This is a genomic window from Nocardiopsis sp. RV163, assembly GCF_001029525.1.
GTDB classification, from domain to species: Bacteria; Actinomycetota; Actinomycetes; order Streptosporangiales; family Streptosporangiaceae; genus Nocardiopsis; species Nocardiopsis dassonvillei.
This window is the reverse complement of sequence record NZ_LEKI01000016.1, coordinates 1-57671: the sequence shown is the minus strand read 5'-3', so window position 1 is coordinate 57671 and position 57671 is coordinate 1. Positions and strand designations below refer to the sequence as shown.

Sequence of the window (57671 nt, the reverse complement as noted above, 5' to 3'; positions counted from 1 at the left end):
GCGCGGCGTCCTCGATCCCGGCCTGGAGGCGGTGGAGGCCGCCAGGATGAGCCAGGACATGCGGGTCAGGAGTCGGGGCACCACCCAGACCGTGCGCACCCTCAGCGGCGGCAACCAGCAGAAGGTCGTCCTGGGCAAGTGGATGTTCACCCGGCCCGAACTGCTGATCCTCGACGAGCCCACCCGGGGCATCGACGTCGGCGCCAAGTACGAGATCTACCTCATCATCCGCCGCCTCGCCGCGGATGGCGCCTGCGTGCTGCTGATCTCCTCCGAACTCCCAGAGATCCTCGGCATGTGCGACCGGATCTACACGATGTGCGAGGGACGCATCACCGGAGAGGTCCCCGGTGAGGGGGCCGACCAGGAAACCCTCATGAGACTGATGACGCGAACCGGGGGACACCCGTGAAAGAGCCCACCGCAACCTCCCGACTCTCCCGGCTCGGCGGCGCGCTGACCCGCGGCAACTCCCGCCAGTACGGCATGGCCGCCGCCCTGGTGGCCATCATCGTGCTGTTTCAGATCCTCACCGGGGGCCTGCTCCTCACCCCGCTCAACGTCACCAACCTGATCATGCAGAACTCCTACATCCTGATCCTGGCGATCGGGATGATGCTGGTCATCGTCACCGGACACATCGACCTCTCGGTCGGCTCCGTGGTCGCCTTCACCGGCGCGGTGTCGGCCATCATGCTCACCTCCTGGGGGCTGCCCACGGCCGCGGTCGTGCCCGTTGCCCTGCTGCTCGGCGCGCTCATCGGCGCCTGGCAGGGCTTCTGGGTGGCCTACGTGCGGGTCCCGGCGTTCATCGTCACCCTCGCCGGGATGCTCGTCTTCCGCGGCGCGACTCTGGCCGTCCTCGGCGGGGAGTCCGTGGCGCCGCTGCCGCCCTCCCTGCGCAACATCGCCAGCGGGTTCCTGCCCTGGCAGGCCGGTGACGGCCTCCACCCGCCCACCCTGCTGCTGGGCGCGGCGGGTGCCGCCGCCCTGGTGTGGATCCAGTGGCGTTCGCGGTCCCGCTCGATCGGGTACGGGCTCCCGGTCCAGCCCGCGCCGGTCACCGCCGCCTCCTCGGCCGTGATCGTCGCGGCCATCCTGGCGTTCACCTACGTGCTCGCCGACTACAACGGGCTGCCCGTCGTGGGCGTGCTGCTCGTCGCGCTCATCGCCGGGTACTCGTTCGTCATGCGCTCCACGACCATGGGCAGGAGGGTCTACGCCGTCGGCGGCAGCGAGCAGGCCGCCGCGCTGTCGGGTATCCGCACCCAGCGCACCACGTTCTGGGTGTTCGTCAACATGGGCGTGCTCTCGGCGCTGGCCGGGCTCGTCTTCACCGCCCGGCTCAACGCCGCCACGACCGGCGCCGGGACCATGTTCGAGCTCGACGCCATCGCCGCGGCCTTCATCGGCGGCGCCTCCGCCTCCGGGGGCGTGGGCACCGTCGTCGGAGCCGTCATCGGCGCCCTGGTCATGGGCGTGCTCAACAACGGCATGTCCCTGATCGGCCTGGGCGTGGACTGGCAGCAGCTCATCAAGGGGCTGGTGCTGCTCCTGGCGGTCGCCTTCGACATCTACAACAAGCGCCGCGTCAGCGCCGGCCCCGTCACCGTCTCCGTCCCCCCGCCCTCCTCCGGGGCGGGCCGGGGCGGTGACGGGGCCCAGGGGCCGCCGCCCACGGCGGACCGGGCCCGGGCCTCCTCCTGAAGAGGCCCGGGCCCGGGGGTCCGGGGCTTCACCGGTAGCCCCGGACCTCCCGTGAGACCTCCTCCAGCTCCTGCTCGCGGGCGTCGGACACCCGGCCGCCCTCCAGCCCCGCGCCCCGGTCCGCCGGTTCCTCCCTGAGGATGCCCCGGCCACCAGACCGAGGAGGAATCGGGGGCACGGCTCACCCGCGTCGTGAATCTCCGTAAGACGGGCGGCGTGCGAACGGCGTACGGGTGCCGGGCCGACCGGGACAGGGGAACGGACCGCGGACGGCGGTCCGGGCGTCGGCGGGGAGAACTACCCTGGAGACCGTGGCAGGCCGGATCAGAGACGAAGACATCGCCCTCGTACGCGAGCGCGCGCCCATCGCCGACGTGATCGGCGAGTACCTCCAGCTCCGCAACGCCGGGGGCGGGTCGCTCAAGGGCCTGTGCCCCTTCCACGACGAGAAGTCCCCCTCCTTCAACGTCACCCCCTCCAAGAACCTGTTCTACTGCTTCGGCTGCGGGGAGGGCGGGGACACCATCTCCTTCCTCCAGAGGATCGACAGCCTCAGCTTCACCGAGGCCGTCGAGACGCTCGCCCGCCAAGCGGGCATCACCCTGCGCTACGAGGAGGGCGGGCGCAGCGCCGCCAGGCACGACACGGGCAAGCGCCAGCGCATGCTCGACGCCCACCGCGCCGCCGCCGAGTTCTACGCCGAACAGCTCCTCTCCCCGGGCGCGGTCACCGCCCGGCGCTTCCTGGACGAGCGCGGGTTCAACCGCTCGCACGCCGAGCACTTCGGCCTCGGCTACGCCCCCGCCGGGTGGGAGAACCTCACCGCACACCTGCGCCGCAAGGGCTTCACCGACGCCGAGCTGGTGGAGGGCGGCCTGGCCAGCCAGGGGCGTCGCGGCGCCTACGACCGCTTCCGCAACCGGCTGCTGTGGCCCATCCGCGAGGTCACCGGCGAGGTGGTCGGGTTCGGCGCCCGCAAGCTCGACCCCGAGGAGGACGGGCCCAAGTACCTCAACTCCCCCGAGAGCCCCGTCTTCCACAAGGGGCGCCTGCTGTACGGGCTCGACCTGGCCAAGCGCAACATCGCCCGGGAGGGCAAGGCGGTCATCGTCGAGGGCTACACCGACGTCATGGCCTGCCACCTCGCCGGGGAGGACACCGCCGTGGCCACCTGCGGCACCTCCTTCGGCGAGGACCACGTCAAGATCCTGCGCCGTATGCTGCTGGGCCGCACCAACCAGAGCGGCAGGGTCGTGTTCACCTTCGACGGAGACAAGGCGGGCCAGAAGGCGGCCGTGCGCGCCTTCGCCGAGGAGCACGGGTTCGCCTCCGAGACCTTCGTGGCCGTGCAGCCCGACGGGCTCGACCCCTGCGACCTGCGACTCCAGCACGGACCGCAGGCCGTGGTCGACCTCGTCAAGGACGCCGCCCCGCTGTACGAGTTCATGATCCGCAACGTCATGGAGAGCTACGACCTGTCCACCCCCGAGGGCCGGATGGCCGCCCTGGACGCCGCCGCCCCGGTGGTCGCCAGCATCCGTGACGAGGGCGTGCGCCGAGACTACGGCAGGAACCTGGACCGCTGGATCGGCATCCTGGACGAGGCCTTCGTGCTGCGCCGGGTCAACCAGCACATGCGCGGCGCCCGGGGCCGCGGCCCCGGGCCGCGGACGGCCCCCGCGCGGCCCGTGCCCACCCCGGACGCGCGGGAGGCGCCCTACAACCCGGGCGACCCCTCCGTGCAGCGCGAGCGCCAGGCGCTCAAGATCGCCCTGCAGTTCCCCTCGCTGGCCGTGGGCTTCGACGCGTTCACCGAGGAGGACTTCACCGTCCCCCAGCACCGCGCGGTGCTGGGGCTCATCACCGCCGCGGGCGGGGTGGCCGCCGCGTACGACCCCGCCGCGTGGGTGAACGGCCTGCGCGAGGCCGCCCCCAACGACGCACAGCGTGATTTCCTCACCCGTTTAGTGGTGGAACAGTTGGAGTTCTACGGAGAACTCGACGAGCATTACGCCCGGCAAATACTGGGCACAATCAAGACTCATTCCATCAACCGGCGCGAGTCAAACCTGAGATCGGAACTGTCCCGCCTGGAGGGAACTCCGCAGGTGGAGGAGCAACAGCGCCTGCTGGCCGAACTCATGGCGCTCCAACAGCAAAAACGCGCTCTCCAGGAGATGTGACGGGGCGGTATGTAGCACCGGGGTGACAATAGTAGTTCTCCCTTCCCGGGCGCCCGAAAGGGCACAATGGGCGGGTGGCTCCAACAGTTGTGACCAACGAAACGCCGTCCATTCGACAGGTGGTCCGGCTGCTCCCCGACACGGGGCCCATCAGCCGTGAAGAGGTGGCCTCGGCCCTGGACCGGCTGGACGCGCCCCCGGACTACCTGGACCAGGCGGTCGTACACCTCGCCCGGATCGGCGTGGAGGTCTCCGGCCCCGACGGAACCGGTTCGGAGGACCCCGGACCCGTCGTCGACGGCGGTCGGCGCTCCGGGTCGGACCTGGTCCGCCTCTACCTGCGCGAGATCGGCCGTGTACCGCTGTTGAGCGCCGAACAGGAGGTCGAACTGGCCAAGGCGATCGAGGTCGGCCTCTACGCGCAGCACTGCGCGCCCGCGGAGGGCGTGCGAACCGCCGAGGAGCTGGCCTGCCTGGTCGAGGAGGGGCTGCGGGCCAAGAGGCGCCTGATCGAGGCCAACCTGCGCTTGGTGGTGTCCATCGCCAAGAGGTACATGGGCCGGGGCCTGCTCCTGCTCGACCTCGTCCAGGAGGGCAACCTCGGCCTGATCCGCGCCGTGGAGAAGTTCGACTACGGCAAGGGTTTCAAGTTCTCCACCTACGCGACGTGGTGGATACGCCAGGCCATCACGCGGGCGATCGCCGACCAGGCGCGCACGATCCGCATCCCCGTGCACATGGTCGAGACGATCAACAAGGTCGTCCGGGTCCAGCACCGGCTGCACCAGCAGCTCGGCCGTGAACCCAGCGTCGAGGAGATCTCCTCGGCCGCCGGGTTCGTCGGCCAGCGCGTCGTGGAGATCCAGCGCATCGCCCGGGAGCCCGTCTCGCTCCAGTCGCCCATCGGCGAGGAGGAGTCCGACTTCGGCGACTTCATCGAGGACTCCGACGCGGTCGCCCCCGTCGAGGCGGCGGCCTTCACCGTGCTCCAGGAGCGGCTGGGAGCCATCCTCGGCGGCCTGTCCGACCGCGAGCGGCGCATCATCCGGCTGCGCTTCGGGATGGCCGACGGCAACCCGCACACGCTGGAGGAGGTGGGGCGCGAGTTCGGGGTGACCCGCGAGCGCATCCGCCAGATCGAGGCCAAGACCCTGGCCAAGCTCCGACACCCCTCGCGGGCCGGGAGTCTGCGCGACTTCATCCGCGCCGACTGAGTGCGCACCGGCTGAGCGGCGGCACGGGGAGCTCATCAGAGCCCGACCGCGTCCGGACGGTCCGCGGTCATCACCAACGCGTGGGTCGCCCCCGGGGTTCCCGTCCGGCGGACGGACGGCCTGATGTGGCCGAACCGGTGTCGTTGCGCCGCGTCGGGCGTGCCCGGCGTCTACCGTCGTAGGTGTGAGAACCACGCCAGCCCAGCCGGACGGCGCGTCGCCCCCGCGGCGCCGGCCCCTACTCGTCCTGGGCGCGGTCGTGGCCGCCGCAGTGCTGATCACGGGGGTCTTCGTGGCCGCGACCGGAAGGAACCCCGAGCGCATCGGGTACTTCGCCGACTGGAACGTGGCCAACCGCGGCTACACCGTCAAGGAGCTCGAGGACAGCGGGGCCCCCGAGCACCTGACCCGCCTGATGTGGGCGTTCGGCGACATCAGCCCCGAGGGCCTGTGCTACATCCCGGGAACCCACGACCAGCCCTGGGAGCTGTACCAGCGGCGCTACGACGCCGACGAGAGCGTCAGCGGGCGGGCCGACGAGTACGAACAGGATCTCGCGGGCAGCCTCAATCAGTTGCGCCAGCTCCAGGAGGGGCACCCCGGTCTGCGGGCCAGCCTGTCCCTGGGCGGCTGGAACTGGTCCACGCACTTCTCCACCGCGGCCCGCACCCCCGAGTCCCGGGAGGCCTTCGTGGCCTCCTGCCTGGACCTGTGGCTGCGCGGCGATCTGCCGGTGTCCGGGGGCGAGCCGCAGGGCGGCGGCGGTGCGGCCGCCGGGATCTTCGACGGCATCGACCTGGACTGGGAGTGGCCCGGGGGAGCGGGCCACCCGGACAACGTGGAGCACCCCGACGACGCGGCCAACTTCACCCTCCTGGCGGCCGAGTTCCGCCGCCAGATGGACGAGCTGTCCCGGGAGACCGGCGAGGAGTACGTCCTGTCCGCGTCGCTGCCCGGCGGAGCCGCGGCCAGCGAGGACTACGACGCTCGGGTCTTCGAGTACCTGGACTTCGCCACCGTGCAGGGCTACGACTTCGCCGGTCCGTGGAGCGAGCGGACCGCCTACCACTCCAACCTGTACGCCTCCGACGCCGACGCCGACAGCGTGGACCGCGCCGTCCAGCGCTACGTGGACCTGGGCGCGCCGCCGGAACGGCTCGTGGTGGGCGTTCCGGCCTTCGGCCGCGGCTGGCGGCTGGAGGACCCCTCCGAGCCCGGGCCGGGGCAGCCGGTCGCGGGGCCCGCGGAGGACCGCTACGACGGCCCGACCATGGCCTTCTCCGAACTCCAGGAGATCGAGGGCCCCCACGCCCTGGACGAGGAGGCGGGCGCCCACTGGGTCCTGGACGGCGACGAGTGGTGGGCCTACGACAACCCCGAGGTGATCCGCCTCAAGGGCGAGTACGTGCTCGAACAGGGGCTGGGCGGCCTCATGGTGTGGAACCTGGACATGGACCCCCGCGGCGAGCTGGCGCGGGCCATGGACGAGTCCCTCGGGGGCTGACCCCCGGGGCGTACCGCGCGGGCACCGGCTCCCAGGAGCGGGCGGGGCCGGGCCCCGCGCCACCGGTTCCGGACGGCGGGGCGGTGCGGACGGGCAGCGCGGCACGCTTGCGGCGCCGCGGCCGCAGCCGCCACGCTGGCACCATGGCCGACCCGCACAGCAGTACCACAGCCCGAACCGACGTCGCCGCCCTGCGCCGCGACCTGGAGAGCCGCGTCCGGGGCACGGTCGCCTTCGACGCGGGCACCCGCGCCCTCTACACCTCCGACGCCTCCAACTACCGCCGGGTCCCTCTGGCCGTGGTGGTCCCCGAGACCGTCGAGGACTGCGTGGCGGCGGTCCGCACCTGCGCCGAGCACGGTGCGGCGATCGTGCCCCGGGGCGGCGGCACCTCCATCGCGGGCAACGCCATCGGCACCGGCGTCGTCATCGACACCTCCCGCCACCTGCGCGCCATCGAGCACATCGACCCCGTCGCGCGTACCGCCACCGTGCAGCCCGGCGTCATCCTCGACGACCTGCGCCGCGCCGCCGCCGAGCACGGGCTCACCTTCGCCCCCGACCCCTCCACCCACAGCCGCTGCACCGTGGGCGGCATGGTCGGCAACAACGCCTGCGGTTCCCACTCGGTCGCCTGGGGCACCACCGCCGACAACATCGTCTCCCTCGACGTGCTGCTCAGCGACGGGACCCGGCTCACCGTCGGCTCCAGCGGAGAGCAGGAGCACCGCGCCCTGGCCGCGCGCCCCGGACGCGAGGGGCGGATCCACGCCGCCCTCGCCCGCCTCGTGGACGCCCACCGGGCCGAGCTGCGCACCGCGATGCCCGACTTCCGCCGCCGCGTGTCCGGCTACTCCCTGGACCGCCTGCTGCCGGAGAAGGGCCGCGACGTCGCCGCCGCCCTCGTGGGCACAGAGGGCACCTGCGTGTTCGTCCTCGGCGCCACCGTACGCCTGGTCGAGTCGCCGCCAGCCCGCGCCCTGGCCGTCCTCGGCTACCCCGACGCCCCCGCGGCCGCCGACGCCGTCCCCGACCTGCTCGGCCACAGCCCGCTCACCGTCGAGGGCATCAACCACCGCATGGTCGCCTCCCTGGACCGGTTCGGCTCCGGCTCGCGCGTACCGCTGCCCGAGGGCGGTGCCTGGCTCCTTGTGGAGGTCGCCGGGAAGGACCCCCAGGGCGCCGCCGACGCCGCGGAGGGCATGCTCGCCGCCCTGTCGGGCGCCTCCCGCCCCCGCGACGCCCTCGTCGTCTCCGAGCCCGCCCACCAGAAGGCGCTCTGGCGCATCCGGGAGGAGGGCGCCGGGCTCACCCAGCGAACGCCCTCGGGGGCCGAGGCCTGGTCGGGCTGGGAGGACGCCGCGGTGCCGCCCGAGAACCTGGGCGCCTACCTGCGCGACTTCGAGGCGCTCATGGAGCGCCACGGCCGCTTCGGCGTGGTCTACGGCCACTTCGGCGACGGCTGCCTGCACGTGCGCATCGACTTCGAGCTCACCACCGAGCGGGGACGGCGCGAGTACCGGGAGTTCATGGAGGAGGCCGCCGACACCGTGGTCCGGCACGGCGGCTCCCTGTCGGGCGAACACGGCGACGGCCAGGCGCGCTCGGAGCTGCTGGCCCGCATGTACCCGGCCTCCCTCATCCGCGCCTTCGGCGAGTTCAAGCGGATATGGGACCCCGCGGGCCTCATGAACCCCGGCGTCATCGTCGACCCCCTGCCGCTGGACTCCGACGTCCGGGTGGCCGCCGTCCCCGGACCCACCGGCTCCGGCCCGGTGCTGCCGCTGCTCTCGCGGGCCGAACTGGCCTACCGCGAGGACGGGGGCGACCTCGCCAAGGCGCTGCGCCGCTGTTCCGGGGTGGGCAAGTGCCGCCGTCAGGAGGGACCGGGCGTCATGTGCCCCAGCTACCAGGTCACCCAGGAGGAGAGGCACTCCACCCGCGGCCGCGCCCACCTGCTGTTCGAGATGGCCAGCGGTGACGTCATCACCGACGGCTGGCGCTCGGAGGAGGTGCGCGAGAGCCTGGACCTGTGCCTGTCCTGCAAGGGCTGCCTGAGCGACTGCCCGGTCAACGTGGACATGGCCTCCTACAAGGCCGAGTTCCTGCACCAGCACTACCGGGGCAGGATCCGCCCGGCCGCCCACTACTCCATGGGCTGGCTGCCGCTCTGGGCGCGCCTGGCCTCGATCGCCCCGGCCGAGGCCAACCGCGCCGCCAGGCTGCCCGGGGTGTCGCGCCTGGCCAAGAGGGTCGCTGGAGTGGCCGCCCAGCGCGACCTGCCGTCGTTCGCCCGCACCACCTTCACCCGCGCGTTCCGGCGCCGCGCCGCGCGCGGACGGGCCCTCGTCGGCGGACCCCGGGTGGTGCTGTGGCCGGACACCTTCGGCAACCACCTCAACCCGAACGTGCCCGCGGCCGCCGTGCGCGTACTGGAGGACGCCGGGTTCACCGTGGTGCTGCCCCGGGGGCAGGTGTGCTGCGGCCTGACGTGGGTGTCCACCGGGCAACTGGACACCGCCCGCGCGGTGATGCGCCGCGCGGTGCGCGCGCTGGAGCCGCTGGTGGAGGAGGGGCTGCCCGTGGTGGGCCTTGAGCCCAGCTGCACCGCCGCGCTCCGCCACGACCTCGTCGAGCTGCTCCCGGGGGAGCGGAGCGAGCGGGTGGCAGCGGCCGTGCACACCCTCGCGGGCTTCCTCAACGAGTACGCGCCCGACTGGCGCCCGCCGCGGATCGCGGCCTCGGCCCTGGCGCAGGTCCACTGCCACCAGCACGCGGTGATCGGCTTCGACGACGACCGCGAGCTGATCGCCCGGGCGGGGATCGACGGCGAGGTGCTGGACTCGGGCTGCTGCGGGCTGGCGGGCGACTTCGGGTTCACCGAGGGCCACTACGAGGTGTCCGCGGCCATCGGCGAACGCGAGCTGCTGCCCCGTGTGCGCGGCGCCTCCCCGGACACGCTGGTGCTGGCCGACGGCTACAGCTGCCGCACCCAGATCGAGCAGGGTGCGGGCCGTCGGGCGCTGCACCTGGCCGAGGTGCTGGCGCGGGGGCTGGCCGAACGCGACGCGCGGGAGTCGGCCGGGCGCCCCGGCCGTGTGTGACTCCTGTCGTGTCCTGAGAGGCATGTGACCCTGCCGACACCCCCGGCGGGTTCCCGCAGTTCCGAGCTCTCCGGGGAAAGCGTCCGGTCGGCGGCCCGGAGGCCGAGCCTTCCGCCGGACCGCGTCCGTGGCTAGGGTGACCGTGCGTTCCGGCACGGGCCCCGCCCGTGACCCCGGGTCCCGCGGACCGGACCCCGCGCCGGGCGCGAGCACCTACCGTAGGCGTCGTCCCGCCCGCGCGGCGGGACCGCCGACCACCAGGCGGCGGAACACCCCACCGCCGCAGAACGGGGTTCCTCCATGTCCACACCCACCGGACTCCGCGCCGCCGCGGCCGTCGGCCTGACTGCGCTCCTGGCCGCGGGCTGCGCGAGCCAGGGCGGGGGCGAACTCGCCTCGTCCACCTCCTCCACAGCGGACGCCGCCGACACCGCCGCCTTCGAGGGCTTCCCCGAGGGCACGTTGGACTACCAGCTCGGTGCCTCCTACGCCCCGCCCTCCGGCGCGGGTACGGTGGTGCGCGACTCCACCTCCGAACCGGCGGAGGGGACGTACTCGGTCTGCTACGTCAACGGCTTCCAGACCCAGCCCGGCGACCTGGAGTGGTGGCTGGAGGAGCACCCGGACCTGATCCTGCGCGACGCCTCGGGCGAGCCCGTCATCGACGATGAGTGGAGCGACGAGCGCCTCCTGGACACCTCCACCGAGGACAAGCGCTCCGACATCGCCGCCGTCCTCGGCGAGACCGTCGCCGACTGCGCGGACAAGGGCTTCGACGCGGTCGAGTTCGACAACCTCGACTCCAACCTGCGCTCCCAGGGCCTGCTCACGATCGACGACAACCTCGCGCTGGCCGCCGAACTGGTCGAGATCACCCACGGGCACGGCATGGCCGCGGGCCAGAAGAACGCCGCCGAGGACACCGAGCGCGGCAGGGACGAGGTCGGCTTCGACTTCGCCGTGACCGAGGAGTGCGCGGTGTGGAACGAGTGCGGGGCCTACACCGGCGTCTACGGCGACAACGTCCTGGCGGTGGAGTACCCCCACGCGCTGGAGGAGGCGGGGATGACCTTCGAGGAGGCCTGCGCCGCCCCGGGCGCGCCCTCCCGGATGATCCTGCGCGACCTGAACCTGGTCGGTCCCGACCACGGGGACTACGTCTACGACGTCTGCTGACCGGTCCCGGTCACCCGGTGCCGGACGCGCCGGGCCCGCCCGCCGCCCGGCACCGGCCGGACGGCGAGGGCCCCCGGGCGCGGCTCACACGCCCATCTGGTCGTGGAGGGCGTCCAGGGAGCGGGAGACGGCGTCGGCCAGACGCGGATCCCGCTGGTCCACGCCCTCACCCAGGTGGATGCGCCAGGCCACCTCGGCGCCGCCGGGCGCCCGACGAGCCACCAGGCGAAAGCCCGTGGAGGAGTCCGGATCGGGGAAGGGCACGAAGCGGTTGACCAGGATGGTCGCGGTGACCCGCTCGGAGACGGTCTCGGCCAGGCGGCGGTAGTCCACGCCGTCGGCGCCGGGGCCCGAGCGCAGCCGCACCGTGTGCTCGCCCGCGCCCTCCTCCAGGAAGGTGAAGGCGTCGGGGCTCCAACCCGCCCGGTCGATGTCCTGCCAGGGCACCGCGCGCCCGTCGGGCAGGTGCAGGGCCCGGTCGGTGGCGGCCAGGAGGGGCACCGCCTCCCCGGCCGGAGAGGCGACGGGCGCGTGGGCCAGCACGCGCTCGCCCCGCTCCAGCCGGGCGCGCAGCGCGGCGGGCACGCCCCTGGAGAACAGGGCCACTAGCGTTTCCCGCCGTTGCCGGAGGAGCCGTTCTCGTCCGGAGGCTGGGTGCCGTTGGACCTGTGGTTCTCCCACTCGACGAGTTCGACCTCCTCGTCGGTGGGCCGCGAGAGGAAGTCGCGCACGGACGTGACCGGCATCTTGTCCACGGCCTTGTCGTAGACGGTGCGGCCCGCGTTGCTGACCTGGGCGCCGACGAGACCGGCGACCTCCTGGACGACCGGGCTGTCGGCCACCTTGCGCGCGGTGCGCGCGAGCTGCTCGTAGCGGGCCCTGCCCGCCCGTGCTCCCAGGACGTAACCGATGGCGAGTCCGGCGGCGAACGTGATCCGGTAACGCATGGTCTACCTCTTCACCCTTTGGAGACGATCGGCGTGATCCGTGCTCGACGTTACCCCGTCGCGACCCCGCCACACATGCCGACACCGGTCACGAGCACTCCGCGGGGACGCTAGGCTTGACGTGTCACCACGGCCCGGCCGTGGGGGACACGCGATCCCGCGTAGCTCAATCGGCAGAGCAGCCGGCTGTTAACCGGCAGGTTATTGGTTCGAGTCCAATCGCGGGAGCGCTCTGAGGGCCCGTCGGAAGAGTCCGGCGGGCCCTCGGCCTTTCGCGGCCGCACGGGTGGCCGGAGCCGGTGCGCAGGTGCGAAAACACGTCGCGAGCACCCTTCGGAACGCGCTAGGCTAGGGGACGTCACCGAGCCCCCGGGGTTCGGGGACGGGTGCGATCCCGCGTAGCTCAATCGGCAGAGCAGCCGGCTGTTAACCGGCAGGTTATTGGTTCGAGTCCAATCGCGGGAGCAGCAGGACAGGGTCCTTTCCCGAAAGGGGAGGGGCCCTGTCTTTTTCGTGCCCGGGTCTTTCGGCGCACAGAGGGCACCGCGGTCCCCGGAGTCCCAGTCACCACGGCTGTCTCACGGGTTGGTGCGTCGGTACTTTGTCGCCGCAGGTTTTCCGGAGAACTTCCGTGACTCCACTGGAAGTCCGCACGCGGCGGACGCGACGTGCGCCGGGCTCCGGGAGGCCTGCGCCGACGGATCGCCCCGCGGTGACGGCACGCCTGCGGGCGCCGGGGCCGGTCCGACCGGTTTCCCGTTCGCCGGGGTGGCGGCGTGGTGCGTTGGACGGTGCCGCGGTCGCAAGGCCACGGCCCGGGGCGGTATGCGTCCGGTCACCTGAGGGGAGGGCCGCACCGGGTCCGCGCCCGTGCTCTGGGGCGCCATCCGTCGGTGCCGTGGCTCTGCGCGGGGGCGGCCGGGTCGCCCCGCCGGACATCCACCATCCGCGCCAGCGGTTCGGGCCCGCTGGAGTACTCCGAGGGTTCCCGTGGTCGGGACACGGGACCGCTCGGTGCCGGGGCCACTGGGCTGAGTGGCCTGGTGTGCGCGGTGGCGGACCTCGCCCGCTGCCGGTCCTGGCGGCTGCGACGCGGGGCGGAGGTGACGCCTCAGATTCCGGCGACTCCGCCGAGGAGCAGGCGGCGGTTGCGCTGGGGCATCTGGTAGCAGCCGGGTACCGGCGGGGCCACGGGCAGCGTTCGCCACCGCTGGACCTCGATCACGCCGGGCTCGGCGACGCGCCAGCCCTCGAAGAAACCGAGGATGGCCCGCCGGGAGCGCCAGCGGCCGGAGCGCAGGCGCTCGGCGAACACCTGCTCCAGTTGCTCGGCCCGCGCCGCGTCCTTGGGGAAGACGGCGGAGTCGGGCCGGCAGTAGTGGCTGAGGACCATGTGGCTGCCGGGAGCCAGGGCGTCGCGCAGTGCGGCGATGTGCTCGGCCGGGTGGTCGGCGTCGGAGGTGTGCGTGACGGCGCCGGTGAGCAGCAGGCCGACGGGCTGGTCCAGGTCGAGGAAGCTCCGGGTCTCGGAGCTGTCCAATAGCTCGTCCGGACGGGTGAGCGAGGCGCGCACCGCGGTGGTGGTGCGCCGGTCGCGGAGCAGGGCGAGGTGGTGGGTCAGGACCACCGGATCGTCGGTGGCGTAGACGACGCGCGCCCGGGTGTCGCTCTCGTGCGCGATCTCGTGCGGGTCGCCCGGTGCGGGCAGCCCCGCGCCGAACTGGATGAACTGCCGGATGCCCAGCTCCGCGCACAGGTGGCGGACGGCGCGCTGGAGGAAGGCCCTCTCTCCCAGCACGAGGTCCTGGAAACCGGGCGCGACCCGCTCCGCGCGGGTGGCCAGGTCCCGGTCCGCCTCGAAGTGGTCCTTGCCCTTGAGGTGGAAGGAGTGCAGCCTGGCCACGCTGGGCCGGGTCAGGTCAACGGCGGGCGGTGGGTGGGCGCGGACGTGTTTGCCCCCCGCCTGCCTCAGGAAAAGGGGGGAGGTGAATCGAGACATCGCCGTCCTCTTGTCTGAGGTGGGAAGAGTGGTCGACCACTGGATTGTATTCCGCGTGAGAGGTGTTGTTAACCGAGTCACAGACTCCGGTCATAAAAATCGGTGTTCGCGGTGCCCGGGAAGTACCGCGGGGTGTGGCGAAGAGGTGTCCTGGGTGGGCTAGGGGTTATACACCTAATGTCCATTATGGGAGTAATTGGGGTGGGGCTCCGGAGCCGGAAAGCCCGTGACTGCGGGCTTACCCGGTTCCGTAGGCGTCTGTGTGTGGTGGTGGAGACATGTGGGTAAGGGTGGTTGTGTCCCGCCCCCGGGGCGTGGCCGCGGGCTCCTTCCCCGCGCGCGAACGGCGAAAAGCGCTCCCGGCTCATATCGGGGGGAAATTCCGCGCACCCAGTCGCCACCTGCGGAAATTCCTTGGCGGGCCCACGAATGCGGCGCAACCGGTGAACGGCGACGCGGCGGTCCGAAAACACCGGAACACCGCTCGGACGCCGACTCTTCCAGCCGCTGGCCCTTCCGGTCGCGGGCTCTCGCGGACGCGGACACACCTCGGACGCCGGCGTTCCCCGGCCACGGGCGGCTCTCCTCACACGGGCACTCCCCGGGGCGCGGACCGCCCGGTCCCGCGCCGTGGCCTAGCCTGGGGCCATGGACCGCCCGTACACCATCCTCAGCTGCGCCATGTCGGTCGACGGACGCATCGACGACACCGGGCCCGAGCGGCTGCGCCTGTCCAACGAGGCCGACTTCGCCGAGGTCGACGAACTACGGGCGGAGTGCGACGCCATCCTCGTCGGCGCGGGCACCCTGCGCGCCGACAACCCCAGACTGCTGGTGCGATCCCCGCGGCTGCGCGAACGCCGCCGGGAGGGCGGGCGCACCGAGCACCTGCTAAAAGCCCTGCTCACCCGCAGCGGGAAGTTCGACCCGGCGGCCCGCTTCTTCTCCACAGGGGACGCGGGAGCCGTCGTCTACACCGGAGGCGCGGGCGTGGACACCGCCCGGCGCGCGCTGGCCGCCCGCCCCGCCGCCGACCCGCCCGCCGGGGTCGTGGACGCCGGGGACCCGCCCACCGCCCGGGCCGTGCTGGCCGACCTGGCCGCACGGGGCGTCGCCCGCCTGCTGGTCGAGGGCGGCGGGCACATCCACACCCTCTTCCTCACCTCGGGGCTGGTCGACGAGCTCCGGTTGGCGGTGGCCCCCTTCCTGGTGGGACAGGAGGACGCCCCGCGCTTCGTCGTACCCGGGACCTTCCCGCAGACCCCCGAATCGCCGATGCGACTGGTGGAGGCCAGGGCGCTGGGCGACGTGGCGGTCCTGCGCTACCGGCTGGCCCCGGGGGAGCGGGCGTGAGCGCCGGTCCGCCCCCCGGAGAGGGGGAGCCCGACGCCCGGTGGCTGCGCCGCACGGTCGAGCTGTCCCGCGCCTGTCCGCCCTCGGACACGGCGTTCTCGGTGGGCTGCGCCGTGGTCGCCGCCGACGGCACCGTCCTGGGCGAGGGCTACTCGCGCCGTGACGACCCGCACGACCACGCCGAGGAGGCGGCCCTGCGGGAGGTGGACGCCGACGACCCCCGGCTGGCCGGAGCCACCCTGTACTCGTCCCTGGAACCGTGCAGCTCCCGTGCCTCCCGGCCGTTGTCCTGCTCGGCGCTGATCCTGGCCACTCCCCTCGCGCGCGTGGTGTTCGCCTGGCGCGAGCCCTCAGTGTTCGTGGACTGCGACGGCGCCGAGCGCCTGCGCGCGGCGGGCCGGACGGTCGTGGAGCGGCCCGACCTGGCCGCTGGAGTACGTGAGGTCAACGCCCACCTGCTGGGCTGAGCGGGAGCCCGGCGGACGGCGGCCGCGTCATCTGAGGTTGCCCGCGTAGGAGTACAGGCGGCGCGTCCGGGCCTTGGTCTCCTCGTCCTCGTAGGGATTGGTGACGCGGGCGTGCACCGCCCCGGAGAAGTCGTCCCACTCCTGGGCGCTCATCCGGGGCGCCCTGGCGTCGAGGTGGCGCATGGCGACGAGCTCCTCCATCTCCAGGAGTCCGTCGAGTACGTCGCTGGCCGACACCGACCTGCTGAAGGAGGCGGCGACCTCGCGAACCCTTCCGGCGAACTCCTCGTCCCTGGACATCCGGCGGGCGACGTAGGCGGCGGCCGCGGCGCCTCCAGCGGCGGCGGCCCAGGCGATCAGGGGAAGGGGCATGGTCGAACCTCCTGTGCGTGAAGGTCCGCACGACCGCTGGAACGGGAGGGGTCGGCGGGCAGGGGAGCGGGTCCGCGGCGCCGGACCCCGTGTCGTCCTTTCTACCCGCCGGAGGCGGCCCGACCCGGGTCGTCCACAGGCCGGATCCGGCCTGTGGCGCCGCTCATCGCCGCGGTCGTCTGCTGGATACAGGGGGCCCACCCCCCCGGACGGCATGAACGTGCCCGGAAACGGCCGCTCCCGCGCGGCCAGCGGTGTCCGCGCGCCCGGCCGGTGCCCGCGGCCGACCGCGTTCGCCGTGGTAGCCGGTCGCGTCCTTCTACCGGTCGCACCCGCCAGCAGGCCATACCCGCCAGCCGGTCCTGCCCGTCAACCGATCACCGTCCTGCCGTTACCGCCCGCCCCTACAGCCGGTCCACGTCCGCCACGTGCAAAACCGCGCGCCCCTCGGCGTCGGAAGCGGCCAGGTCCACCTCGGCGCTGATGCCCCAGTCGTGGTCGCCCGCCGGGTCGGCGAAGACCTGGCGGACCCGCCACAGCTCGGGCTCCTTCTCGATGAGCAGCATCGCCGGGCCGCGCGCGTCCGGACCGGTCCCGATCGCGTCGTGCTCCTCGAAGTAGGCGTCCAGGGCCTCCTCCCAGGCCTCGGCGTCCCACTCCCCGTCCTCGTCCAGCCGCCCGAGTTCGCTGTGGCGGCGAAGGGCGGCCAGCTCCACGCGGCGGAACATCTCGTTGCGTACCAGCACCCGGAACGCCCGCTCGTTGGTGGTGACGGGCCGCACCTTCTCCTCGGCGGCGGCCGCGTCCTCCGGCACCTCCGCCTCGGGGTTGGTCAGCTGCTCCCACTCGTCCAGCAGACTGGAGTCCACCTGGCGGACCAGCTCGCCCAGCCACTCGATGAGGTCGCGCAGCTCCTCGGTCTTGGCGTCGTCGGGCACCGTCTGGTTGAGCGCCTTGTACGCGCTGGCCAGGTAGCGCAGCACGAGCCCCTCGGAGCGGGCCAGCTCGTAGAAGCCCACGTACTCGGTGAAGGTCATCGCCCGCTCGTACATGTCCCGGGCCACCGTCTTGGGACGGAGCGGGTGGTCGCCCACCCACGGGTGACCGCGCCGGTACACCTCGTAGGCGTGTCCGAGCAGATCCTCCAGCGGCTTGGGGTAGTCGACCTCCTCCAGCCGCTCCATGCGCTCGTCGTACTCGATGCCGTCCATCTTCATCTGCTGGACGGCCTCGCCGCGCGCCTTGTTGAGCTGGGCGCCCAGGATCTGCCGCGGGTCGTCCAGGGTGGACTCCACCACACTGAGCACGTCCAGCGGGTACGTGGGCGACTCCTCGTCCAGCAGGTCCAACGCGGCCAGCGCGAACGTGGACAGCGGCTGGTTGAGCGCGAAGTCGGCCTGGAGGTCCACGGTCAACCGCGCGGTGCGCCCCTGCGCGTCGGGCTCGGGGAGCGCCTCCACGATCCCGCCGTCCAGCAGCGACCGGTAGATGGCGATGGCCTCGCTGATGTGGCGGCGCTGCCTGGGCCGGTCGTCGTGGTTCTCGGTGAGCAGGTGCTTCATGGCCGGGAAGCAGTCGCCCGGGCGGGCGATCACGCTCAGCAGCATGGCGTTGCTGACCCTGAACCGCGAGGTCAGGGGCTCGGGGTCGGACTCGATGAGCTTGGTGAAGGTGGCCTCGTCCCAGGAGACGAAACCCTCCGGGGCCTTCTTGCGCACCACCTTGCGCCGCTTCTTGGCGTCGTCGCCGACCTTGGCCAGCGCCTTCTCGTTCTCGATGACGTGCTCGGGCGCCTGGGCCACCACGTTGCCCACGGTGTCGAACCCGGCGCGGCCCGCGCGCCCGGCGATCTGGTGGAACTCGCGGGCGCGCAGACGGCGCACGCGCACCCCGTCGTACTTGCTCAGCGCGGTGAACAGCACCGTGCGGATGGGCACGTTCACTCCCACGCCGAGGGTGTCGGTCCCGCAGATCACCTTGAGCAGCCCCGACTGCGCCAGACGTTCGACCAGGCGCCGGTACTTGGGCAGCATGCCCGCGTGGTGCACGCCGATGCCGTGCCGCACGTAGCGGGACAGGTTGCGGCCGAACTTGGTGGTGAAGCGGAAGTTGCCGATCTCCGCTGCGATCGCCGCCTTCTCCTCCTTGGTGCACATGTTGATGCTGGTCAGCGACTGCGCGCGCTCGACCGCCTGCGCCTGGGTGAAGTGCACGATGTACACCGGGGCGTTGCCGCTGCCGAGCAGCTCCTCCAGCGTCTCGTGCAGCGGGGTGACCCGGTAGTCGTAGTAGAGGGGCACGGGGCGCTCGGCCGAGGCCACCACGGCGGTGGGGCGCCCGGTGCGCTTCTCCAGGTCCTCCTCGAAGCGGCTGACGTCGCCCAGGGTGGCCGACATCAGCAGGAACTGCGCCTGCGGCATCTCCAGCAGCGGCACCTGCCACGCCCACCCGCGGTCGGGCTCGGCGTAGAAGTGGAACTCGTCCATGACGACCGTGTTGATGTCGGCGTTCGCGCCCTCGGCCAGGGCGATCTGGGCCAGGACCTCCGCCGTGCAGCACACGATGGGCGCGTCGGCGTTGACGCTGGCGTCGCCGGTCATCATGCCGACGTTGTCGGTGCCGAAGATCTTGCACAGGTCGAAGAACTTCTCCGACACCAGCGCCTTGATGGGCGCGGTGTAGAACGCGCACTCGTCACGGGCCAGCGCGGCGAAGAGCGCGCCGGTCGCCACCATGCTCTTGCCCGAGCCGGTGGGGGTGTTGAGGATGACGTTGGACCCGGAGACGACCTCGATGAGGGCCTCCTCCTGGTGCGGGTAGAGGGTGAGGCCCCGCTCCTCGGCCCACAAAGCGAACGCCTCGAAGAGGGAGTCGGGTTCTGGTTCGGCCGGAAGCACATCGATGAGACTCACGCTCTCTATACTGCCTGCTTCCCGGCCCCCTTGGGGACGGCGGCCGCCGCACGCGGGCCCGGGGCCCGCGACGACGACGGGCGCGCCCCGCGCGGGGCGCGCCCGTCACGCCACCGGTGTCCCGGTGCGCGTCGCGGTGCTCAGACCAGGCCGAGCTGCTTGACGGTGTCGCGCTCCTCGACCAGCTCCTTGACGGAGGCGTCGATGCGGGCGCGGGAGAAGTCGTCGATCTCCAGGCCCTGCACGATCTCCCACCTGCCGCCGCGCGAGACCACCGGGAAAGAGGAGATGATGCCCTCGGGCACGCCGTAGGAGCCGTCGGAGGGGATGGCCGCGGAGGTCCAGTCGCCCTCGGGGGTGCCGTTGACCCAGTCGTGGACGTGGTCGATGGCGGCGTTGGCGGCGGAGGCCGCCGAGGAGGCGCCACGGGCCTCGATGATCGCGGCGCCGCGCTTGGCGACGGTCGGGATGAAGTCGTTCTCCAGCCAGGCCTGGTCACCGACGGCCTTGGCCGCGTTGGCGCCGTTGACCTCGGCGTTGAACACGTCCGGGTACTGGGTGGCGGAGTGGTTGCCCCAGATCGTGAGCTTCTTGATGTCGTTGATCGACACGTCGAGCTTCTTGGCGAGCTGGGTGAGCGCGCGGTTGTGGTCCAGGCGGGTCATCGCGGTGAAGCGCTCGGCCGGGACGTCCGGGGCGTGGCTCTGTGCGATGAGGGCGTTGGTGTTGGCGGGGTTGCCCACCACCAGCACGCGGATGTCGTCGGCCGCACCGGCGTTGATCGCCTCGCCCTGGGGCTTGAAGATGCCTCCGTTGGCCTCCAGCAGGTCGCCGCGCTCCATGCCCTTGCCGCGCGGGCGGGCGCCGACCAGCAGGGCGACGTTGGCGCCCTGGAAGGCCTGGGCGGCGTCGTCGAAGATGTCGATGCCCTGGAGCAGCGGGAAGGCGCAGTCGTCCAGCTCCATCGCCGTGCCCTCGGCGGCCTTGACGGCCTGGGGGATCTCCAGCAGGCGCAGCTTCACCGGGGTGTCGGCGCCGAGCAGCTGGCCGGAGGCGATCCGGAACAGCAGCGCGTAGCCGATCTGGCCGGCGGCGCCGGTGACGGTGACGTTGACGGGTGCTTTGGACATGACGTGAACTCTCCCTGACGACGTTTCGCGACCCGCGATGCTCACAACGGGTTCGACGCGGCTTCGGTACCGGGCGCTGGGGGCCGTCCAGGCGCGCGCCGCACCTCACCACCCTAGACCGCGCTCTCCCGCGTGCTGTGACCCAGGTGCGCGGTACGTGTCTCCGCGCCGTCCCGGGCAGGCGATCGGCAGGCCCTGTCCGGTAACGGATTTAGGGCGGGAAGCGTCGGACCCACCCTGTTAGGATGGCGTTTGCCGATCACGGCGGGCCGGTAGCTCAGTTGGTTAGAGCAGGGGACTCATAATCCCTGGGTCGCGGGTTCGAGTCCTGCCCGGCCTACCCTCTCCGAACACGAAAAAAGCGCCTCCCACCTGTGCATACAGGCAGGAGGCGCTTTCTTCGCCACGGGCCCGTGCCCGGAAACCGCCTGCGCGGTCCGTGTGCGCGCAATAGGCGCGCGAGTTCGTGCGGCGCGCGGTCGGCCGCCGTTCCGCGGCGCTGCGGTCGTCCGTTCCTGCCGAAGACACCGGACACGCGCGCCACGTACTCCGTCGCCCCCCTGCGCCCCTGCGCCCCGCTGTCCTCCGTGTGCGGGCCGGGGAGCCGACACCACGGGACCGGGGCCGCAGCACCCGTTTCTTCGTCTATGTTTTGTCTACTTATAGGGCCTTTGGTATGTTCTTTTCTTCCGAGGCGGTCCCCACTGTGGCACCCGAATAACGGACGTCCAATTTTCCGGGTTGACATCGGGCGAATATGGCGGCACTCCTGCCCGAATCCGAAGCTCCTGCGTGTTTTCCCGTTCCGCGCAGGTCGCAGGACATACGACCCGCCGTCCAGTACATCCCGGAACCTCCGCGACCGGTGGAGGAGGCTCGTTTACACTGGCGGCCGTTCCGAGGGGCGCGGTGGTCCACGTCTCAACAACCACGGCGCGCGCGGCGGCGTCCGACAGTCGGTGGACAGATGCATTCGGGGGGAGAGGCGAGCGTTGGCAGCGGACGGCACACGGCGGCGCGGAACCCACCGGTACGGGGCGGAGCCCAGTCCCCGCCTGCTGCGCGGCCTGGCCGCGGCGGCCGCGGCGGTACTCCTCGTGGTCGTGGTCAACACCGCCGTCTCCCGGGACGGGGGCGCCGTGCCCTCCGAGTCCAGGGAGCAGACCGTCCCCGCGGTGAACGCCGTCCCCTTCAGCGGCCTCGTCGACCGGATCGGCGTCTCCCGGGACACATCCGCCGCCACCGTAGACCTCGACGGCTCCGGCAACAGCCTGTCCTCCCAGGCGCTGGCCGCCGCCGGGTGGACGCCCGGCCGTGAGGTGGTCCTGCTCGGCACGCCCATGGAGCTGCCCGACTACGCCCCCGGCCGCCCCGACCACCTGGTCTCGGACGGCCAGTTCCTGCGGCTCGCGGACGAGCGCTACCGGTCGCTCACCTTCCTGGCCACCGCGACCCGCACCGACGGCGTCCAGGCCGAGGTCGCCGGAACCGGCCGGGTGGTCTACGCCGACGGCCGGGAGCAGGAGTTCACCCTGTCGGTGCCGCACTGGACCGCCGGGCCCGCGAGCGAGGCCGCGCTCACCCTGCCCTACGCCAACTCCGCGCGCCACACCGGTCCCAGCCCCACCCTCGGCGCGGCACGCCTGTACGCGCGCGGCGTCACCGTGGACCCCGGCCGGGAGATCTCCCACGTGGTGCTGCCCGAGACCGGTGACCATGCGGGCCGCATCCACGTGTTCTCCGTGGGCGGGCGGGCCGCGGACACGGAGTGGACGGGCACCTGGGCGCGCGCGACCTCCGGCTACATGGAGGTGGGTCCCTGGCAGGACCAGACCCTGCGGCTGTCGGCGCGCACGACCACCGGCGGCCACACGGTCCGCATCCGACTGGACAACACCTTCGCCGCCGCCCCCGTCACCGTGGGCGCGGCCTCCGTGGCGCTGCGCGGAAGCGGTGCCGCCTCCCGCGGCGCCGCGGTCCCGCTGACCTTCGAGGGGCGCTCCGACACCGTCATCCCGGCCGGGGGACAGGTGTTCAGCGACCCCGTCGAGATGCTCCTGCCGCCGCAGACCGACGTCCTGGTCAGTGTCCACCTGCCCGAGCGGGTGACCACCGCGCCGGTGCACTACGCCTCGGTGGACACCAACTACACCAGCGCCCCGGGAAGCGGTGACCTGACCCTGGAGACCACGGGGGAGCCGTTCACCGGCCGGGTCGCGCAGTGGCCCTTCCTCACCGCGGTGGAGGTCTCCGGGGGGCCGGGCGCGATCGCCGCCTTCGGCGACTCCATCACCGACGGGATCCGCTCCACCCCCGACGCCCATGCCCGCTGGCCCGACGTGCTCAGCGCCCGGCTGTCCGAGCAGCCGGGCCTGCCCAACCCGGGCGTGCTCAACCTCGGTGTGGCCGGAAACCACGTGATCCGGGACGGCTACCCGGGCGAGGGCGTCTCCACCAACCCCACCGGGGTGGCGCTGACCCACCGGGTGCACCGGGACGTGCTGGCCCAGAGCGGGGTGAACACCCTGGTCGTCTTCGCCGGGATCAACGACCTGCGTTGGAGCACCCCTCCCGAGTCGGTGATCGCCGGGATCGAGGAGATCGCGGGGCTGGCCCGCGAGAACGGCATGCGGGTGTTCGTGGCCACGCTCGGCCCCTGCGGGGGCGAGACGCGCTGCACCGAGGAGGTCGACCGGGCCCGCCAGCGGGTCAACGACCACCTGCGGGCGCAGGCGAACGACCCCCTGTCGCCCTTCGACGGCGTGTGGGACTTCGACGCGGTCCTGCGCGACCCGCAGGACCCCAGCCGCATGCTGCCCGCCTACGACTCGGGCGACCACCTCCACCCGGGGGACGCCGGACTGCGCGCGCTGGCCGAGTCGGTGGACCTCTACCAGCTCGTCGGCGGCTAGGGGTAGGGCCCGGCACGGCGCACGGCACCCGCCGCGGCCGTCCGGTCAGCGCGGGCACCCCAGGTGGTGGTGGAGCACGAGGTCGACGTGGACGGCGGCCAGGTCGTCCAGGCTCAGGCCGGCCCCGGGGTCGTACCAGTGCAGCAGGGAGTCGAAGGTCTCCAGCACCTCGTCGGCGACCCGCCCGGGCTCGCGCACCCCGAACTCCCCGCGGGTCACGCCGTCCAGGATGATGCCGCGCACGTGTTCGCGGTACGCCCGCGTCAGGGATGTGACCTCGCGGTGGCGGGCCGGGTGGATGGCGCGCAGCACCGGAAGCAGCTCGTGCCCCAGCGCTGTCGCCGCCCGGTGCCGCCAGCCGGTTTCCACGTGCCGTCTGACCAGCGTGGACATGCGTTCCTTCGCGGGCCGGTCCGGCCGGTCAGCGGCCAGTTGCCCGTGCACCCGCTCCCGGGTGGAGCGCAGCACGACGGCGTAGGCCAGGTCGAACCTGGTGGGGAAGGCGTGTCTGAGCGCGGCGGGGTCGGCCCCGGTCTCGTCCGAGATCCGGGAGGTCAGTTCGGACATCGCCAGGCCTTGTGGGCCGTACTGGGCGAAAAGGTGCGCCGCGCAGTCCAGGACGGGTGCCGTGGTGCGGAGCGCGTGAGGGGATGCGTCGGCAGTCATGTGCTGTCTCATCGCTCGGAGTACGCCCCCGGAGTGGTGTGAGGGCGTGCGGTCTTTCACCGGATCGGTTCCGCGACCCCCGCTCTCAGACCGGACCGGCGGCCGGTGCCCGCCGATCCCGGCCGCTGGTCAGAGACACCAGGTCCTCGATCCGCTCGGTGGCGAGCGCGTCCACGCCCATGCCCACGACACGCGCCATCTCGGGGAAGTCGTTCACCGTCCACGCCGTGACGAGGTAGCCGCGCAGGTGCATCTCCGAGACCAGTTCCCGGGTCAGCAGTGTGTAGTGCGTGCCCAGGAAGGTCGGACGCAGGGTCCGCACCACGTCTTCGGGCGGAGGGCCCGGCTTGTCCCAGGCCAGCATCAGCCGGGCCTCGGAGCTGCGGCCGCGCAGGGCGTCGAGGGTCTCGGTGGAACCGGTGAAGAGCACCTGGTCGCCGAACCCGCGCGCCCGCAGCAGGCTGTCCGCCGCCAGCGCCGCGTCGGGCGCGCCCGCGTCCACGAGCAGGGGAGGGGGCGTGTCGCCGGTGTACTCGGCGAGCACCTCCATCAGGGTGGGCACTCGACGCTCCACGTCGTCGCGGGCGGTGGCGATCTCGGCCAGGGTCAGCTCCCCCACGGGTCGGGGCGGGGAACCGGGAAGGGCCACGAGCCGTTCGTCCACCAGGACGGGATAACCGTCGGAGGTGAGATGGACGTCGATCTTGACCAGGTCAGCCCCGGCACGGGAGGCTGAACGCAGAGCCGGGAGGGTGTTTCCCGGGAAGCGTGCGGTGTCTCCGCGCAGTGCGATGGACAACGTCATGCCGTCAAGGGTGGCAAAGACTTCCGCTTTACGTGGTGCAAACAGGAAAAACGCCCGCCGGGGCGTGTGCGGACGGGCGTGCGGCGCCCCTCCCGGAGCGGTGTTGCCGTTGCGTGGCGCCGCGATTGCGAGCGGACTCACGTCGTCGGGGACGCCGACGGGGTGCGTCGAGCTGGGAAACTTTGTTACACGGCGTCGTGACCGCACGGTGCCCCATGACCGTCCCTGGAGTGTGAGGCGAACGATGATTCCGGACCAGAGACGAGAGCACATCCTCAAGCTCCTTCAGGAGCGCCACGTGCTGAGCATCAACGAGCTCACGTCGATGCTGTCCGTGTCCCACATGACGGTCCGGCGTGACATCCAGGCGTTGGAGAACGACGGCAAGGTGCTGTCGGTCACCGGGGGAGTGCGGCTCGCGGCGCGGCTCAAGAGCGAGCCCTCCTACCTGGCCAAGGCGCAGCTGGAGGTGCCCGCCAAACGGGCCATAGCGCGCGCGGCGGCCGAGCTGGTCCGGGAGAACTTCACCATCTACCTGGACGCGGGCACGACCACGCTGCAGATGGTCCCGCTGCTCACCGACAAGGTCGGCCTGACCGTCATCACCAGCGACTTCAACGTCGTGGGCCACCTGATGGAGTACCCGGGGATCGAGCTGATCCACACCGGCGGGGTGGTCTCGCACTCCGACCACTCCTCGGTCGGGCGCTTCACCGCCGACTTCCTGCGCCAGGTGAACGTCGACCTGGCCTTCATCGCCAGCAGCTCCTGGGACGCCGAGCGCGGGTCGACCACGCCCTCCGAGGCCAAGGTCGTCGCAAAGCAGGCGCTGCTGCGGATCGCCTCCAAGAGCGTACTCACGGTCGACAGCACCAAGTACGGCAAGTTCGGCACCTTCAGGGTGGCGAGTCTGGAGGAGTTCGACCTGATCATCACCGACGACCGGCTCCCGCGCTCGGCCGTGGACGACCTCGCCGAGCGCGACGTGCGCCTGAAGCTGGTCGAGGTGGAGTAGGCAGGGGCGCCCGCCGGGCTTTCCGATCGGGGGCCGAGTCCGCTCCCCACCCGGTCGGCGGCGCGCGGCCGGGGCCCGGGCCCCGGCCCCGTGCGGCTCAGTCCTCGTCGGCGTCGAGCTCCGCGTGGGCGAACAGGGCCAGTTCGGTGCCGTCCGGGTCGTAGAAGAGCAGGGTGGAGCCCTCCTCGCCGTGCATCACCGGGGAGTGCTCCACGTCCATCTCCGCGAAGCGCTCCTCCCAGGCCTCCAGTTCACCCAGGTTCTCCACGCCCAGGGTGAGGCGGTCCAGGCCGCAGTGCCTGCGGTCGAACCTGCCCTTGAAGTTGTCGCGGTGCTGGATGAGCGCCAGCAGCAGTCCGGAGGCCGGGTGCTGGCACTCGGTGCGCCGTGTGCCCTCGTGGTCGCGCTTGCCGAGGACCCGGAAACCCAGGACCGTGCGGTAGAAGCGCACACTCTCGTCGCGGTCGCGGACCGACAGGGTGACGCGGGCGAGCCCGTTGAGCTGGGGCACGGGCACCTCTCTGCGGCGGGGGCCGATGGTGGCCAGTAGATCGAGCACGATCATCGAGCCTAGGTCGGAGTCAGAATGATGGGCCCCTCTTTAACGCGGGTTTAACGCCGGATGTTCCCCGAATCACCCCGACACACATCCTGACCTCCCCCGTCACCCCTCTCAGGCGTCCGGAGCGGAACGTGTCACCGTCGCCGGAGAGGACGGTTCGCCGCGCGTGTACCAGCGGGCCCGCATCACCAGGACGGTCACCGCGAAGGAGAGCAGGCCGCCCAGTGTGGCCAGCACGAACGCCCCCTGGTGGCCGTACGCGTCGGCCAGGGCGCCCGCGACCGACGACCCCAGCGCCTGGCCCAGGATCAGGCAGCTCAGGACCACGGCCATCGACTGCGACAGGCGACTGGCGGGGGCGGCCCTCTCGATCAGCCCGAACAGGCTCACGATGTGCGGGCCGATCGCGGCGCCCAGGACGAAGATGGCCACCGCCAGGGCGGCCGCGCCGTGGGCCGCGTACAGCGGCAGGGTGAGCAGGAACAGCGCGCCCGCCGCCATCCGGGTCCGCGCGGTGAGCGGGAAGCCTACGGGGACGGAGGCCATCAGCAGGCCCGCGACGGCGCTGCTGGTGCCCATCACCGCGTACATCAGCCCGGACAGGTCCCCGTGCCCGGAGGCGGCGGAGAACGCGGTCACGCCGGTGGACATGCCGCCGAAGAACAGGCCCTGGCAGAACATGGGGACGGCCAGGACCAGCAGCGCGGGCGTGGCGATGCGGCCCCCGGCGCCCCGCACCGGCGGAGTCCCGGGGGGCGCGGTGGGGTGGAGGGCGAACACGGTCCCGAACACGCCGATGAGCACGGCCGCGCCCAGCACGCTCGCCGCAGGGGAGAGCGTCACGGTGAGCAGGCCCACCAGGGCGGGGCCCAGGACGAACGCGGCCTCGTCCAGCACGCCCTCCACCGACATCGCCGCGGACACCGAACGTTCGCGCTCCTGGCCCCGATGCGGCCCCCGCCGGATGAGCACCACCCAGCGCGTGCGCGCCATGGGGCCGATCTGGGGCATGCACAGGCCCGCCACGGCTGCCAGCACGGCCAGGACCGGGGCGGAGGCCTCCGCCAGGACGGCGGTCACGAGCACGGCGATGAGCACGGCGTCCACGAGCGAGGCGACCAGCACCGGGACGCGCTGTCCGCGCCGGTCGGCGAAACGGGCGATGACGGGCCCGCCCACGGTCTCCCCGAGCGCGAAGGCGCCGGTCACCGCACCCGCGGCGGCCACGCTCCCGGTCGTGGTGGTGACCAGGGTGAGCAGGCCGATCAGGGACATGGAGATGGGCAGACGGGCGAGGAAGGTGCTCAGGAGCAGCGGCCACCCCGCGATGTGGTGCATGCGCCGCAGCGTGTCCAAAGGTGACATCCGGCCCCTGTCCGCGCTCGTGGTTGCCGACCCCGGATCCCGGCACTGCCGTACGGCTCGGGTCATCGCGAAGGGGCCAAAATTCATCCCATGATATGGCCTTCGTCGGTGGGCGCGCCGCGCGGCGCTCCCACCGGGCGCACCGCGCGGGGAGGGGCGGGCGCGGGAGCAGACCGCCGGAAAGGGGTGGCCCCGTCCTGACTTTCGACGGTGCCGCCGCCCCGCCCCCGATGTGTAGGTTCACGTGCATGGACCTCTCCGTACCGCGCGCGGGTCTTCGGCGTGCGCTGACCCCGCTCGGGGGCTGGCCCAACCGGGGCGCCGTCTGGCGCGACGTGCTGTTCGGTGCCGCGATCGCCGCCCTGTGCCTGGGGGAGATGCTCATCCGCTGGCGTGCGGTGGAGACGTCGGCCGCCGAGGCGCTCGCCACCGCGTGCGCCGCGGTGGCGCTGACCGCGCTGACCGTGGTGCTCTGCCGCCTCTACCCGCTGCTAGCCCTGACCGCGGCGCTGGTCGGCTCGTTCTGGGTGTACGGCTTCAGCGTCCTGCTGCTGTGCGTCGCCTACCTGGTGGGCCGCCGCGTCCCCGCGGTGTGGTCGGCGCTGGCGCTCTTCACCTCCGTGACCGTCCTTTGGACGGCGGTCGGAGCACTGCTGGGGCCCGGGGTGCCGGCCGCGTGGCCCGCCACCGTGAGCACCGTCGTGTTCACCGCCGTGCTCCCCTGGCTGGTGGGCGTCTACCGGCGCCAGCACGTGGCCCTGGCCGAAGCCGGATGGGAGCACGCCCGTCAGCTCCAGCGCGAGCACCGCCTCACCGTCGACGAGGCCAGACTGCGCGAGCGCTCCCGCATCGCCCAGGACATGCACGACTCCCTCGGCCACGAGCTCAGCCTCATCGCCCTGCGCGCCGGGGCCCTGGAGGTCAGCCCCGACCTGGACGAGGAGCACCGCCGCTCCGCGTCCGAACTGCGGATCACCGCGGTCGGCGCCACCCACAGCCTGCGGGAGATCATCGGCGTGCTGCGCGCCGACACCGGACCCGCGCCCATGACCCCCGCGGGCGAGGGCGTCCCCGCGCTGGTCGAACGCGTCCGCGACTCCGGCATGCGGGTCGTGCTGGTGCGCGACGGCGACACCGGCGGCCTGCCTCCGATGGTCGACCGCGCGGTCCACCGGGTCGTCCAGGAGTCGCTCACCAACGCCGCCAAGTACGCCCCCGGTGCCGACGTGACCGTGTGGCTGACCGCCAGCGGGGAGCGGTTGGAGGCCAGGGTCACCAACTCCGCGCCCCCGGGGCCGTGTCCCGACACCGGCCTGGGCGGCAGGCGCGGACTCATCGGCCTGCGCGAGCGCGTCCGCCTGACCGGGGGCTCCTTCGCCGCCGGGCCGAGCGGCGACGGCGGCTGGGAGGTCTGCGCGACCATGCCGTTGGACGGCACCGCCGGAGCGGGGCCCGACGAGGAGGGGGAGGCTGCCCAGATCGACCAGCTCCAGCTCGCCGCCCGCCGCCGGGTGCGCGGCTGGACGATGGTCCTGGCCCTGGTACCGGTCACCGCTGCCGCGGCGATCGTGCTCGGGCTGGGCTGGATCGGCGTCACGAACATTGAGAGCAGCACCCTGACCCCCGAGGAGTTCGCCGGCCTGACCGTCGGCGACCCCCAGGCCGAGGTCGAGGAGGCCCTGCCGCCGAACTCGGTGTACGTGGACGCGAGCGTGCTGGCGCGGGACGCCGTCCCCCCGGGAGCCACGTGCAGCTACTACCGCGGCGACGGCCTGTTCTTCAGCGGGGAGACGTTCTTCTACCAGGTCTGCTTCTCCGAGGGGCGGCTGCTGACCAAGCGCGAGGCGCCGCTACGGTGACCACGCGAACCCGCGACGGACACAGGGGAGAGGGACACACGTGATCAGGGTGCTGCTCGCCGACGACGAGGCGATGATCCGCGCCGGGGTACGGGCGATCCTGGGCAGCGATCCGGAGATCGACGTGGTGGCCGAGGCCGCGGACGGCCGTGAGGCCGTGGACCTGGTGCTCTCCCACCGCCCCGACGTGGCGCTGCTGGACATCCGGATGCCCCGGATGGACGGCCTCGCCGCCACGTCGGAGATCCGCAGGGTCGCGCCCGGGACCGCCGTGGTCGTCCTCACCACCTTCGGGGAGGACAGCTACATCTCCCAGGCGCTCGGCGGCGGCGCCAGCGGCTTCCTGCTCAAGGCGGGCGACCCGCGCGAGCTGATCGCCGGGGTGCACGCGGTCGCCGACGGCGGCGCCTACCTGTCCCCCCGGGTGGCGCGCCAGGTCATCGCCCGGTTCGGCGGGCCCCGGGCCGCCCGGGAGGCGGCGGCCGTCGCCCGGGTCGAGGAGCTCACCCAGCGCGAGCGCGAGGTGCTGGCCCTGGTGGGGGCGGGCCTGTCCAACGCCGACATCGCCGACCGGCTGTTCCTCGTGGAGGGCACCGTCAAGAGCTACGTCAGCGCCATCCTCAACCGGCTGGAGATGCGCAACAGGGTGCAGGCGGCCGTCCTCGCCCACGAGGCCGGACTCGTGGACACCTCCGACACCTGACCCGGTGCCGGGCGGACCCGCCGCGACGGGGGAGAATGGGAAGTATGGACGACGCGTGGCTGGAAGCCGCCTGGCGCGGACTCGCCGGGGACGGCCCCGAGGCGGTCGCGGTCGGCGCCGAACTCCTGGGCCGCTGGAACGAGCCGCACCGCCGCTACCACACGCCCGCCCACCTGGAGGCCGTGCTGCGCGCGGTCGACCTGCTGCTCCGTGAGGAGGGGGTGCGCGACGCCGACCTCGTGCGCTACGCGGCCTGGTTCCACGACGCCGTCTACGAGGGGGTCCCGGGCCGCGACGAGCGCGAGAGCGCGCGGCTCGCCGAGCGGCTGCTGTCCCTGACGGGGATGGGGACCGCGCGGGTCCGCGAGGTCGTGCGCCTGGTCGGGGTGACCGCGACGCACCGGCCGGGCAGGTGGGACGCCGACGGCGCGGTGCTCTGCGACGCCGACCTGTCGGTGCTGGCCGCCCCTGCCGACGGGTACCTCGCCTACGCCACGGCGGTGCGCGCCGAGTACCGGCACGTTCCCGACGAGGACTTCCGCGCGGGCCGGACCGCGGTGCTGCGGTCGCTGCTGGAGACGCCGCACCTGTTCCACACCACGGCCGGGCGGGCGCGCTGGGAGGCGAGGGCCCGGGTGAACGTGCTCGCCGAACTCGACCGGCTGAACGCCCCGCCGCCGGTGGAGCCGCCCCCGACCTGAACCGGCCCGGTCAGGCCGTGCCGGTCAGCCGGGCGGCCTTGGGCCGCCGCAGCCCGGACGCGCGCAGGCGCGTGACCAGCTCCCGCCCGCTGACGTGCTCGGCGCCCAGCTCCAGGGCCCGCGCGTGCAGGTGCTCGGGGATGTCGTAGTGGTCGCGCTCGAACGCCCGCGGGTCCACCCCGAGCGCACGGGCGAAGGCGTGCAGCTCCTCGTAGGAGCTGTCGCTGACCAGGTGCGCGAACAGCCAGCCGCGCGGCCCCGGCCAGACCGGGGTGTCGATGAGAACGCTCATCCGGAAACTGTAGGGCCTGCCTGGCCGGGACCGGCCGGCCGCCGACGCGGGCGCCAGCGCGGCCACCTGCGGCCGCGGCCCCTGCGATCAGGGCCGCCCGTTCACCGGGGCGCTCACCGGGCGCCAGGGCACGGGGCTGGACATCACCATGGTGCTGGAGGGCCGGCCGTGCTCGGCGAGCCTGTCGATGACCTTCTCGAAGTGCTCCATGGAGCGGACCGCGATGAGCAGGACGCAGCAGTCGTCGCCGGTCACCCGGTGCACCTGGAGGATCTCCGGCATCTCCAGCGACGCCTCGTCGCGCAGCAGGCAGTGCGCGCCGAAGCACTCCATGCGCACCAGTGCGGTCACGGGCAGTCCGGCCGCGGCCGGGTCCACGTGCGCGTGGTAGCCGGTGATCACCCCGCGGTCGGTCAGGCGCCGTACGCGGTCGGCGACGGCGGGCGCGGACAGGTTCACCCGGCGGGACAGTTCGTTGAAGGACAGGCGCCCGTCCCGCTGGAGCTCGGCGAGGATGCGCTGGTCGACGCTGTCCAGCGGGGTTGCCAACCGTGAGGCCATGCTTTGCGTTCCCAAAGTCGAGAGTCACAACGACTTATGAATGCTAGGCCAGTGTCCCCTTCGCGTGTGCGACGGCCCTTCCTGTTCGGGGCGCGGGTGCCCGATGATGTCACCTCACGCGCCCGGCGGCCGTGCGCGGGGGCTGACCCCTCCGCCCGAGGCGCCGCGGGCGCGCCGCCGTACACGCGATCGCGACAAGGGGTTTGGCATGCTCACCACGACCGCCCAGCAGTGTCCGTACGCCGGTGACCCCGGCGGGGCCGAGGCGGCCCGGAGCGCCGGGGACGACAGCCCGACCCTGTCCTTCGACCGCGCGACCCCCTACGTCGACTACGCCGGCATCGACACCCTGCTGTCCCTGCAGAAGCCGCGCACCGCCGAGCCCGCCGAGCCCTCGTTCATCATCGCCACCCAGGTCATGGAGCTGCTGTTCGCCCTGGTGCGGGAGCGCTGGGAGGCCGCGCGCGACGCGTTGGAGGCCGACGACGTGCCCGGCGCCCTGGCCTGGCTGCGCCGCGCCCGCAACGCCCAGGACGTGCTCAACGACTCCTGGGGCCTGCTCGCCGACATGACACCCACCGAGTTCAACCGCTTCCGCGATTCCTTCGGCGAGGCCTCGGGGTTCCAGTCCTACGGCTACCGCAAGCTGGAGTTCCTGCTCGGCAACAAGTCCGCCGCCATGATCCGCCCGCACAGGGCCATGGACGGCGTCGTCGGCGACCTCACCGCCCTGCTGGAGCGGCCCGGGCTCTACGACGCGGCGCTGCGGCTGCTGCGCCGCCGCGGCCTGCCCGTCCCCGAGGACCGCGTCGAGCGCGACTGGACCCTGTCCTACGAGGCCAGTCCCGGCGTGGAGGAGGCGTGGAAGGCCGTCTACGCCCACGACGCGCCCGGCAACGAGCTGTTCCTGCTGGCCGAGGCGCTGCTCGACGTCGCCGAGCGGGTCACAAGGTGGCGTCATCGCCACCTTGTCGCCGTCAAGCGCACCCTGGGCGGCAGGCCCGGCAGCGGCGGCTCCAACGGCCTGAACTGGCTGGCGCGCAACGCCGAGCAGGACGTCTTCCCCGAGCTGTGGTCCCTCCGCAGTACCGTCTGACCCGTTCCCACCCGCTGCCACGAGGAAGCAGGACCCCGATGACCCCCGCCACCCGCGCGGACTGCGTCGCGCTCGACGCGGCCGACCCCCTCGCTCCCTTCCGGGATGAGTTCGTCCTCCCCGAGGACATGGTCTACCTGGACGGCAACTCGCTGGGCGCGCTGCCGCGCTCGACCCCGGGCCGGGTGGCCGACATGATCGAACGCGAGTGGGGGCGCGACCTTATCCGAAGCTGGAACGACGCCGGGTGGTGGGACAAGCCGCGCACCCTGGGCGCCAAGATCGCCCCGCTGGTCGGCGCGGCCGCCGACGAGGTGGTCGTCGGCGACGGGACCTCGGCCAACCTGTTCAAGACCCTGGTCGCGGCGCTGCGCATGTCCGACCGCTCTGTGGTGCTGGGCGAGGCGGGCAACTTCCCCACCGACCTGTACGTCGCGGAGGGGGCGGCCTCGCTGACGGGCGCCGCGCAGAGGCGCGTGGACCCCGACGGTCCAGGGCTGGCCCGGGAGCTGGAGCGGGGCGACGTCGCGGTCCTGCTGCTCAGCCACGTGGACTACCGCAGCGGCACCCTGCGGGATATGCCCGGCATCACCCGTCTGGCCCACGAGCACGGCGCACTGGTGGTCTGGGACCTGTGCCACAGCGCGGGCGCGGTCCCCGTCGACCTGTCCGGCGGCGGCGCCGACTTCGCGGTGGGGTGCACCTACAAGTACCTCAACGCGGGTCCGGGCGCCCCCGCGTTCCTGTACGCCGCACGCCGCCACCACGCCGCGGCCGACCAGCCCCTGAGCGGCTGGCACGGGCACGCGCGCCCCTTCGACTTCATCGCGGACTACGAGCCCGCCCAGGGGGTGTCGCGCTTCCTGAGCGGTTCGCAGCCGCTGGTGGCCGACGCCGCCCTGGAGGCGAGTCTGGACGTGTGGGCGCGGGCGGACATGGAACTGGTACGCGCCAAGAGCCTGGCCATGACCGACCTGTTCCTGGAGCGCGCGGCCCGGGCGGGGATCTCCTCGATTACTCCGGCGGAGCACGCGCGACGCGGCAGCCAGGTGGCCCTGGTGCAGCCGGAGGAGGGCGCCGGGTACCCGATCGTGCAGGCGCTCATCGCGCGCGGTGTGGTCGGCGACTTCCGCGCCCCCGACGTCATGCGGTTCGGGTTCACCCCGCTCTACCTGCGCTACGTCGACGTGTGGGACGCCGCGCAGGCCCTGCTGGAGGTCGTGGAGACGGGGGAGTGGCGCCAGGAGCGCTTCTCCCGCCGTAGCCAGGTGACCTGAGACACGGCGGCCCGGGCCGCCGGACCGTCGTGGGGGTCGCGCCCGGCGGCTCCCGGGCTCCTGCGCTCGTGCCCGGAGCCGACCGGGGCGGCGCTGACCGTTCCTGTATGTGTGTTTTGCGTGGTATTGACCACGTTCGCCGGTAACCCGCGTCCTCCTCGTCCGCCGCCGCGTACCGGGGCTCCGCGGCCGTCCGCGGACGGGTGGAGTCGGAACTACGGCGAGGGCCGCGGAAGGCCCCTCCACTGCCCCGGGGCGGTCCGTAAACCCCCTGCCGCCGGGGCTTTTCGCGTTTTCGGTCCCTCTCACGCCCCGTTTCGCAACGTATTGCGAGGGACACGCAAAGTCATTTTACCTCGGGGGATTGCGCGCTTTGCCTAAACGTGGGTTAGTGTCCTCGTGATCGGTTCGTTATTGCTGTTTGGCGAACCGATGCCGAGCCCTTGACCGGCCGAGAGCCGCAAGGGAGTCGAGACCTCTTTCCCCGGGGACAGGGCCGCGCGAATCCACGCGCCTGTGCCAGCGGAGAAGCCGAATCCCATCGGTGTATCCCGTCCCGGCCCGCCACTCGCCGCCAGCGACGCGGGAGAACCCTGCCTTGACCACGCCCTCGCGGGGCGCACCGAGCGTGCCCGCATGCCGGGCGGGTCATGCCCGCGGTCTTCTCGGCCCTGTCGTCAACCTGGCTTCCTACTTATGAGCAACGACACTCCCATTCAGCACGGCGAAGTTACCGCGACCTACTTCTGGGACGACGGTTCTGGCATCAACGGGGACACAGGAGCCCCCGCGAGCGGGGAACCCATGCAGAAGGGCCTTTTCTCCAGCCCCAGTTGGCCGCTAGGCACCGAGGGCTATGTCGTCTACGAGGGCAAGAAAGCCGAGTTCTTCATCGGCGACCGGGGCCCGGGCGCCCCCTCCGAGGGCTGTGACGTCCTCCTCGACATGGACGGCAAGACCTTCGCCGAGATCACGGGCGAGACCTGGAACGACAGCGACTACACCGTCAGCGGCGGCAACGGCCACCTCGAGGTGGAGTACTACATCACCGAGTGGGGCGACGGCGCGGGCACCGAGGGCGCGCCGCACCCCTTCCAGCAGCCCGGCGACAAGTGCGAGGACGCGGTCTCCCCTGTCCCCGAGGACGCTCTTCCCGAGGAGGAGTCCGAGGAGCCCGCCGAGGAGAGCGCGCAGGAGACCGAGGAGAGCGAGGAGCCCGCCCCGGAGAAGGCCGAGGGCGAGCCCGAGCAGAGCGCCAAGGAGGAGCAGCCCGAGGAGGGCGCCGCCGAGGAGGGGAACGATGACGGCGACGGCGGCGTGACCGCAGAGACCGCGGCCAACGACCTGTCCGGCTTCCAGCTCATGGGCGCCGACGGCGTCGTCAGCGGCACCGGGCTGCTGGCCCTGGCCCTCATCCCGGCCGTGCTGCTCGCCGTGCTCTTCGCCTGGACGCGCCGCCCGTCCGGCGCCCACGCCGGGGCCGAGCGCGACGGCGGAAGCCTGACGGACGCGAGCAGCGGTCGCCACAGCCTGGGCACGCGGCTCAACTCCGCGATCGACAGGCTGCGCGGCGGGCGCTGACCCGTACGGGACGGCCCGTCGGCCGGAACACGTGTTCCGGCGCACCGCGGGGCCGCGGCCGACCGGTCGCGGCCCCCGTTCGCGTCCGCGGCAGGAAGCCCCGCACCGGCAGGCCCGAGGTTCAGGCCTCCCCCGGCCCGTGGGCCGGGGGAGGGCGCCGGTCCACGAGGCGCACCGGCTCCGTCGAGGGGAGTGGAGGAGCCTGACCGGATCGCTCATCGGTGTGCTCCATGTCTTGAATATGGGGTGAATCACCCCATATTGTCGATAAGTCCATCCGGATACTGGACGAACTGCCCAGTAGTGCGGCGCGGCGGCCCGGATGTTCCCCGTCGATGATCGTGTGAGCGGTACGAGGTAAGTATGGCCGTGCAGTTGGACGACACCGACCGTCGCATCATCTCCCTGCTCCGCGACGACGGGCGCATGTCCATCCGCGCGGTCGCCGAACAGGCGCACATCTCCCGCGCCAACGCCTACTCGCGCCTCGAACGCCTGCGCTCGGAGGGCGTCATCCGCGGCTTCACCGCCGTCATCGACCCCGAGAAGTACGGCACCGCCCTGTCGGCCTACGTGTCGGTGCGCATCGAGCAGCACTCCTGGGAGCGCTTCCGCGGCTACCTGCGCGACATACCCGAGGTCGACCACGCCGCGCTCGTCTCCGGGGACGTGGACCTGCTCCTGCTGGTCCGCGTCGCCGACGCCGCGGCCCTGCGCACCTTCGTCCTCGAACGCCTCCAGCGCATCCCCGAGGTCAAGAGCACGCAGACCATGTTCATCCTGGACGAGCCGCCGCTCTAGACGGGGCCGGGGGCGAAAGGGGGCCACTGTCCCGCGAAGTGGTCCTTGGGGCGGCGCCGGGGAGCCTCCTAGCCTGGGCCCATGCCTGAGTACCGCGTGGTCGACGCCTTCACCGACCGGCCCCTGGCCGGGAACCCCGCCGCCGTCCTGGTCCTGGACGAGGCATACTCCGACGAGTGGGCCCAGGGAGTGGCCGCGGAGTTCAACCTGTCCGAGACCGCCTTCGCCCGGCCCGTGCGGGAGCCCGGCGCCGACTACGAGCTGCGCTGGTTCACCCCCGCCGTCGAGGTCGACCTGTGCGGGCACGCCACCCTGGCCACCGCGCACACCCTGTCCGAACTCGGCGTCCCCGGTCCCTACCGCTTCACCACCCGCAGCGGCGTGCTCACCGTCGCGGAGCGGGACGGGCGGCTGTGGATGGACTTCCCCGCCGCGCGGCCAAAGCGCGTCGAGGAGCCCGAGGGCCTGGCCGGGGCCCTGGGCTCGCGCCCCCAGTGGACCGGCCTGGGCCTCGGCGGCCAGGACCTGCTGGTCGAACTGGCCGACGAGGAGGCCGTGCGCGGGCTGACACCCGACGTCGCCGCGCTGGGGCGGATGCCCTACCACCTGGTCATCGTCACCGCCCGGGCCGACGAGGGCCACGACTTCGTCTCCCGCGTCTTCGGCCCCAACATCGGCGTGCCCGAGGACCCCGTCACCGGCAGGGCGCACACCGTGCTCACCCCGTTCTGGGCCGACCGGCTGGGCCGCGGTGAGCTGAGCGCCCACCAGGCCTCCGCGCGCGGCGGCGACCTGCTGGTGGAGGAGCGCGACGGGCGGGTGATCATCGGCGGCGAGGCGGTCACCGTGGCCACCGGCACGCTGCTCCTCTAGGCCCCCGCCCGGACGTGCGGGCGGTGGGCCCGTGCGGGGGGCCGAACGCGAGCGCGGGGACGGAGGAATCCGGGTTTCCCCCTCACGGAGCTCCGAGTTCCGGTAGAACTGGTCCGAGGCACCTCCCCACCCCTCCCGGGGAGGTGCCCGCCGCGGTCCCTCCGGCACACCCCCTTGGTATCGGGGGGCCGCGGCGCACCCCCCGGAGGACCGGTCCCGCCGCCCCAGCGGGGCCGGTCCTCTCCGGCGGACGGCCACCGTTGCGGCGTTGCCGACGGAGCAGTCCCACCGGCGCCGCCCGTGTCCGCTCCCGGACCGGGCGCCCGCGCCGGGGCGCCGCCCGCCCGGACGGGCGGGACCGCGGGGTTCAGGGCGCGCTGAACCCCCGGTCCTCGTCCGGGCGGGCGACGACCGGAGCGCCCCGCGCGGTTGTGCACGGCCCCTCTGCGGCGGATTCGCGGAGCACCTTCCGGGGGGCGCCGCCGCACCGACGTGACCGCTCCCTCACTCCGCCCGGGACAGGAGGAGCGAGGAGTTCTGCCCGCCGAAGGCGAAGGAGTTCGACAGGGCCAGGCCGTCGGGCATCGGCTGAGGGTCCCCCAGGAGCAGGTTGAGGTCGATATCGGGGTCCACGTCGTCCTTGCCCACGTTCAGGGTGGGAACGGCCACGCCCCTGCCGAGGCTGAGCAGGCACACGATCGCCTCCAGCGCGCCCGCCGCTCCGAGCGGATGGCCGTAGTACGACTTGGTCGACGACACCAGCGGCCGATGCGGGAACAGGGACGCGATCGCCGACGCCTCCGTCCGGTCGTTGAGCTGGGTGGACGTGCCGTGCGCGTTGACGTATCCGACCTCCGACACCCCGTGGTCGGACCTCGGCGAGAACAGCCCCGCCATCGCACGGGTGACCCCGTCCAGGTCGGGGGCGAGCAGCGAACCCGCGTCCGAGCTGCCGTGGTAGCCCACCACCTCGCCGAGGACGGGCGCGCCCCGCCGCCGCGCGTGCTCCCACGACTCCAGGACGAGGACCCCCGCGCCCTCCGCCATCACGAACCCCGAGCGGTTCCCGGAGAAGGGCACCGACGCGCCGTCGGGATCGGTCGAGGACGTCATGGCGCCCAGCTTCCTGAACGGTTCGAGGACCTGGTCGATGACACAGGCCTCAGCGCCTCCGGCGACGGCCACTTCCAGGTCGCCCGCGCGCACCCTCCGGAACGCCTCGCCGATCGCCACGCTGCCCGAGGCGCACGCGGAGGCGTAGCTGAGCGCCTCGCCCCGCAGCCCGAACTCGATGGAGATGTTCGCCGCGATCATGTTCATGAGCCCCTTGGGCACGATCAGGGGGGAGATCTCCCGCACCCCGTGGAGGGCCCCGTCGCCGAACTCGGAGGCGAGTGTCCGCACACCGCCGATCGAACTGCCCATGAACAGCCCGGCCCCGTGGAGCACCTCGGGCAGATCGAGCAGGCCCGCACCGGTCAGGGCCTCCTCCGAGGCGCGTAGCGCCAGGCGGGTGACCCGGTCGGTGTGGCGGCGGACGCGGGTGGGGAACCCCCTCTCCCAACCGTCGGGCACCCGGGCGACGAGGGTCACGCCCTCGATATCCGGTTCGGTGAAGTTCGTCCGACCGTCGAGCAGCGATCCCCAGAACTCCTCCGTGTCAGTGCCGATCGGGCTCACCACGCCGGTACCGGTCACCACGACGCGTCGTTTCGTTTCGGACACCATCAACTCCTTCTCAGACGGGATCGCGACCTGACGAGGACGACCGCGAACAGCACGAGCACGGTCGAGCAGGTCAGGGCGAACGGCAGGTAGGACGTGCTCGCGGGGACGAAGGTGACGAAGGTGGACATGATCCGGTCGAAGAACGCCCGGACCACGGCCGAGGCGGCGAACGCGGTCAGAGCGACGAGCGACACGACCAGGGGGACCGTGTAGCCGAACACCGCCCGGTTGAGGACGCCGGGCGAGTAGCCGTTCATCCGCATGATCCGGACGAACTCTCCCTGGGTGGCGAAGGTGAAGCGGTAGATGGACAGGAGCATGATGGCCAGAAGGGCCACCGCGATACCGATGAGCAGCGACACCTGGATGTTGATGATCTCGACGATGCTCTCCCCTGAGGAGGCGATGCTCGCCCGCGAGACCGAGGGGACCGCGTCGTGCAGGTCGGGGTGGCGCGACCCGGTGAACACGACCGGGACGGACGGGGCCCGCGTTCCGGAGTCCTCGATCCGCTGGTCCTCGGGTACGTACACCAGCGCGGAGGTCGCGTTGCCGGTGACGGCGCCCACCTCCAGCGTGTACTCGGCCTCGCCCTCGACGTCGGTGAACCGGAGTTCGCTGCCCTCGCCCACCCCGTACTTTTCGGCGAACGCCTCGGTGACGGTGGGTTCGTCCACCTCACCGAAGAAGCGCGAGTCCGACGGTACGGAGAACACCGTCTGCGCGACGTGCTCGTCGTCGTACAGGGTGGTGAGCCGGGCGGGTTCGTCCCCGTCCCGTTCCAGGCCCGCTTCGGCCACTGCGTCCGACAGCACGTACATGTACTCGTAGTCGGTGTCCGTTTCGAGCATCGCCACGTACTCGTCCACCGAGGTCTTCAGCATGAACGAGAAGTTCACGAAGAGGCTGACGATCAGCACGAGCGCTACCAGGGACAGCGGCTCCCGGGGGTTACGCAGGGCCTTGACCAGCCGTAGCCGCAGCCCGAAGTCGGGGATGAACCGCAGCCCCGAGGTGGACACACGGGGCTCACGGCGTGACCTGCGGCGTCGGCGGGGCCTTCGGCGGACCGTCCGGTAGCAGGCGTAGTCCACGAGGAGCAGCACGGCGAGGGTGACCAGGGAGACGGCGACCAGCACCGGGACGTCGACCGAGAGCGGCGGATAGTTGTAGAGCCTGCCGTTGATCGACATGATCGGTGTCGCCGCCACCGCCGTCAGGGCCGTGCACACGACCCAGGCCGCGAGGAGTGTGAGCACCGTCTCGACCCTGTAGTGCCCGCGCAGGCGGGAGGCGAGCCCGAGCCGCTCGAAGGTGGCGATGTCGCGTTGCTCCCTCCTGCGCGTCTCGAAGTGGTACACGGAGACCAGGGCGACGATGATGGCCGTGAAGATGACGAAGATGAGCGCGGCCAGGTCGCGCGGGGCGGCGGAGTCCCCGATGACCTGCTGGATCCGGGAGTTGTTCTCCGAGTCGCGTATGAGCGAGGGAGCGTACCCGTCGATGACGGACGCGACGTCGGTGCGCTCGTCGAAGGAGAACTGCCGGGTCGCCTCGTCGAGGAACTCCGCGTCGAAGGTGTCGCCGGTGACGAACGCCATGCCGAAATCGTCCGCGTTCGGCTGGAGGACCAGTTCGCTGCTCTTGGTGGTCATGTAGTCGGGTGCGGTCGCGAAGCCGACCACTTCGAGGTCGAGGGACCCGACGGTGACGCGGTCGCCGACCTCCAGCCCGTGGGCGTTGGCGTACTGCTCGTCGAGCAGCACGTCGTCGTCGGCCTCCAGGTCCCGTCCGGCGACCACCGCGTGCAGGTTGACCGACTCCCGGGGAGGGAACAGCCGCAGGGTGGAGTCGCCCGGTCCCGGCACGTCGGCGCTGAGCACCGACTCCACTCCGTCGGCCACCTCACCCCGTACCTGTCCCCCCTCCCCGTCGTCGGCGACGAGGAAGTACCCCTCCTCCTGGTTGTTCTCCTCGGCGAAGCGTTCGAGGTCGCCGAGCACGCTCGTGGACGCCACGAAGAAGGAGTTGCTCAGGGTGAACCCGATGACCGTGATGAGGAAGAGCGTCACGAGCTCGGGCCAGTTGCGTTTCGCTCGTCGCCGTACCCGCTTGCGCAGCGTGTCGCGGAGGGCGGGGCTCACCATGCGACCGACGAGGCGTCCACGGGGGCCAGGCCCCGGTCGTCGGAGACGACACGGCCGTCGTGCAGGCGCACGACCTGATGCGAGATCCCCGTGACCAGCTCGTTGTGCGTGATCATCACGATGGTGACACCGAACCGCAGGGTCAGGTCCTGGAGCACCGAGAAGACCTCGCGGGTCGACACCGTGTCGAGTGCGCCGGTGGGCTCGTCGCAGAACAGGATCGCGCACTCCTTGTTGAGCGCCCTCAGGATCGCGCACTTCTGCCGTTGGCCGCCGGAGCACTCACCGGGGAAGCCGTCCACCACGCCGCGCAGGTTCCAGCCGTCGATCAGCTCGTCCACCTTCGGGATGAGCGGCCGGTCGAGCACGATGTTCTCGTGCAGCGTCAGGTCCCCGACCAGGTTGTACTCCTGGAAGACGAACGCGATCTCGTCGCGGCGGAAGCGGTCGACCTCCCGGCGCGACAGTGAGTGGACGTCGCGGTCGGCGACGGTGACGCTGCCGGAGTCGATCCCCTCCAGGCCGGACAGGCAGTTGAGGAGTGTGGACTTCCCGGATCCGGACGGACCGAGGATGGTGCAGAGCGTCGCCTCCTCGATCTTCAGCGACACGCCCTTGAGCACGGTGGTGCCGTGCTCCCCTCCGACGGGGAACGACTTGACCAGGTTCTCCGCCGCGATCACGAGGCGTCCTCCGCCCGCCGCACGAGCAGGAAGTACGAGTAGTACATGCTGTCGGCCGGAACGATCTCCTCCACGGCCAGGCCGGCCTCCGAGAGCTGGTCCCGGAGTGTGCTCCAGTAGGCCACCGACCGGAAGTCCGAGAGCACGCGGTTGAGGAGGGCCTCGGCCTTGACCAGGGAGTTGCCCACACCGGACAGGTAGAGCTGGATGCCCGGCACCGGGGAGGTCGAGCGCACGAGGACCTCCTGGACGTCCTCGAAGTCGGGGAAGTACTGGCCGATGACGTAGGTGCCCGTCGGCGACAGGACCTCACGGACCCTGCGGAAGAACGGGACGCGTTCCTCCTCGGGCATGTAGAAGATCATGAAGCTGCTCAGGACCATGTCGAAGCGTTCGGTGGTGTCGTGGTCGGTGAACCGGACCGATTCCACGCGTGTGTTCGGGTGCCCGGACAGCCGTCGGCGTGTGGCGTCGGCTACCTTCGCCTGGGGTTCCAGGCCGACCATCCGGGCGGCGGGCAGGGTGGAGAGCACCGAGCTCATGTGCAGGCCGTCACCGCAGCCGATGTCCAGGACGGACGCGGGGGACAGACGGCGGCAGAGCCGTTCGAACGAGCGCTTGGTGTAGAGCTCGTAGGCCAGGGCCCCGAGGTCGGAGTAGAACTTCTCGGAGAAGGAGGGTGCGACCTGGGCGTCGAACCTCATGCCCTCCAGTTCGAGGATGTACCGGCTGAGGACGATCAGGTAGCGCACGTCCGGCCGGTGGAGCGGCCCGGACTCCCCGTCCGCCTCGGCCTTGCGGATGAGCCCCCGGACGAACACGTAGTCCTTCTCGGCTCCGGCGCGCGGTCGCGTGGCCGGGTCGCCGCCGAAGCCGGGGAACCCGGTGGTGTAGGCGGGTTCGGGGACGAGGGTGCCGTCCACCCGGGCGGCGACGCCCAGTTCCAGGGCGAGCCGGAGGAAGTCGTCGAGGATCCGGGGGTCCGTGTCCGGGCGCGCGGACAGGTCGCCGTCGGGGAAATCCCTGTCCATGAGGGTGAGCACGATGTGCCGGAGGAACCCCTGGAGCTTGGACAGGAGGAGGAGCTGGAGCAGGGGTCCGCCGCGCAGGCCCAGTCCGTTCGCCGCCGCCAGCGCGGCGCGGACGACGTGCGTCTGCCGGGAGCGGAGCGCCAGGTCGTGCCGTCTGAGGGCGATCTCGCTGTGCCTCATCGGGCGGCCTCCAGCTCGTTCAGGGCCTTGAAGGTCACCTCGAGGTCCTCCTCGGTGTGCAGGCGGGACAGGAAGAAGCGGAGCCTGGCCTCGTCCTCCCGGACCGCCGGGTGCAGGATGGGCGCCACGTTGACGCCGCTGACGTGCAGCTGTTCGGAGAACCTCAGGGCGAGGGCGGAGTCGCCGGTGATGAGCGGGACCACGGGCGTGCCCCCGCTCTTGCCCGTGTCCAGGCCCATGTCCCTCAGGGCGCCGAGGAAGCGCCGGGAGATCTCGTGCAGCTCGTCGATCCAGTGGGGGTTCTCCTGGCACAGGCGGATCGACTCCAGGGCCGCCGCGGTGTTGGCGGGGGTCATACCCACGCTGAAGACGAAGCCGGGGAGGTTGTAGCGCAGGTACTCGACGAACCCGCGGCTTCCGGCGATGTAGCCTCCGCAGCTGTTGAATGCCTTGCTGAGGGTGCCCATGTGGATGTCGACGCGGCGCGGGTCGACACCGAAGTGGCTGGCCACACCGCGGCCGGCGCGCCCCACGGTGCCGATCGAGTGGGCTTCGTCGATCATGAGGAAGGCGTCGTGGTGCTCCTTGATCCGCAGCAGCTCCGGCAGGGGGCACAGGTCGCCGTCCATGCTGTAGACGCCCTCGACGACGATGACGACGTTGCGGAACCTGGGGCGCAGCCGTGCCAGCTCCTGTTCCAGGTTCTCCATGTCGTTGTGCTTGAAGGGCTTGCGCTTCGCGTCGGAGAGCAGCGCGCCCTGGATGAGGCTGTTGTGGGCCAGGGAGTCGTGGAGGATCAGGTCGTCCTCACCGAACAGGTTCCCGAGGATGTTGACGTTGGTGCTGTGCCCGCCGACCTGCACGAGCGCGTCGTCCACGCCGACGAAGTCGGCGATCGTGCGCTCCAGTTCGCCGTGGAGACCGATCTCACCGCCTATGAGCCTGCTCGCCGAGACCGAGGTCCCGTGCTCCGCGACCGCTTCGTCGACGGCCTTGCGGATACGGGGGTGGCCGTTGGTGCCGAGATAGTTGTAGCTGGAGTAGTTCACGAACGTGCGGGCGCCGACACTGATCCTGTTCGCGGCGACTCCGCGGTAGGCGGCGAAGTAGGGCAGGTCCTCCTGCCCGCGGAGGAAGTCCCCGAACTGGACGATCCTCTCCATCCGTGCGATGCCCTCGGGAGCCGCTGGGGCGCCTGCCCGGGTGTCCTCGACCAGCGCGTGCAGACGGAGTTCGAGGTCGGCGTAGGTGATGTCGTCCTGGAAGTCCTCCCACGGGTCGATCGCGCGGATCCGGGGATAGTTCTTGGCGAGGCTGGAGACAAGGTCCATGATCATGATCGAGTCGAACCCGAGGTCGTCGATCATGAGTTTTCCGGGATCGATTTCGTGGGTTTCGTAAGAGGCTATTTCGGCGACTGTTTTGAGCAGATCGGTACTCATGTTACTCGTGTGACTCATGGGGGCTCCAAGTCGTTCTTCACGGCTTCTGAGACACGTGTTCGTGAATGTGTTCCGCTGCTGCTGCCGCCCCGTCGACTCCGGAGAGGAGTCCGCGGAGGTCCCGGGCGCGGGAGCGGGTGTAGGGGTCTGCGAGGACCTTCTCCACGGCATTTTCGAAAGAGGTTCCGGAAACGTCCCGGGGTGAGATGTAAACGGCGCTTCCGAAGCGGACGCAGTCCGCCACGTTCCACCGCTGCTCCATCTGCAGGCCGATTCCGACGAAGGGTTTTCCGGTCGTGACCGCTGTCTGCACGGTTCCCTCGCCCCCGTGGATCACGGAGGCGTCGATGAGGTCGCCGAGCAGGTGCGCGGGGAGAAGGCCGCGCACGTGGATGTTGTCCGCGACCTCGGGGAGGTCGCTCTCCTTCAGGTAGGGGGCGACGGGGGCGATGACGGTGACGGGCATCCGGGAGAGCTCGGTGAGGACCCGGAGCACTAACTCCCGGTTCCCCGAACTGCCCATGGCGAAGTAGACCACCGGGCGTTTCGCCCTCGCCGAGGCCTCGGCGACGCGGACAACGTCCGGAGGGACCTCCCGGTCGAGCCGGGCGAAGACCGGGCCGACCAGACGGTAGTTCGCGGGCATCCGGTAGGGGCGCAGGTAGCAGGAGAGGGAGGTGATCAGGTTGAGGTCGGCGTCGAGCGCCTGGATGGTGCGACCGGGCAGCCTGACTCCGTGCTCGCGCGCGACCGCCCGGAAGGCCGCGGGCTTGTAGGTGGTCATCCGGGCGGCTCCCCGCAGGAGGGCGGCGGCGCCGGTGTTGACAGCCCGGGGGAGCGGTCCGCCCCCTTCGACGAGCGGCAGCGACCGGGTCTGGAGGATGTGGGGCCAGCTGTAGGCGAAGGGCTTGACGTAGACGAGCGGCACGCCGGCGGCACGGGCGGAGACGAACTGGCTGAGCGTCGTGCCGATCACGACCGCCGCCGGGCGGAGCGCGCTGATGAGGGCGAGTTCACTGGTGACGCGGGTGCGGAGCATCGCGGTGGTGAAGGGGTGCCGGACCGCCTTCCCCTGATCGACGAGGATCAGTTGGTCCGCGTCTTCGTCGGTCAGCGCGGGGGCCAGGCGGTGAAACGTGAACCCGGCCTCTTCAATGAGGGCCGAGTATCTTTCGGAATACCCGGAAAAGATGCATTCATATTTTCCGCGGAGGTGCTTCGCCACCTCGATGGACCGGGTTGTCTCCGCGAGGTTGAATGTCTCGGGGGCGAACAATATAACGCGCACCAGTAAACGCACCTAAGCAAAATTTATGGGACGAACACGAAAGTAGCATCGGCGAATATAAGCGTCAAATGTGACGCGGATCACACTAAAAGTCTCATGTTTTGGAGGGCCAGGTGGGGAAGGCGTGGAGCGGGGGTGTTCTGTCGGGACCGTGCGTGTTCCCTGGTGAAGGTTTTCCGTCCTCGGGGCGGAGGAATCGGTGGGTTCACGTTCTGCTGTCACTTCTTGCAGTATTTCGACCACGAAGAGAAGTGTCGGATTCGTGTTTTCGCTTTTCTGCGGTCATGTTGCGCGCTTGTTACCGCGTGGCGGCTTCAGCGTGCCCCCGCCGGGACGCCGGATGTCCGCGCGGGCGCGCCGCCCGGGCGTCGGGCGGGCCCGCGGCGTCCGGGGCGCGCCGATCCCCCTGTTCTCGTCCGGGCGGGCGACGACCGGAGCGCCCGGTGCGGCTGTCCACAGGCCCCCTGCGGCGGATCCGCCCAACGCCTAACCTGGCTGGAACAGAGGAAACAGACGTCTGGGGGACAGCGATGACGGGACGGTACGGGGGCGGCCAGGGGCGCCGGTACGGGGGCGGCGGAGGCCGCGGCGGCGGGCGCGGGCCCGAGTCCGAGCCGATCCGCGGCGTCCGCGACGGGGCCCGGCTCTCCGGGGAACTCCTGCGCATGGACGGCGCCTCCTACGGCCGCTACAAGTCCCTCAAGGGGGACTGGGACTTCGGCGACTTCACCCTGGCCGTGCAGCGGGTCCAGGCCGACCCCTTCGCACCCCCCTCGCGGGTGCGCGTGCTCATTCCGGACGCCGGCGTCCCCGAGAGCGCCTGGGGCGACCCGGTGCGCCGCCGCGCCACCGCCGACTACCTGGGGCGGCGCGCCCGCCGGCTCCTGCGCGGATCGCTGCTCAGGATCGACACCGGCGGCCAGGAGGTGATCGAACGCTCCTCCTGCCAGCTCACCGACGGCGGCATCGACCTGCGCATCGGCATCGACCTGCCCGGCCACGGCCGCCGCATCGACGGCCGCACCGCCGAGCGGGAGCTGTGCCGTACGCTGCCCGGCCTGGTGGACGACCTGGACTGGGAGGAGGTCGACGCCGCGGAGGCCGCGGCGTTCGCCGACAGCGTCGCCGACACGGTCGCCCTGCGATCCCGACTGGAGGAGAGACGCCTGGTGGCCTTCGTCGCGGACGGCGCCGTGCTGCCCCGGCGCAGCGGTGTCAGCGACGAACCCATGACCGGCGGCGCGGTGCCCTTCGCCTCCCCCGAGGGCCTGCGGGTCAGCGTCGACCTGCCGCACCGGGGCACGGTGAGCGGCATGGGCGTCCCCGAGGGCATCACCCTCATCGTCGGCGGCGGCTTCCACGGCAAGTCCACCCTGCTGCACGCCCTGGAGCGCGGTGTCTACGACCACGTTCCCGGCGACGGCCGCGAACTGGTGGTGACCAGGGACGACGCCGTCAAGATCCGCGCGGAGGAGGGCCGCAGGGTCGAACGCGTGGACGTGAGCGCCTTCGTGCGCAACCTCCCCACCGGCGCCGACACGAGCGACTTCCGCACCGAGAACGCCTCCGGGTCCACCTCGCAGGCGGCCAACATCTGCGAGGCGGTCGAGGCGGGGTCGCGCACGCTGCTGGTCGACGAGGACTCCACCGCCACCAACCTGATGATCCGCGACGAGCGCATGCAGGCCCTCGTGCACGGCGACCGGGAACCCCTGGTCCCCTTCATCGACCTCGTCCGGCCCCTGCGCCGCGACCACGGGGTGTCCACCGTCCTGGTCATGGGCGGCAGCGGCGACTACTTCGACGTCGCCGACCACGTCATCCTGCTCGACGCCTACCACCCGCACGACGTCACCGCACGGGCCCGCGAGCTCGCCCACGAGCGCGTGGACGCGGAGTTCGCCCTGCCGCGCCCCCGCGTGGTCGACCCCGCCTCCGTGGACGACAGCACCTCGCGGGGCCGTGGCCGGATCAAGCGCCGCGACATGGACGTGCTCGTGTTCGGCGACCACGACGTCGACGTGCGCGCGGTGGAGCAGTTCGTCGACCCCGGACAGATCACCGGCGCCGGACTGGCCCTGCGCGAGCTGGTCGCCGGACGCCACCTGGACGGCGACCGTACGCTCGCCCAGGCGCTCGACTCCCTGGAGGAGGCCCTGGACAGAAAGGGCGTCACCCTTTTGGGCTCCGACTTCGGCGGCGACTACGCCCTGCCCCGCCGCTTCGAGGTCGCCGCCGTCCTCAACCGGTTGCGCTCGCTGCTGGTGGCCGACCCGCGCTGAGCCGCCGACCCGCAGTGAACCGTCGGGGTGCGGGCAGGGCCGGGGTGTGGCGGTCCTCTCACGCCCCGGTTGCAGGAAGCTCCCTCCGCCGGTCGGGGTTGGTAGGGGTGTGGATGAGCGTCCTCGCGCGGCTCAGCCGGTCGGGGTCCTCATCCCGCGCCGACCGGCGGCGGTGGCGCCGTGGGGCGCGAGCGTCCTCGCGCGGCTCAGTCGGCGGGCTGGTGGGTCGGTATTCTGGAGAAGCAGGGCACAGCCTCCCAGGCGGTGCGAATCGGGCTCTCCCGGCCGTACCCCGGTCTCCGGCCGCCGCGTGAGCGCGACCCTGTGACCCCGACCAGTTTTGGAGACGAGAACCCGGTGCGTGACTCCGCAGATCTGTACGAACTCCACCCAGGCTTCGAGGATGTCGCCGGACTGGCGATGCTGGTCTGTCTGGACGGCTTCGTGGACGCCGGACACGCCGGGCGCCAGATGTTCACGTCGCTGTTCGACCGGTTCACCGCGGAGGAGGTCGCGACCTTCGACGTCGACCGCCTCGTGGACTACCGCTCGCGCCGCCCGACGATGACCTTCGTCGAGAACACCTGGACCGCCTACGACGCGCCCAAGATCGCCCTGTACCGGATGCACGACGACGAGGGCGCCCCCTTCCTGGTCCTGCACGGCCCGGAGCCCGACCGCGAGTGGGAGGCCTTCGCCGCCGCCGTGGGCAGCCTCGTCGACCACTTCTCCGTCACGCTCTCCGTCAGCGTCCACGGCATCCCCATGGCGGTCCCGCACACCCGGCCGGTCACGGTCACCCCGCACTCCACCCGCCCCGAGCTGGTCGAGGGGCACACCCCGTGGATCGGCCGCGTCGAGGTGCCCGGCAGCGCCACCTCACTGCTGGAGTACCGGCTCGGCGAGCGCGGCCACGACTTCGTGGGCTACGCCGTCCACGTGCCCAGCTACCTGGCCCAGGCCCAGTACCCGCGCGCGGCCATCGCCGCCGCCGAGTACGTGGCCGGGGCCACCGGCCTGGCCCTGACCACCACGGACATGGAGGAGGTCGCCGCGGCGACCGACGTCGACATCGCCGAACAGGTCATGGCCTCCGAGGAGATCCAGCGCGTCGTGACCAACCTGGAGCGCCAGTACGACGACATCATGTCCTCGCGGACCGACCCCCAGGAGCGTCCCACGCTCCCGCTGGCCGACGACGACGCCCAGCTGCCCACCGCCGACGAGCTCGGCGCCGAACTCGAACGCTTCCTCGCCGAGCGCGAGGGCGACGGAAACGGATGACCGTGTTCTACCAGATGCTCTTCCGCTCGGTCCTGCGCCGCATGGACGCGGAGAAGGTCCACAGGCTCAGCTTCGCCGCCCTGCGCGGCGTGACCTCCCTGCCCGCCGTGGCCTCCGCCATGAACGGGGTGCTCGGGCCCCGCGAGCCGGAGCTGACCGTGCACGCCCTCGGGCAGGAGTTCCCCGGCCCGCTGGGGCTCGCGGCCGGTTTCGACAAGAACGCGCAGAGCCCCTCCGGGCTGGCCGCGCTCGGCTTCGGCTTCGTGGAGGTGGGCACCGTCACCGCCCAGCCCCAGCCGGGCAACCCCCGGCCGCGCCTGTCCCGGCTGGTGGCCGACCGCGCGATCGTCAACCGCATGGGCTTCAACAACGAGGGGTCGGCACTGGTCGCCGAACGCCTCCACCACCGGCGCGGCGGCCGCCGTCCCGTGCTCGGCGTCAACATCGGAAAGACCAAGGTCACGCCCGAGGAGGAGGCCCCCGCCGACTACGCCCTCAGCGCCCGGCGCCTGGCCCGCTACGCCGACTACCTGGTGGTCAACGTCAGTTCGCCCAACACCCCCGGACTGCGCAACCTCCAGGGCGTGGAGCAGTTGCGCCCGCTCCTGGCCGCAGTGCGCGAGGCCCTGGCCGAGGCCGGTCGCCCGGACCTGCCGCTCCTGGTGAAGATCGCCCCCGACCTCGCCGACGAGGACGTCGACGCCGTCGCCGACCTCGCGCTGGCCGAGGGGCTCGACGGCGTCATCGCCACCAACACCACCATCTCCCGCGAGGGTCTGTCCACCCCCGCCGAGCAGGTGGAGGCGGCCGGTGCGGGCGGCCTGTCCGGCGCCCCCCTCAAACGGCGCTCCCTGGAGGTACTGCGCCGCCTGCGCGCCCGCGTGGGCGACCGGGTCACCCTGATCGCCGTCGGCGGCATCGAGACGCCCCTGGACGCCTGGTTCCGTATCCGCGCGGGGGCCAGCCTCGTGCAGGGCTACACCGGTCTCATCTACGGCGGCCCCCTCTGGCCCCGCCGGATCAACCGCGGCCTCGCCCGGCTGGTGCGGGCCTCCGGCCACCGCTCCATCAACGAGGTCATCGGAGCCGATGTCCCCGCCCCGGCTGCCGACGGCGGTCATGGGTCGGACCCCGCCGCGGCCACCACCGGGGGCTGAGCCCGCACCCGGAGCCCGCACGCGGACCCGGCACCGACGAGGCGGTCGCGGCCCGCCGCCCGGGGCCGCATCCACCGCCGAGGGGCGCGGCGCCACCGCGCGTACGCGGCGGCCGGTGGACACCCCACCGGCCGCCGACGCGCGTACCGGTCCTCCCCGGACCTCAGGAACCGGCGGGCGCGGACAGCCCCTCGGGCGGGTAGCTCTCACCGGCCTCCGGCCCTTCGTAGACCTGGCTGACGGTCGCGAACTCGTACCCGTCGGCCCGCAGCCGCTCGATGATCTCGGGGACCGCGGCCAGGGTCGGTTCCAGGGTGTCGTGCAGCAGCACCACGCCCCCTGGCCGGGCCCCGCCCACCACGCTCTCCACGACCTCGTCGCGGCTCATGCCGGTCCAGTCCTCACTGTCCTGGCTCCACAGGATCTCGGCCATGCCCTGGCGTCCGATCTCCTCCAGCACCTCGGGCGAGCTGTCGCCGAACGGCGGCCGGAACAGTTCCACGGTGTGCCCCGTCTGGCGGCGCACCATCGCGCCCACCGCGGCCACCTGGTGGACCAGCTCCTCGCCCTCGAAGGACTCGGGCATGCGCTCGTGCAGGTGGTTGTGGCTCCCGATCTCGTGCCCCTCCGCGTAGATCTGACGCGTGACGCCGGGCCGGGTCAGCGCCGGGTTGCCGTTGAGGAAGAAGGTGGCCGCCACCTCCTCCTCCGCCAGCAGGTCCAGCAGCCGCGGAGTCGTCGCGACCGGTCCGTCGTCGAAGGTCAGCGCGATGCACTTGGCCTCGGCGCAGTCCAGGTCGGGGTCTCCCGCCGAGACCACCCCCGGCACCCGAGGCTCGGCCGGCGGCTCGCCGTCGGGAGCCTCCACGGTCAGCACGGGCTCCTCCGCCATGGCGGCTTCCCGCGCCCGCTCGCCTAGGCCGGACAGCAGGGGCTCGGCCTCCTCGGCGGGCACCACCGCGACCATCCGCCCCGGTGCCGAGGACGGTGTGTGACCCTCCACGGCCGGGGACAGGTCCCCGTCGTCGAACTCCACCACCAGGTCCCCGTCGGCGTTGAACCCCATCGAGTCGTAGGTGCGCATCACCGGGTGCAGCACCCCCGCGTCCACCGCCTCCTCGTCGGCGAACGAGGCCCGGACGATCCCGTTGAGCTCCCGGAGCGCCGCGTCGTCGGCCAGTAGCTCCGTGGAGTAGGCGGTGTGGCCGGTGGACGTGTCGTACCAGTACGTCCCGTACCCCTTGCGCAGCCCGTGGAAGTCCTCCTCGGTGCGCACCAAGCGCACGCCCAGAACCCCGTTCCCGGCGGCGACCACTTCCCAGTCGACGCCCAGGTTCACCGGGTCCCGGCTTGCGCCCCGGTAGTCGCGCACCTCCTGGTCCACCCGGGCGGCCAAGTCCTCGGCGAAGGCGTCGGCGCCCGCGAACACGGGGTAGGCGACGTCGATCGTGAGCCCCTCGGGCCTGTACGGGTGGTCCCCGAAGTCGGAGGCGTCCCCGCGCCACTCGGTGACCCCGTCCCCCGGCTCCGCCGCCACCACCGTGATCAGTTCCGGGTCCTCACCGCCCCAGGAGGTGATCCCCCCGGTGCCGCACGCGGCCAGGGGCAGGACCAACGCGGCCAGTGCCGCCCCGGGCCACCGGGCTCTGCGCTCCCACTGCCGGTTCCCTCCGGCCCCGCGGCAGGGGACGGCCTCGTTCGGGTGGACTCGAGTCGACGACAACACCGGACTCCCTCATCCCTCAGCGGGTGGCCAACACGGCTGTTGCTGGGAGCAACATAGGGGACGCCCCCGCCCGTCCCGGGGCGGTGACCACATGTGGTCACCGCCCCGGGACGGGCGACGCACCGGAGACCGGCAACGCCCCTGCGGGGCGCCCTACCGGCACCGCCCGGCGCCCTCACACGGCTCCGCGCCCAGTGTGTCCCACCGGCCGCGGCCCCGAAGCCCTCCCGGGACCATCCTCACCCGGAGAGCCCGCCGCGCCGTGACGCCGCGCCCTCAGACCCCTTCGGAAGCCTCCTCGGCCCCCTCTGAGGGCTCGGCGCTCTCCTCCGGGGCGTCGGGGACCCCGTCCACGTAGGTCTCGCCGGGGGTCGTGGTCCCCAGCAGTTGGGACACCGTGACCATGGTGTACCCCTGATCGTGCAGTTCCCGGATCGCCGTGCGGGAGGCGTCGACGGTGGTGCCGTGGATGTCGTGCATGAGGATGATCGCCCCCTCCGAAGCGCCCTCCAGTACCCGGTCGTGGATCACCGGGGCCTCGCGGTCCTTCCAGTCGAGGGTGTCCACGCTCCACAGGATCTGGGCCAGGCCCATGTCCGCGGTCACCGAGGCCACGCCCTCGTCGGACGAGCCGTAGGGCGGACGCATGAGGTCCATGGTGTAGCCCGTCTCGCGGTACACCAGCGCCTGCACGACGTCCAGGTCCGCGCGCACCCCTCCCGCGCCCAGACCGGCCAGGTCGGGGTGGTTCAGGGTGTGGTTGGCGATCTCGTGCCCCTCGGCGTAGGCGCGCCGCACCGTGTGCGGGTGCTCCATGACGGGGTTGCCGGTGACGAAGAACGTGGCCCGCGCGTCGTACTCGGCGAGGGCGTCCAGCAGTTCGGGGGTGCGTTCGCCGGGGCCGTCGTCGTAGGTCAGCGCCACGCACTTCGTGTCGGGGTCGGAGCAGTCGACTCCGGGGTCCACCGCGGGCACCTGCCCGGGCACGGCGCCCTCCTCCCGGCCGTCCTTGTCGGCCCGGGGCGGGGCGGCGATGGAGAAGTCGTCCACGCCCACGGTCGCGGCGTCGCGCACGCGCAGGCCCAGTTCGGACAGCAGCCCTTCGACCTCACCGGCGGGGACCACCGCGCGCGTTCGGCCCTCCTGCGCCGGGGCGACCTGCCCGGCGTCGAACTCCACGACCAGGTCCCCGTCGGGGTTGAAGCCCACCGAGTCGTACAGGGAGCCGATCGGGTGGATGACGTCGGGGTCCGCCGGGCCCTCCCCGCCCTCCCCGCTCCCGACGGCGCCGCGCACCAGGCCGTTGAGCTCCTCCAACTGCTCCTGGCCGCCGACCAGCGCCGCCGAGGGGTGGTGCGCCGCGGTCTCTGTGTCGTACCAGTAGGTGGTGTAACCCTCCCGGGACCCCTCGGAGTCGGTCTCCACGCGGGTCACGCGGACCCCCAGCAGGCCGTCGCGCGCCGCGGTCAGGTTCCATCCCGCCTCGAAGGAGACCGCGCCGGGGTTGGCCGCCTCGAAGGCGCGCACCTCGTCGGTCAGCTCACGCTCGAGGAAGTCGGCCAGCGGCTCGGCGTTGGGTATCACCGGGTAGGTCACCGAGACGGAGATCTCCCCGTCGTAGGGAAGTCCGGCCTCCTCCACGCCCGACACGGCGGCCGGGTCCACCTCGGTGAGCCCGTCGGGCTCGCCTGAGGCCGGGGGCGGCGGCTCGCTCTCGGAGAGCGGCGCTGCCCGCGTCCGCGGCCCGGGCTCGGGCTCCCCGGAGGAGCTGGTGGCCAACAACACCATGCCCGCCAGGAACGCCAGGGCTACCACGACCGTGATCAGGGGGTGGTCCGGTGCCATGGCCAGGCGGGACTGCTTATTCACGAGGGAATCTCCACGTTCATCGCTCAGACGAACGTCCGCGGGGAGCAGAGAGGGCTCACCCGCGCAACGCTTGACTTCGTGTGTGACGCCGACCTGAGGACGGGGGTTCTCACCGTCCTGGCCGGGCGCATGGGGCCGCACGCCGGGTACAGGGGCGAAGGGGGCCTCCCTATACTTGCAGCCGTGGAAGGTACATGATCCACCCCCGCGTCCCGGGTCCGCCCCGGAACGAACGGGGCGGAACCATGTCGCAAGAGGGAACCCGGTGCGAGTCCGGGACTGCCCCGCAGCGGTATGGGGGAACGAACGTCGCCATGGGCACTGGTAGTGCCGGTCGCCGAGACCGGAAACCGGGAAGCGGCGGCCAGTAGGAGGAGCGGTGTCCGCACCGCCCGCGCCCCCGAGTCCGAAGACCTGCCTCCACCCGGCGACGCGCCCGCGGCGCCGGTGGTCCCGCGCCCCGAGGGAGGGCCGGAGGCGGTGGCAGGTCCGGTGCGCGCCCGCGGCGCGTCCGTCGGCGTGCACGCCCCTCTTCTCCTCCCCGAGGCCGGTACCCGGCTTTCGACGAGGGAGAGAAGCTGATGACCACGACCCCCGCGCCTTCCGCGGCCCCGGGCGGACCACGCCCCTCCGTGCGCTCGACGGTGCACGGCTACCCGCGCATCGGCCCCGACCGCGAGCTCAAGCGCGCCTGCGAGTCCCACTGGAGGGGCCGCACCACCGCCCGGGAACTGGACGAGGTCGCCGCCGGCCTGCGCCTGGGCGTCTACGCCCAACTGCGCGAGGCCGGTGTCGACGACATCCCCTCCAACACGTTCTCCTACTACGACCACGTGCTGGACACCGCGGTCCTGTTCGACCTGGTCCCCTCCCGCTTCGCCCCGCCCGCCGCGGCGCCGGACCGCGAGGAGGAGCTGCGCCGCTACTTCGCGCTCGCCCGCGGCGAGCAGGGCGCCCCTCCGCTGGAGATGACCAAGTGGTTCGACACGAACTACCACTACCTGGTCCCCGAGCTCTCGCCCGGCACCCGTCCCCGCCTGGTGGGCGACAAGCCCGTCGCCGAGTTCCGCGAGGCCGCCGAGGCGGGCTTCCACACCCGCCCGGTCCTGGTCGGCCCGCTCACCTTCCTGCTGCTGGCCAAGCCCGCCGACGGCGCCCCCGAGGGCTGGGAACCCGTCCGGCTGCTCGACCAGCTCCTGGACGCCTACGCCCAGCTGCTCGGCGACCTGCGGGCCGCGGGCGCCACCGAGGTCCAGTTGGACGAGCCGATCCTGGCCACCGATGAGGGCCGCGCCGCCGTCGGCCACCTGGAGTTCGCCTACCAGCGCCTGGGCGCGGTCACCGACCGGCCCTCCCTGCTGGTGTCCACCTACTTCGGCTCCATCGGCTCCGCGGCGCTGCGGGTCCTCAAGGAGTCCGCGGTCGAGGCGGTCGGCCTGGACCTGGTCACCGACGACGAGGGCGTGGACGACCTGGTGCGGATCTCCGGCCTGGGCGCCACCCGCCTGGTCGCGGGCGTGGTGGAGGGGCGCAACGTCTGGCGCACCGACATCCCGGCCGCCGTCGCCGCGCTCGGCACCCTGCTCGCCCTCACCGACGAGCTGACCGTGAGCACCTCCTGCTCCCTGCTGCACGTGCCCCTGGACCTGGACTCCGAGACCTCCCTGGACCCCGAGCTGCGCGCCGCCCTGGCCTTCGCCCGGCAGAAGGCCCGGGAGACGGCCCTGCTCGGCCGCGTGCTGTCCGAGGGGGCCGAGGCCGAGTACACCGGACGCGGCGGCGTCCGTCCCCCCGCGTTCACCGACGCGCGCGTGCGCGCACGCCTCGACGCCCTGGGCCCGGACGCCTACGAGCGCCCGCGGGAGCGCGGCAGGCCCGCCGAGACCCCGCTCACCACGACCACCATCGGTTCCTTCCCCCAGACCGCCGAGCTGCGCCGCGCCCGCGCCGCGCACCGCAGGGGGGAACTGGCCGAGGACGCCTACAAGGCCGTCCTGCGCGAGGAGATCGACCGCGTCGTCGCGCTCCAGGAGGAGATCGGCCTGGACGTGCTCGTGCACGGCGAGCCCGAGCGCAACGACATGGTCCAGTACTTCGCCGAGCAGTTGGAGGGCTACGCCACCACCGAGAACGGCTGGGTGCAGTCCTACGGTTCGCGGTGCGTGCGCCCGCCGATCCTGTTCGGCGACGTCTCGCGCCCGGCGCCGATGACGGTCGAGTGGACCACCTACGCCCAGTCGCTCACCGACAAGCCGGTCAAGGGGATGCTGACCGGTCCGGTCACCATGCTCGCCTGGTCGTTCGTGCGCACCGACCAGCCGCTGGGCGAGACCGCCCGCCAGGTGGCCCTGGCTCTGCGCGACGAGGTCGCCGACCTGGAGCGCGCCGGGATCCGCCACATCCAGGTGGACGAGGCGGCCCTGCGCGAACTGCTGCCGCTGCGCTCGGAGCACCGGGCGCGGTACCTGGACTGGGCGGTGGGTTCCTTCCGCCTGGCCACGTCGGGGGTGTCGCCCTCCACGACCGTCCACACGCACATGTGCTACTCCGAGTTCGGGCTGATCGTCGGCGGCATCGAGGCGCTGGACGCCGACGTCACCAGCGTGGAGGCCGCACGCTCGCGCATGGAGCTGGTGCGGGACCTGGGTGAGCGGGGTTACAGGCGCGGGATCGGCCCGGGCGTGTACGACATCCACTCCCCGCGTGTGCCCTCGGTGGAGGAGATCGAGGGGGCGCTGCGGCTGGCGGTCGCGCACATCGACGCCCGGAACCTGTGGGTGAACCCCGACTGCGGCCTCAAGACGCGCGGTTACGCCGAGGCCGAACAGGCCCTGCGCAACATGGTCGAGGCGGCCCGCCGGGTGCGGGCCGACCTGGCGTGAGCCCTGCGGTGTTTTTTGGACCTCCGCTTCGCTTCGGTCCGTGCCCGGGCGCCCGGGGAACGGGAATCGGGTTGAAGCAGGCACAGTGGCGCCTCCGGTGAGACGGCTCGTTCCTCGCAGCCTCACCTCCAGCCCCTCCAGAACCCCGTGGGCGCCCGAGCCGGCCCCCACAAGCTGAGGCCGATTCAAAAAGAGTCCCCAGGAGGCTGAAACGCGGGAGGGGGCCGCGGCGAACGCCGCGGCCCCCTCGTACCGTGTCCGGTCAGCCGCCTCAGGCGCCGACCAGGGCCAGCGCCTCCGCGCCGGCGTTGAGCATGATCTCCTCGACGTTGTCGGGCATGACCAGGTCCTCTGCGGAGGCGTCCTCGGTGAAGGGCGGGTGCATCTGGTACTGGACCCGGATGTTGAGGTTGGCGCTGCGGACCACCAGCGTGGCCTCGGGGATGTCCTCACCCAGGAAGTCGTACTTGGTGAGGACGTACTGGGCCTCGTCGCCGAGGTCCACCTCCTTGTCCTCCTCCACGTTCGCGGCGTCGTAGAAGGTGTTGTAGTCACCCTCGCCCCTGAGCTCCTGCACCGCGGTCTGGAAGTCGCTGGTGGCGGCCTCGACGGAGTCGGCGGCGGAGTAGGGGACCTGGTAGCTGATCTCGAACATCGCGTAGCTCTCGGAGGGGTTGCCCTCCGGGGCGGCGCCTTCGAGGCTCTCGCAGTAGGAGTTGTTGTCCTGGACGTACTTGTCGCCCTCGTCCTGGATCAGGAAGTCGGAGAGCACCTGGTCGGTGAAGGCCTCGCAGGGCTCGGCGGGGACGGCGTAGGGGGGCTCGCCCGCGGGGGC

General features: G+C 72.1%; 44 protein-coding genes, 3 tRNA genes, 1 pseudogene and 1 riboswitch (1 of these 49 running past the window's edge). Of the genes and pseudogenes, 26 read left to right on the top strand and 22 right to left on the bottom strand.

What is annotated here, in order from left to right; genetic code table 11:
- Both ABD54_RS05290 and mmsB read left to right on the top strand, forming a co-directional pair.
- Positions 1-412, top strand: partial view of a sugar ABC transporter ATP-binding protein gene (locus ABD54_RS05290; protein WP_047868301.1) — the end only. The gene continues 1118 nt to the left of window position 1, outside the view; 412 of the gene's 1530 nt are visible here — the last part of the coding sequence; its start codon lies beyond the left edge, outside the window; its stop codon occupies positions 410-412.
- Positions 409-1707: a multiple monosaccharide ABC transporter permease gene (mmsB, locus tag ABD54_RS05285; protein ID WP_047868299.1), complete on the top strand. Its 1299-nt coding sequence runs from the start codon at positions 409-411 to the stop codon at positions 1705-1707. Before ABD54_RS05290 ends, mmsB begins: the two co-directional genes overlap by 4 nt.
- A gap of 28 nt (positions 1708-1735) precedes the next feature.
- Here mmsB and ABD54_RS28285 read toward each other — a convergent pair whose 3' ends face one another.
- Complete coding sequence (locus ABD54_RS28285; protein WP_160313075.1) at positions 1736-1885, bottom strand: hypothetical protein; 150 nt, start codon at positions 1883-1885, stop codon at positions 1736-1738.
- A 133-nt stretch (positions 1886-2018) separates the two neighbouring features.
- Here ABD54_RS28285 and dnaG point away from each other — a divergent pair, with 133 nt between their 5' ends.
- From dnaG to ABD54_RS05260, 5 genes are all read left to right on the top strand, one after another.
- Positions 2019-3890 carry a DNA primase gene (dnaG, locus tag ABD54_RS05280; protein WP_047868298.1) on the top strand — a complete coding sequence of 624 codons (1872 nt, stop codon included), beginning with the start codon at positions 2019-2021 and terminating at the stop codon, positions 3888-3890.
- A gap of 119 nt (positions 3891-4009) precedes the next feature.
- Positions 4010-5104, top strand: a complete 1095-nt coding sequence (gene rpoD / locus ABD54_RS05275) for an RNA polymerase sigma factor RpoD (RefSeq protein ID WP_047868297.1) — start codon at positions 4010-4012, stop codon at positions 5102-5104.
- 184 nt (positions 5105-5288) lie between these two features.
- On the top strand, positions 5289-6608 hold the full coding sequence (locus tag ABD54_RS05270; RefSeq protein WP_394324529.1) for a glycoside hydrolase family 18 protein: 1320 nt from the start codon (positions 5289-5291) through the stop codon (positions 6606-6608).
- Positions 6609-6751: 143 nt separating this feature from the next.
- Complete coding sequence (locus tag ABD54_RS05265) at positions 6752-9712, top strand: FAD-binding and (Fe-S)-binding domain-containing protein (RefSeq protein ID WP_047868300.1); 2961 nt, start codon at positions 6752-6754, stop codon at positions 9710-9712.
- A gap of 300 nt (positions 9713-10012) precedes the next feature.
- Positions 10013-10888 carry an endo alpha-1,4 polygalactosaminidase gene (locus ABD54_RS05260; protein WP_047868295.1) on the top strand — a complete coding sequence of 292 codons (876 nt, stop codon included), beginning with the start codon at positions 10013-10015 and terminating at the stop codon, positions 10886-10888.
- 84 nt (positions 10889-10972) lie between these two features.
- Here the strand turns inward: ABD54_RS05260 and ABD54_RS05255 are convergent, their stop codons facing one another.
- Positions 10973-11494, bottom strand: coding sequence for a hypothetical protein (locus tag ABD54_RS05255; RefSeq protein ID WP_047868294.1), 522 nt, complete (start codon positions 11492-11494; stop codon positions 10973-10975).
- Positions 11494-11835: a hypothetical protein gene (locus ABD54_RS05250; protein WP_047868293.1), complete on the bottom strand. Its 342-nt coding sequence runs from the start codon at positions 11833-11835 to the stop codon at positions 11494-11496. The genes ABD54_RS05255 and ABD54_RS05250 overlap by 1 nt, the downstream gene beginning before the upstream one ends.
- 155 nt (positions 11836-11990) lie before the next feature.
- Between ABD54_RS05250 and ABD54_RS05245 the strand changes: the two genes are divergently transcribed.
- A tRNA-Asn gene (locus ABD54_RS05245) sits at positions 11991-12063 on the top strand.
- A gap of 164 nt (positions 12064-12227) precedes the next feature.
- Positions 12228-12300, top strand: a tRNA-Asn gene (locus ABD54_RS05240).
- Positions 12301-12946: 646 nt separating this feature from the next.
- Here the strand turns inward: ABD54_RS05240 and ABD54_RS05235 are convergent.
- Positions 12947-13834 (bottom strand): SAM-dependent methyltransferase, encoded by an 888-nt coding sequence (locus ABD54_RS05235; RefSeq protein WP_047868292.1) that lies wholly within the window; start codon positions 13832-13834, stop codon positions 12947-12949.
- A 648-nt stretch (positions 13835-14482) separates the two neighbouring features.
- On the opposite strand from ABD54_RS05235, the gene ABD54_RS05230 reads away from it, so the two are divergent.
- Both ABD54_RS05230 and ABD54_RS05225 read left to right on the top strand, forming a co-directional pair.
- Complete coding sequence (locus tag ABD54_RS05230) at positions 14483-15187, top strand: RibD family protein (protein WP_047868291.1); 705 nt, start codon at positions 14483-14485, stop codon at positions 15185-15187.
- Positions 15184-15654, top strand: a complete 471-nt coding sequence (locus ABD54_RS05225) for a dCMP deaminase (protein ID WP_047868290.1) — start codon at positions 15184-15186, stop codon at positions 15652-15654. The genes ABD54_RS05230 and ABD54_RS05225 overlap by 4 nt, the downstream gene beginning before the upstream one ends.
- Before the next feature lie 27 nt (positions 15655-15681).
- Here ABD54_RS05225 and ABD54_RS05220 read toward each other — a convergent pair whose 3' ends face one another.
- The 3 genes from ABD54_RS05220 to ABD54_RS05210 all read right to left on the bottom strand — a co-directional run bounded on the left by ABD54_RS05220 (position 15682) and on the right by ABD54_RS05210 (position 20068).
- Positions 15682-16026: a hypothetical protein gene (locus ABD54_RS05220; protein WP_047868289.1), complete on the bottom strand. Its 345-nt coding sequence runs from the start codon at positions 16024-16026 to the stop codon at positions 15682-15684.
- Positions 16027-16430: 404 nt separating this feature from the next.
- Entirely contained in the window at positions 16431-18923 is a 2493-nt protein-coding gene (locus ABD54_RS05215; RefSeq protein ID WP_047868288.1) for an RNA helicase, read from the bottom strand.
- 155 nt (positions 18924-19078) lie between these two features.
- Positions 19079-20068, bottom strand: a complete 990-nt coding sequence (locus ABD54_RS05210) for a malate dehydrogenase (protein WP_047868287.1) — start codon at positions 20066-20068, stop codon at positions 19079-19081.
- Positions 20069-20334: 266 nt separating this feature from the next.
- Between ABD54_RS05210 and ABD54_RS05205 the strand changes: the two genes are divergently transcribed.
- Both ABD54_RS05205 and ABD54_RS05200 read left to right on the top strand, forming a co-directional pair.
- Positions 20335-20408, top strand: a tRNA-Ile gene (locus tag ABD54_RS05205).
- 652 nt (positions 20409-21060) lie between these two features.
- Positions 21061-22980 carry an SGNH/GDSL hydrolase family protein gene (locus ABD54_RS05200; protein ID WP_047868286.1) on the top strand — a complete coding sequence of 640 codons (1920 nt, stop codon included), beginning with the start codon at positions 21061-21063 and terminating at the stop codon, positions 22978-22980.
- A gap of 45 nt (positions 22981-23025) precedes the next feature.
- On the opposite strand, the gene ABD54_RS05195 is transcribed toward ABD54_RS05200, so the two are convergent.
- Positions 23026-23646 carry a TetR/AcrR family transcriptional regulator gene (locus ABD54_RS05195; RefSeq protein ID WP_047868285.1) on the bottom strand — a complete coding sequence of 207 codons (621 nt, stop codon included), beginning with the start codon at positions 23644-23646 and terminating at the stop codon, positions 23026-23028.
- 85 nt (positions 23647-23731) lie between these two features.
- Complete coding sequence (locus ABD54_RS05190; protein ID WP_047868284.1) at positions 23732-24451, bottom strand: glycerophosphodiester phosphodiesterase; 720 nt, start codon at positions 24449-24451, stop codon at positions 23732-23734.
- A 244-nt stretch (positions 24452-24695) separates the two neighbouring features.
- On the opposite strand from ABD54_RS05190, the gene ABD54_RS05185 reads away from it, so the two are divergent.
- Positions 24696-25466 (top strand): DeoR/GlpR family DNA-binding transcription regulator, encoded by a 771-nt coding sequence (locus ABD54_RS05185; RefSeq protein WP_047868283.1) that lies wholly within the window; start codon positions 24696-24698, stop codon positions 25464-25466.
- A 97-nt stretch (positions 25467-25563) separates the two neighbouring features.
- Here the strand turns inward: ABD54_RS05185 and ABD54_RS05180 are convergent, their stop codons facing one another.
- A complete protein-coding gene (locus tag ABD54_RS05180; RefSeq protein ID WP_047868282.1) occupies positions 25564-26031 on the bottom strand; it encodes a VOC family protein in 468 nt (155 codons plus the stop codon).
- Between the two features lie 108 nt (positions 26032-26139).
- Positions 26140-27393: an MFS transporter gene (locus ABD54_RS05175; protein ID WP_047868281.1), complete on the bottom strand. Its 1254-nt coding sequence runs from the start codon at positions 27391-27393 to the stop codon at positions 26140-26142.
- A 248-nt stretch (positions 27394-27641) separates the two neighbouring features.
- Between ABD54_RS05175 and ABD54_RS05170 the strand changes: the two genes are divergently transcribed.
- From ABD54_RS05170 to ABD54_RS05160, 3 genes are read left to right on the top strand one after another with little or no spacing between them, the layout of a single operon-like run.
- Positions 27642-29252, top strand: coding sequence for a sensor histidine kinase (locus tag ABD54_RS05170; RefSeq protein WP_047868280.1), 1611 nt, complete (start codon positions 27642-27644; stop codon positions 29250-29252).
- Between the two features lie 40 nt (positions 29253-29292).
- Complete coding sequence (locus ABD54_RS05165; protein WP_047868279.1) at positions 29293-29955, top strand: response regulator transcription factor; 663 nt, start codon at positions 29293-29295, stop codon at positions 29953-29955.
- 44 nt (positions 29956-29999) lie between these two features.
- Complete coding sequence (locus ABD54_RS05160; RefSeq protein WP_047868278.1) at positions 30000-30656, top strand: metal-dependent phosphohydrolase; 657 nt, start codon at positions 30000-30002, stop codon at positions 30654-30656.
- 10 nt (positions 30657-30666) lie between these two features.
- Here ABD54_RS05160 and ABD54_RS05155 read toward each other — a convergent pair whose 3' ends face one another.
- On the bottom strand, positions 30667-30948 hold the full coding sequence (locus ABD54_RS05155; protein ID WP_013151835.1) for a DUF4031 domain-containing protein: 282 nt from the start codon (positions 30946-30948) through the stop codon (positions 30667-30669).
- Positions 30949-31035: 87 nt separating this feature from the next.
- Positions 31036-31509, bottom strand: coding sequence for an Lrp/AsnC family transcriptional regulator (locus ABD54_RS05150; protein WP_047868277.1), 474 nt, complete (start codon positions 31507-31509; stop codon positions 31036-31038).
- Between the two features lie 208 nt (positions 31510-31717).
- Between ABD54_RS05150 and ABD54_RS05145 the strand changes: the two genes are divergently transcribed.
- From ABD54_RS05145 to ABD54_RS05125, 5 genes are all read left to right on the top strand, one after another.
- Positions 31718-32605 (top strand): tryptophan 2,3-dioxygenase, encoded by an 888-nt coding sequence (locus tag ABD54_RS05145; RefSeq protein WP_047868276.1) that lies wholly within the window; start codon positions 31718-31720, stop codon positions 32603-32605.
- 38 nt (positions 32606-32643) lie between these two features.
- Positions 32644-33882, top strand: a complete 1239-nt coding sequence (gene kynU, locus ABD54_RS05140) for a kynureninase (protein ID WP_047868275.1) — start codon at positions 32644-32646, stop codon at positions 33880-33882.
- Between the two features lie 696 nt (positions 33883-34578).
- Positions 34579-35463, top strand: coding sequence for a hypothetical protein (locus ABD54_RS05135; protein ID WP_047868274.1), 885 nt, complete (start codon positions 34579-34581; stop codon positions 35461-35463).
- A 363-nt stretch (positions 35464-35826) separates the two neighbouring features.
- Positions 35827-36264, top strand: a complete 438-nt coding sequence (locus ABD54_RS05130; RefSeq protein ID WP_047868273.1) for an Lrp/AsnC family transcriptional regulator — start codon at positions 35827-35829, stop codon at positions 36262-36264.
- Between the two features lie 81 nt (positions 36265-36345).
- Positions 36346-37137, top strand: a complete 792-nt coding sequence (locus ABD54_RS05125; protein ID WP_047868272.1) for a PhzF family phenazine biosynthesis protein — start codon at positions 36346-36348, stop codon at positions 37135-37137.
- A gap of 504 nt (positions 37138-37641) precedes the next feature.
- Here the strand turns inward: ABD54_RS05125 and ABD54_RS05120 are convergent.
- The 6 genes from ABD54_RS05120 to ABD54_RS05095 form a co-directional block, all read right to left on the bottom strand.
- Entirely contained in the window at positions 37642-38865 is a 1224-nt protein-coding gene (locus ABD54_RS05120; protein ID WP_047868271.1) for a beta-ketoacyl synthase, read from the bottom strand.
- Entirely contained in the window at positions 38865-41012 is a 2148-nt protein-coding gene (locus tag ABD54_RS05115; protein WP_047868270.1) for a hypothetical protein, read from the bottom strand. Before ABD54_RS05115 ends, ABD54_RS05120 begins: the two co-directional genes overlap by 1 nt.
- Positions 41006-41695: an ABC transporter ATP-binding protein gene (locus ABD54_RS05110; protein WP_047868269.1), complete on the bottom strand. Its 690-nt coding sequence runs from the start codon at positions 41693-41695 to the stop codon at positions 41006-41008. Before ABD54_RS05110 ends, ABD54_RS05115 begins: the two co-directional genes overlap by 7 nt.
- Positions 41692-42906, bottom strand: coding sequence for a trans-aconitate 2-methyltransferase (locus ABD54_RS05105; RefSeq protein WP_047868268.1), 1215 nt, complete (start codon positions 42904-42906; stop codon positions 41692-41694). Before ABD54_RS05105 ends, ABD54_RS05110 begins: the two co-directional genes overlap by 4 nt.
- Positions 42903-44273, bottom strand: coding sequence for an aminotransferase class I/II-fold pyridoxal phosphate-dependent enzyme (locus ABD54_RS05100; RefSeq protein ID WP_235431984.1), 1371 nt, complete (start codon positions 44271-44273; stop codon positions 42903-42905). The genes ABD54_RS05105 and ABD54_RS05100 overlap by 4 nt, the downstream gene beginning before the upstream one ends.
- A 112-nt stretch (positions 44274-44385) precedes the next feature.
- Positions 44386-45624, bottom strand: coding sequence for a nucleotide disphospho-sugar-binding domain-containing protein (locus ABD54_RS05095; RefSeq protein ID WP_327136513.1), 1239 nt, complete (start codon positions 45622-45624; stop codon positions 44386-44388).
- Between the two features lie 542 nt (positions 45625-46166).
- Between ABD54_RS05095 and ABD54_RS05090 the strand changes: the two genes are divergently transcribed.
- The 3 genes from ABD54_RS05090 to ABD54_RS05080 all read left to right on the top strand — a co-directional run bounded on the left by ABD54_RS05090 (position 46167) and on the right by ABD54_RS05080 (position 50359).
- Positions 46167-47918 carry an ABC-ATPase domain-containing protein gene (locus tag ABD54_RS05090; protein ID WP_047868265.1) on the top strand — a complete coding sequence of 584 codons (1752 nt, stop codon included), beginning with the start codon at positions 46167-46169 and terminating at the stop codon, positions 47916-47918.
- Positions 47919-48275: 357 nt separating this feature from the next.
- Positions 48276-49202 (top strand): proteasome assembly chaperone family protein, encoded by a 927-nt coding sequence (locus ABD54_RS05085; protein WP_047868264.1) that lies wholly within the window; start codon positions 48276-48278, stop codon positions 49200-49202.
- The gene (locus tag ABD54_RS05080) at positions 49199-50359 is read left to right on the top strand and encodes a quinone-dependent dihydroorotate dehydrogenase (protein ID WP_047868263.1); all 1161 of its coding nucleotides are present in this window, start codon (positions 49199-49201) and stop codon (positions 50357-50359) included. The genes ABD54_RS05085 and ABD54_RS05080 overlap by 4 nt, the downstream gene beginning before the upstream one ends.
- A gap of 163 nt (positions 50360-50522) precedes the next feature.
- On the opposite strand, the gene ABD54_RS05075 is transcribed toward ABD54_RS05080, so the two are convergent.
- Together ABD54_RS05075 and ABD54_RS05070 are read right to left on the bottom strand one after the other, a co-directional pair.
- On the bottom strand, positions 50523-52082 hold the full coding sequence (locus ABD54_RS05075; protein WP_047868262.1) for a polysaccharide deacetylase family protein: 1560 nt from the start codon (positions 52080-52082) through the stop codon (positions 50523-50525).
- A gap of 279 nt (positions 52083-52361) precedes the next feature.
- Entirely contained in the window at positions 52362-53930 is a 1569-nt protein-coding gene (locus ABD54_RS05070; RefSeq protein WP_047868261.1) for a polysaccharide deacetylase family protein, read from the bottom strand.
- Between the two features lie 276 nt (positions 53931-54206).
- Positions 54207-54370, top strand: a riboswitch (cobalamin riboswitch).
- A 165-nt stretch (positions 54371-54535) separates the two neighbouring features.
- Between ABD54_RS05070 and metE the strand changes: the two genes are divergently transcribed.
- Positions 54536-56836 (top strand): 5-methyltetrahydropteroyltriglutamate--homocysteine S-methyltransferase, encoded by a 2301-nt coding sequence (gene metE / locus ABD54_RS05065; RefSeq protein ID WP_047868260.1) that lies wholly within the window; start codon positions 54536-54538, stop codon positions 56834-56836.
- Between the two features lie 271 nt (positions 56837-57107).
- Here the strand turns inward: metE and ABD54_RS05060 are convergent.
- Positions 57108-57671, bottom strand: a pseudogene (locus ABD54_RS05060) (DUF3558 domain-containing protein); the annotation flags it as partial.

Bases quoted from the DNA above. Each gene is read 5' to 3' on its own strand.
- ABD54_RS05265 (WP_047868300.1), top strand. From the start codon at position 6,752: ATGGCCGACCCGCACAGCAGTACCACAGCCCGAACCGACGTCGCCGCC.
- ABD54_RS05260 (WP_047868295.1), top strand. From the start codon at position 10,013: ATGTCCACACCCACCGGACTCCGCGCCGCCGCGGCCGTCGGCCTGACT.
- ABD54_RS05250 (WP_047868293.1), bottom strand. From the start codon at position 11,835: ATGCGTTACCGGATCACGTTCGCCGCCGGACTCGCCATCGGTTACGTC.
- ABD54_RS05235 (WP_047868292.1), bottom strand. From the start codon at position 13,834: ATGTCTCGATTCACCTCCCCCCTTTTCCTGAGGCAGGCGGGGGGCAAA.
- ABD54_RS05230 (WP_047868291.1), top strand. From the start codon at position 14,483: ATGGACCGCCCGTACACCATCCTCAGCTGCGCCATGTCGGTCGACGGA.
- ABD54_RS05220 (WP_047868289.1), bottom strand. From the start codon at position 16,026: ATGCCCCTTCCCCTGATCGCCTGGGCCGCCGCCGCTGGAGGCGCCGCG.
- ABD54_RS05210 (WP_047868287.1), bottom strand. From the start codon at position 20,068: ATGTCCAAAGCACCCGTCAACGTCACCGTCACCGGCGCCGCCGGCCAG.
- ABD54_RS05195 (WP_047868285.1), bottom strand. From the start codon at position 23,646: ATGACTGCCGACGCATCCCCTCACGCGCTCCGCACCACGGCACCCGTC.
- ABD54_RS05190 (WP_047868284.1), bottom strand. From the start codon at position 24,451: ATGACGTTGTCCATCGCACTGCGCGGAGACACCGCACGCTTCCCGGGA.
- ABD54_RS05185 (WP_047868283.1), top strand. From the start codon at position 24,696: ATGATTCCGGACCAGAGACGAGAGCACATCCTCAAGCTCCTTCAGGAG.
- ABD54_RS05180 (WP_047868282.1), bottom strand. From the start codon at position 26,031: ATGATCGTGCTCGATCTACTGGCCACCATCGGCCCCCGCCGCAGAGAG.
- ABD54_RS05175 (WP_047868281.1), bottom strand. From the start codon at position 27,393: ATGTCACCTTTGGACACGCTGCGGCGCATGCACCACATCGCGGGGTGG.
- ABD54_RS05170 (WP_047868280.1), top strand. From the start codon at position 27,642: ATGGACCTCTCCGTACCGCGCGCGGGTCTTCGGCGTGCGCTGACCCCG.
- ABD54_RS05160 (WP_047868278.1), top strand. From the start codon at position 30,000: ATGGACGACGCGTGGCTGGAAGCCGCCTGGCGCGGACTCGCCGGGGAC.
- ABD54_RS05155 (WP_013151835.1), bottom strand. From the start codon at position 30,948: ATGAGCGTTCTCATCGACACCCCGGTCTGGCCGGGGCCGCGCGGCTGG.
- ABD54_RS05150 (WP_047868277.1), bottom strand. From the start codon at position 31,509: ATGGCCTCACGGTTGGCAACCCCGCTGGACAGCGTCGACCAGCGCATC.
- ABD54_RS05145 (WP_047868276.1), top strand. From the start codon at position 31,718: ATGCTCACCACGACCGCCCAGCAGTGTCCGTACGCCGGTGACCCCGGC.
- kynU (WP_047868275.1), top strand. From the start codon at position 32,644: ATGACCCCCGCCACCCGCGCGGACTGCGTCGCGCTCGACGCGGCCGAC.
- ABD54_RS05135 (WP_047868274.1), top strand. From the start codon at position 34,579: ATGAGCAACGACACTCCCATTCAGCACGGCGAAGTTACCGCGACCTAC.
- ABD54_RS05130 (WP_047868273.1), top strand. From the start codon at position 35,827: ATGGCCGTGCAGTTGGACGACACCGACCGTCGCATCATCTCCCTGCTC.
- ABD54_RS05125 (WP_047868272.1), top strand. From the start codon at position 36,346: ATGCCTGAGTACCGCGTGGTCGACGCCTTCACCGACCGGCCCCTGGCC.
- ABD54_RS05120 (WP_047868271.1), bottom strand. From the start codon at position 38,865: ATGGTGTCCGAAACGAAACGACGCGTCGTGGTGACCGGTACCGGCGTG.
- ABD54_RS05115 (WP_047868270.1), bottom strand. From the start codon at position 41,012: ATGGTGAGCCCCGCCCTCCGCGACACGCTGCGCAAGCGGGTACGGCGA.
- ABD54_RS05105 (WP_047868268.1), bottom strand. From the start codon at position 42,906: ATGAGGCACAGCGAGATCGCCCTCAGACGGCACGACCTGGCGCTCCGC.
- ABD54_RS05100 (WP_235431984.1), bottom strand. From the start codon at position 44,273: ATGATCGACGACCTCGGGTTCGACTCGATCATGATCATGGACCTTGTC.
- ABD54_RS05090 (WP_047868265.1), top strand. From the start codon at position 46,167: ATGACGGGACGGTACGGGGGCGGCCAGGGGCGCCGGTACGGGGGCGGC.
- ABD54_RS05080 (WP_047868263.1), top strand. From the start codon at position 49,199: ATGACCGTGTTCTACCAGATGCTCTTCCGCTCGGTCCTGCGCCGCATG.
- ABD54_RS05070 (WP_047868261.1), bottom strand. From the start codon at position 53,930: ATGGCACCGGACCACCCCCTGATCACGGTCGTGGTAGCCCTGGCGTTC.
- metE (WP_047868260.1), top strand. From the start codon at position 54,536: ATGACCACGACCCCCGCGCCTTCCGCGGCCCCGGGCGGACCACGCCCC.